This window comes from Streptomyces sp. NPDC127068, from assembly GCF_042724695.1.
Lineage (GTDB): Bacteria > Actinomycetota > Actinomycetes > Streptomycetales > Streptomycetaceae > Streptomyces.
In genome coordinates, this window is sequence record NZ_JBHXEN010000021.1 from 60,579 (window position 1) to 114,357 (window position 53,779).

43 protein-coding genes, 2 tRNA genes and 1 riboswitch (1 of these 46 running past the window's edge) are annotated in these 53,779 nt (G+C 73.2%); of the genes, 25 read left to right on the forward strand and 20 right to left on the reverse strand.

All coding sequences use genetic code 11. From position 1 onward, the window contains the following. From ACFWIA_RS15580 to ACFWIA_RS15590, 3 genes are all read left to right on the forward strand, one after another. Window positions 1-147 carry the 3' portion of an aspartate aminotransferase family protein gene (locus ACFWIA_RS15580; RefSeq protein ID WP_387004585.1) on the forward strand. It extends 1,239 nt beyond the left edge of the window, so only the last 147 of its 1,386 coding nucleotides appear in the window; its start codon lies off the left edge, out of view; it ends in the stop codon at window positions 145-147. Between the two features lie 120 nt (window positions 148-267). Then, the gene (locus ACFWIA_RS15585) at window positions 268-942 is read left to right on the forward strand and encodes a helix-turn-helix domain-containing protein (RefSeq protein ID WP_387004588.1); all 675 of its coding nucleotides are present in this window, start codon (window positions 268-270) and stop codon (window positions 940-942) included. Next, the gene (locus ACFWIA_RS15590; protein ID WP_387004591.1) at window positions 939-1,118 is read left to right on the forward strand and encodes a DUF6126 family protein; all 180 of its coding nucleotides are present in this window, start codon (window positions 939-941) and stop codon (window positions 1,116-1,118) included. Before ACFWIA_RS15585 ends, ACFWIA_RS15590 begins: the two co-directional genes overlap by 4 nt. A 10-nt stretch (window positions 1,119-1,128) precedes the next feature. Here the strand turns inward: ACFWIA_RS15590 and ACFWIA_RS15595 are convergent, their stop codons facing one another. Next, window positions 1,129-1,926 carry a tyrosine-protein phosphatase gene (locus tag ACFWIA_RS15595; RefSeq protein WP_387004593.1) on the reverse strand — a complete coding sequence of 266 codons (798 nt, stop codon included), beginning with the start codon at window positions 1,924-1,926 and terminating at the stop codon, window positions 1,129-1,131. 462 nt (window positions 1,927-2,388) lie between these two features. Beyond that, window positions 2,389-2,547: riboswitch (cyclic di-AMP (ydaO/yuaA leader) on the forward strand. Window positions 2,548-2,551: 4 nt separating this feature from the next. Between ACFWIA_RS15595 and ACFWIA_RS15600 the strand changes: the two genes are divergently transcribed. After that, a complete protein-coding gene (locus ACFWIA_RS15600; RefSeq protein ID WP_387004596.1) occupies window positions 2,552-3,565 on the forward strand; it encodes a peptidoglycan DD-metalloendopeptidase family protein in 1,014 nt (337 codons plus the stop codon). A gap of 226 nt (window positions 3,566-3,791) precedes the next feature. Continuing rightward, a complete protein-coding gene (locus ACFWIA_RS15605; protein ID WP_387004599.1) occupies window positions 3,792-4,583 on the forward strand; it encodes an SGNH/GDSL hydrolase family protein in 792 nt (263 codons plus the stop codon). Between the two features lie 43 nt (window positions 4,584-4,626). Here ACFWIA_RS15605 and ACFWIA_RS15610 read toward each other — a convergent pair whose 3' ends face one another. Genes ACFWIA_RS15610 through ACFWIA_RS15630 form a run of 5 tightly spaced genes read right to left on the reverse strand, consistent with a single transcriptional unit; the run spans window position 4,627 to window position 9,831 of the window. Then, window positions 4,627-5,481, reverse strand: a complete 855-nt coding sequence (locus ACFWIA_RS15610; RefSeq protein ID WP_387004602.1) for an STM4011 family radical SAM protein — start codon at window positions 5,479-5,481, stop codon at window positions 4,627-4,629. A 5-nt stretch (window positions 5,482-5,486) separates the two neighbouring features. Further along, window positions 5,487-6,869 carry an STM4012 family radical SAM protein gene (locus ACFWIA_RS15615; protein ID WP_387004604.1) on the reverse strand — a complete coding sequence of 461 codons (1,383 nt, stop codon included), beginning with the start codon at window positions 6,867-6,869 and terminating at the stop codon, window positions 5,487-5,489. A 19-nt stretch (window positions 6,870-6,888) separates the two neighbouring features. Continuing rightward, the gene (locus ACFWIA_RS15620) at window positions 6,889-7,698 is read right to left on the reverse strand and encodes an STM4013/SEN3800 family hydrolase (RefSeq protein ID WP_387004607.1); all 810 of its coding nucleotides are present in this window, start codon (window positions 7,696-7,698) and stop codon (window positions 6,889-6,891) included. A gap of 49 nt (window positions 7,699-7,747) precedes the next feature. Continuing rightward, complete coding sequence (locus ACFWIA_RS15625; RefSeq protein WP_387004610.1) at window positions 7,748-8,869, reverse strand: STM4014 family protein; 1,122 nt, start codon at window positions 8,867-8,869, stop codon at window positions 7,748-7,750. A 2-nt stretch (window positions 8,870-8,871) separates the two neighbouring features. Continuing rightward, window positions 8,872-9,831: an STM4015 family protein gene (locus ACFWIA_RS15630; protein ID WP_387004613.1), complete on the reverse strand. Its 960-nt coding sequence runs from the start codon at window positions 9,829-9,831 to the stop codon at window positions 8,872-8,874. Between the two features lie 194 nt (window positions 9,832-10,025). Between ACFWIA_RS15630 and ACFWIA_RS15635 the strand changes: the two genes are divergently transcribed. Both ACFWIA_RS15635 and ACFWIA_RS15640 read left to right on the forward strand, forming a co-directional pair. Next, window positions 10,026-10,352: a hypothetical protein gene (locus tag ACFWIA_RS15635; RefSeq protein ID WP_387004616.1), complete on the forward strand. Its 327-nt coding sequence runs from the start codon at window positions 10,026-10,028 to the stop codon at window positions 10,350-10,352. 99 nt (window positions 10,353-10,451) lie between these two features. Next, the gene (locus ACFWIA_RS15640; protein WP_387004619.1) at window positions 10,452-11,624 is read left to right on the forward strand and encodes a DUF6745 domain-containing protein; all 1,173 of its coding nucleotides are present in this window, start codon (window positions 10,452-10,454) and stop codon (window positions 11,622-11,624) included. Between the two features lie 70 nt (window positions 11,625-11,694). On the opposite strand, the gene ACFWIA_RS15645 is transcribed toward ACFWIA_RS15640, so the two are convergent. The 5 genes from ACFWIA_RS15645 to ACFWIA_RS15665 form a co-directional block, all read right to left on the reverse strand. After that, complete coding sequence (locus tag ACFWIA_RS15645; RefSeq protein WP_387004621.1) at window positions 11,695-12,327, reverse strand: TetR family transcriptional regulator C-terminal domain-containing protein; 633 nt, start codon at window positions 12,325-12,327, stop codon at window positions 11,695-11,697. 65 nt (window positions 12,328-12,392) lie between these two features. Further along, window positions 12,393-12,466: transfer RNA gene (locus tag ACFWIA_RS15650), tRNA-Cys, on the reverse strand. A gap of 11 nt (window positions 12,467-12,477) precedes the next feature. Next, window positions 12,478-12,549 (reverse strand) — tRNA-Leu (locus ACFWIA_RS15655). Window positions 12,550-12,619: 70 nt separating this feature from the next. Continuing rightward, window positions 12,620-13,999, reverse strand: a complete 1,380-nt coding sequence (locus ACFWIA_RS15660) for a hypothetical protein (protein WP_387004624.1) — start codon at window positions 13,997-13,999, stop codon at window positions 12,620-12,622. A gap of 63 nt (window positions 14,000-14,062) precedes the next feature. Then, window positions 14,063-15,259 (reverse strand): Glu/Leu/Phe/Val dehydrogenase dimerization domain-containing protein, encoded by a 1,197-nt coding sequence (locus ACFWIA_RS15665; RefSeq protein WP_387004627.1) that lies wholly within the window; start codon window positions 15,257-15,259, stop codon window positions 14,063-14,065. A 596-nt stretch (window positions 15,260-15,855) separates the two neighbouring features. On the opposite strand from ACFWIA_RS15665, the gene ACFWIA_RS15670 reads away from it, so the two are divergent. From ACFWIA_RS15670 to ACFWIA_RS15700, 7 genes are all read left to right on the forward strand, one after another. Then, a complete protein-coding gene (locus tag ACFWIA_RS15670; protein ID WP_387004629.1) occupies window positions 15,856-17,046 on the forward strand; it encodes an MBL fold metallo-hydrolase in 1,191 nt (396 codons plus the stop codon). A 347-nt stretch (window positions 17,047-17,393) separates the two neighbouring features. Further along, window positions 17,394-19,631 (forward strand): hypothetical protein, encoded by a 2,238-nt coding sequence (locus ACFWIA_RS15675; RefSeq protein ID WP_387004632.1) that lies wholly within the window; start codon window positions 17,394-17,396, stop codon window positions 19,629-19,631. A 139-nt stretch (window positions 19,632-19,770) separates the two neighbouring features. Continuing rightward, a complete protein-coding gene (locus ACFWIA_RS15680) occupies window positions 19,771-25,887 on the forward strand; it encodes a hypothetical protein (protein WP_387004634.1) in 6,117 nt (2,038 codons plus the stop codon). 437 nt (window positions 25,888-26,324) lie between these two features. Then, window positions 26,325-26,729: a tyrosinase cofactor gene (locus tag ACFWIA_RS15685; RefSeq protein WP_387004637.1), complete on the forward strand. Its 405-nt coding sequence runs from the start codon at window positions 26,325-26,327 to the stop codon at window positions 26,727-26,729. Between the two features lie 16 nt (window positions 26,730-26,745). Next, complete coding sequence (locus ACFWIA_RS15690; RefSeq protein WP_387004640.1) at window positions 26,746-27,570, forward strand: tyrosinase family protein; 825 nt, start codon at window positions 26,746-26,748, stop codon at window positions 27,568-27,570. Between the two features lie 228 nt (window positions 27,571-27,798). After that, entirely contained in the window at window positions 27,799-28,524 is a 726-nt protein-coding gene (locus ACFWIA_RS15695) for a response regulator transcription factor (RefSeq protein WP_387004643.1), read from the forward strand. Next, window positions 28,517-29,632 carry a sensor histidine kinase gene (locus ACFWIA_RS15700; protein WP_387004646.1) on the forward strand — a complete coding sequence of 372 codons (1,116 nt, stop codon included), beginning with the start codon at window positions 28,517-28,519 and terminating at the stop codon, window positions 29,630-29,632. The genes ACFWIA_RS15695 and ACFWIA_RS15700 overlap by 8 nt, the downstream gene beginning before the upstream one ends. Before the next feature lie 68 nt (window positions 29,633-29,700). Here ACFWIA_RS15700 and ACFWIA_RS15705 read toward each other — a convergent pair whose 3' ends face one another. From ACFWIA_RS15705 to ACFWIA_RS15715, 3 genes are read right to left on the reverse strand one after another with little or no spacing between them, the layout of a single operon-like run. Continuing rightward, window positions 29,701-30,477 carry an enoyl-CoA hydratase-related protein gene (locus ACFWIA_RS15705; protein WP_387004649.1) on the reverse strand — a complete coding sequence of 259 codons (777 nt, stop codon included), beginning with the start codon at window positions 30,475-30,477 and terminating at the stop codon, window positions 29,701-29,703. Window positions 30,478-30,529: 52 nt separating this feature from the next. Continuing rightward, window positions 30,530-31,852: a hypothetical protein gene (locus ACFWIA_RS15710; protein WP_387004652.1), complete on the reverse strand. Its 1,323-nt coding sequence runs from the start codon at window positions 31,850-31,852 to the stop codon at window positions 30,530-30,532. Then, on the reverse strand, window positions 31,849-33,387 hold the full coding sequence (locus tag ACFWIA_RS15715; protein ID WP_387004734.1) for an amino acid adenylation domain-containing protein: 1,539 nt from the start codon (window positions 33,385-33,387) through the stop codon (window positions 31,849-31,851). The genes ACFWIA_RS15710 and ACFWIA_RS15715 overlap by 4 nt, the downstream gene beginning before the upstream one ends. A 357-nt stretch (window positions 33,388-33,744) precedes the next feature. Here ACFWIA_RS15715 and ACFWIA_RS15720 point away from each other — a divergent pair, with 357 nt between their 5' ends. The 5 genes from ACFWIA_RS15720 to ACFWIA_RS15740 all read left to right on the forward strand — a co-directional run bounded on the left by ACFWIA_RS15720 (window position 33,745) and on the right by ACFWIA_RS15740 (window position 39,226). After that, a complete protein-coding gene (locus tag ACFWIA_RS15720) occupies window positions 33,745-34,521 on the forward strand; it encodes an ABC transporter ATP-binding protein (protein ID WP_387004655.1) in 777 nt (258 codons plus the stop codon). Then, complete coding sequence (locus tag ACFWIA_RS15725; RefSeq protein ID WP_387004657.1) at window positions 34,518-35,531, forward strand: ABC transporter substrate-binding protein; 1,014 nt, start codon at window positions 34,518-34,520, stop codon at window positions 35,529-35,531. The genes ACFWIA_RS15720 and ACFWIA_RS15725 overlap by 4 nt, the downstream gene beginning before the upstream one ends. A 10-nt stretch (window positions 35,532-35,541) precedes the next feature. Next, complete coding sequence (locus tag ACFWIA_RS15730; protein ID WP_387004660.1) at window positions 35,542-36,312, forward strand: ABC transporter permease; 771 nt, start codon at window positions 35,542-35,544, stop codon at window positions 36,310-36,312. Continuing rightward, window positions 36,309-37,952, forward strand: coding sequence for an FAD-dependent monooxygenase (locus ACFWIA_RS15735; RefSeq protein WP_387004662.1), 1,644 nt, complete (start codon window positions 36,309-36,311; stop codon window positions 37,950-37,952). Before ACFWIA_RS15730 ends, ACFWIA_RS15735 begins: the two co-directional genes overlap by 4 nt. A 248-nt stretch (window positions 37,953-38,200) precedes the next feature. Beyond that, window positions 38,201-39,226 (forward strand): ABC transporter substrate-binding protein, encoded by a 1,026-nt coding sequence (locus tag ACFWIA_RS15740; protein ID WP_387004665.1) that lies wholly within the window; start codon window positions 38,201-38,203, stop codon window positions 39,224-39,226. Between the two features lie 94 nt (window positions 39,227-39,320). Here ACFWIA_RS15740 and ACFWIA_RS15745 read toward each other — a convergent pair whose 3' ends face one another. From ACFWIA_RS15745 to ACFWIA_RS15760, 4 genes are all read right to left on the reverse strand, one after another. Next, a complete protein-coding gene (locus ACFWIA_RS15745) occupies window positions 39,321-40,175 on the reverse strand; it encodes an ABC transporter ATP-binding protein (protein WP_387004668.1) in 855 nt (284 codons plus the stop codon). Window positions 40,176-40,245: 70 nt separating this feature from the next. Further along, a complete protein-coding gene (locus tag ACFWIA_RS15750) occupies window positions 40,246-41,241 on the reverse strand; it encodes a FecCD family ABC transporter permease (protein WP_387004671.1) in 996 nt (331 codons plus the stop codon). Window positions 41,242-41,309: 68 nt separating this feature from the next. Next, window positions 41,310-42,440 carry a FecCD family ABC transporter permease gene (locus ACFWIA_RS15755; protein WP_387004674.1) on the reverse strand — a complete coding sequence of 377 codons (1,131 nt, stop codon included), beginning with the start codon at window positions 42,438-42,440 and terminating at the stop codon, window positions 41,310-41,312. A 227-nt stretch (window positions 42,441-42,667) separates the two neighbouring features. Continuing rightward, window positions 42,668-43,627 carry an AraC family transcriptional regulator gene (locus tag ACFWIA_RS15760; RefSeq protein WP_387004677.1) on the reverse strand — a complete coding sequence of 320 codons (960 nt, stop codon included), beginning with the start codon at window positions 43,625-43,627 and terminating at the stop codon, window positions 42,668-42,670. 158 nt (window positions 43,628-43,785) lie between these two features. Here ACFWIA_RS15760 and ACFWIA_RS15765 point away from each other — a divergent pair, with 158 nt between their 5' ends. Beyond that, the gene (locus ACFWIA_RS15765) at window positions 43,786-45,381 is read left to right on the forward strand and encodes an MFS transporter (protein ID WP_387004679.1); all 1,596 of its coding nucleotides are present in this window, start codon (window positions 43,786-43,788) and stop codon (window positions 45,379-45,381) included. A 139-nt stretch (window positions 45,382-45,520) separates the two neighbouring features. On the opposite strand, the gene ACFWIA_RS15770 is transcribed toward ACFWIA_RS15765, so the two are convergent. Then, complete coding sequence (locus ACFWIA_RS15770; protein ID WP_387004682.1) at window positions 45,521-45,955, reverse strand: VOC family protein; 435 nt, start codon at window positions 45,953-45,955, stop codon at window positions 45,521-45,523. 89 nt (window positions 45,956-46,044) lie between these two features. Here ACFWIA_RS15770 and ACFWIA_RS15775 point away from each other — a divergent pair, with 89 nt between their 5' ends. The 4 genes from ACFWIA_RS15775 to ACFWIA_RS15790 all read left to right on the forward strand — a co-directional run bounded on the left by ACFWIA_RS15775 (window position 46,045) and on the right by ACFWIA_RS15790 (window position 51,679). After that, the gene (locus tag ACFWIA_RS15775; protein ID WP_387004684.1) at window positions 46,045-46,833 is read left to right on the forward strand and encodes an inositol monophosphatase family protein; all 789 of its coding nucleotides are present in this window, start codon (window positions 46,045-46,047) and stop codon (window positions 46,831-46,833) included. A gap of 168 nt (window positions 46,834-47,001) precedes the next feature. After that, window positions 47,002-47,319: a trypco2 family protein gene (locus tag ACFWIA_RS15780; protein ID WP_387004687.1), complete on the forward strand. Its 318-nt coding sequence runs from the start codon at window positions 47,002-47,004 to the stop codon at window positions 47,317-47,319. A gap of 44 nt (window positions 47,320-47,363) precedes the next feature. Beyond that, window positions 47,364-51,119: a trypsin-like peptidase domain-containing protein gene (locus ACFWIA_RS15785; protein WP_387004689.1), complete on the forward strand. Its 3,756-nt coding sequence runs from the start codon at window positions 47,364-47,366 to the stop codon at window positions 51,117-51,119. Window positions 51,120-51,181: 62 nt separating this feature from the next. Continuing rightward, a complete protein-coding gene (locus tag ACFWIA_RS15790) occupies window positions 51,182-51,679 on the forward strand; it encodes a DUF4913 domain-containing protein (RefSeq protein WP_387004692.1) in 498 nt (165 codons plus the stop codon). A 29-nt stretch (window positions 51,680-51,708) separates the two neighbouring features. Here the strand turns inward: ACFWIA_RS15790 and ACFWIA_RS15795 are convergent, their stop codons facing one another. Beyond that, a complete protein-coding gene (locus ACFWIA_RS15795) occupies window positions 51,709-52,053 on the reverse strand; it encodes an ArsR/SmtB family transcription factor (protein WP_387004695.1) in 345 nt (114 codons plus the stop codon). 128 nt (window positions 52,054-52,181) lie between these two features. Between ACFWIA_RS15795 and ACFWIA_RS15800 the strand changes: the two genes are divergently transcribed. Further along, complete coding sequence (locus tag ACFWIA_RS15800; protein ID WP_387004698.1) at window positions 52,182-53,636, forward strand: MFS transporter; 1,455 nt, start codon at window positions 52,182-52,184, stop codon at window positions 53,634-53,636. The last annotated feature ends 143 nt before the right edge of the window (window positions 53,637-53,779 follow it).

Consider the following 53,779-nt stretch of genomic DNA (forward strand, 5'->3'; position numbering starts at 1 on the left):
CTGATCCCGCCGCTGGTCGTGGACGAGGCGGACGTCGATCGTTTCGTCACGGCCTTCACCGCCGTGATGGACGACGCACACAGCGGGGGTGGGCTGATGTGGGACTTCGGGAGGACACTGGTCAAACAGGCCGTCGCGAACCGCTGACGCGGCCCGGGCGGGGGGAGACGCGGCCCGGCCGGGGTGTCCCGCGGTTCTCGACCTCCAGCTTTTACCTCCTAGGCAAGAGATTTGCCCGGGAGGCACTTTTCTGGCTCAATCGATGACATGAACCCCTCCGAGTCGACTCCCCACGAGGAGCCGCAGCCACCCGCCGGGTCCCCCGACCCGGCCGGTGGCCCCGCTGGCGAGCTGCCCGTCGTGGCCCCCCGACTGCGGGAGCGCCGGCGGGGCGCCGGACTGACGCTGGAGGCCGCGGCAGCCTCGGCCGGGCTGTCCCCGGCCCATCTGTCCCGGCTGGAGACCGGCCGTCGGCAGCCGTCGCTGCCCATGCTGCTGTCGCTCGCCCGCGTCTACGGGACCACCGTCTCCGAACTGCTCGGCGAGACCGTCGCCGACCGGGAGGCGATCGTCGAGTCCGCCACCATGGAACCCACCCGCGCCGGCGGCTGGACCTACTGGCAGGCCGGCGCCCCCGGCCGGGGCATGCAGGCCCTCCGCGTCCGGGTGCCGTACGGCACCCAGGGCGACATCGTGCGGGTGCACCCCGGCGAGGAGTGGCTGTACGTCCTGTCCGGACGGCTGCGGCTGCGACTCGGGGACAGCACCCATGTGCTCGCGCCCGGCGACAGCGCGCACTTCGACTCGCTGACCCCGCACCGGATCGGCGCCGCCGACGAGGACGGGACCGACCTCCTCTTCGTGCACACCTTGTTGCAGAGCCCGACCGCCGCGCTGTGCCTAGGCCCGACGGACGTCCACACCCCGGGAGACTTCCGATGACCGAGCCCGTTCCCCCCACCGACCCGGCGGCGCCCCCGGCGGTCCAGCCCGTCCCGCGCCCGCGCATCGAGGACAAGATGCCGCCGAGCATCTGGATCCGACTGCTCATCTACGTCGCGGTCGGGCACCTCGTCGCCGCCTTCATCTGGCTGCTGTTCGAGGTCGGAGCCAAGTGAGGCGCTGACGTCAGTCGAGCAGCCGGGACCGGAGGCGGGCGCGCAGGTCCGGCGTGAGCCCGATGGCCTGCGTCAGGTAGGCGTCCGTGCCGCCCCAACATCGATCGATGCTGTCGAAGGCCGCCGCCAGGTATTCCGAGCGTGCGTCGAACAGCGGGCTCAGCAGTTCCATCACCTCCGGCGCGTACCCGTCGACCGCGTCCGCGCTGCGCTGCACCCGGTACCGCCGGTGCGCGGCGTTGGACTTCAGGTAGTCCTCCTCGATCGCGTCCCGTTCGACGCCGAGTGCGAGCAGGGTCACGGCGATGGACAGGCCCGCCCGGTCCTTGCCCGCCGCACAGTGCAGGAGCGCCGGCACGCTGTCCTCCGCGACCGCCCGCAGCACCCGTGCGTGTTCCGCGGTCCGCTCCTCGATCAGCACGCGGTACGAGGTGACCATCTGCTCGACCGCCCGCCCCCCGGCCAGGAGGGCGCGGAGCTGGGCGAGGTCGCCCCGGCGCACCATCCGCCAGAACTCCGCGCCGTCGGCCGGGTCGCTCAGCGGCAGGTTGACGTTGCGCACGCCGGGCAGTTCCACGTCATGGCCGTCGAGCCCGCGGTCGGCGTCGTTGCGGAAGTCGAAGATCGTGTGCAGCCCCAGCCCGGTCAGGTAGCGACGGTCCTCGTCGGTCGCGTGGGCGAGGTGGCCGCTGCGGAACAGCACCCCGTGTCGGACCCGCCTGCCGTCCGCGGTCGGTAGACCACCCAGATCACGGAAGTTGCGCACGCCGGTCAGTTCGGGCTCGGTGGACGGGATCTGCTGCGTCACGGGGGCTCCTCCCAGTCCCCCGCCGGCGCCGTCCGTCAGCGGGGCGCTTCAGACGATACGACATCACTTGCTCGGACAATCACCTTGCACGAGGGCTTTCGTTGGTGATCCTCAGCCATGTCATGCATGAGGGAATCCACCAATGAAAGGGTGATTTGCGCCTTTGGTCGGATTGAGCGGCTTTGGTGTAACTGGCCAGGAAATAAGGCGCCCTAGGGGGAGAGGTCGTGACCGGGATCATAGTGGTCACGGTGGGTGGTGATCACCGGTTCGCCGGCTGCCCGCCCCGGCCCGGGAATTGGCATCGGCGAGCCCCGCCGCCATCGACGCAGGGTGACCGGAACGAGCGGCGAGGATCAAGAAACAGCAGGCCGCTGACGGGTGCTCGGTTGTCGGGGCCGTTCCCGCTCGCTTAGCGTCACGCTCACTCCGGGCGGACGCCTAGTCCTGCCGCCGCTCGGTATCCCCATCTCACCACCCGACATCGGCAGGAGCGGGGAACCCACACGCAGTACGCCGCATCCGGGCGACCGGACCGGCTCGGGGTGAAGCCGCGCGAGCGCGGCCGGGCAGCTCCAGCCCGAACCCGACAGCTCACCTCGTAGGCGCCGGAGAGGAACGCACCATGCCCGCGACGGGAAAGCACCGCCGTCCCAAGTCCGCCCGGCTCGTCCGGACGATCGCCATCGCCGGAACCGGTGGTGCGGCAGCCCTTGCGCTGCCGCTGATCGGCGCCACCCAGGCCCAGGCCGCGACCCCGCAGTCCGCCTCCGCGCTCGCCCCCGCGACCTCGGTCGCCGTGGCGCCCCAGGCGGCCCCCGAGGCGCCCGCACAGCAGCCCGCCGAGCTCACGACCTACTCCGTCAAGGTCGGCGACCACCTGTCGAAGATCGCTGACGACCAGGACCTGCGCGGCGGTTGGCAGCGGCTGTATCAGGACAACCGGACCGCCGTCGGATCGAATCCCGATCTGATCACGCCCGGCCTCAAGCTCACCCTCGGCGGCAAGGCCGCAGCCACGGCCACCGCGCCGAAGCAGGCCGCGCCGAAGCCCGCCGCACCCCAGGCCGCCGCCCCGAAGGCCGCCGCCCCGAAGGCCGCCGCTCCCCAGGCGACCGCTCCCCAGGCCGCGCAGCCCGAGCAGGCGGCCCCCGCGGCCCCCGCCGCGCCGAAGCCCGCCGCCCCGAAGGCCGTGCCCGTCGCGGCCCAGGCCCCGGCCGCCACCGCGAGCGCCGGTGGCTACACGCTGCCGGTCGCGAGCGGTGTGGGCACGCCGTACCGCGCCTCCGGCAGCATGTGGTCCAGCGGCTACCACACCGGCGTCGACTTCAGCGTCCCCTCCGGTACCCCGCTCAAGGCCGTCGGCTCCGGCACCGTCGTCTCCGCCGGTTGGGCGGGCGCCTACGGCAATCAGGTCATCATCCAGCTCGCCGACGGCAAGTACGCCCAGTACGCCCACCTCTCGCAGCTCGGCGTCTCCGCGGGCCAGTCCGTCTCGGGCGGCCAGCAGATCGGCACCGCGGGTTCCACCGGCAACAGCACCGGACCGCACCTGCACTTCGAGATCCGCACCTCCCCGTCCTACGGCTCCGACGTCGACCCGCTGTCCTACCTGCGGTCGAAGGGCGTCGCGATCTGACCCCCCGCGGCCACCGGCCGCACCAGCCCACGCGGGGCCGTATCGACGGATACGGCCCCGCGTCGCATGTCGGCACCGGTGCAGGGCGGCGCCGAGCGGTGCGGGGGAGCCGGGCTATTCCCGACTCGACGAAATGAGTCGCATGGCCTTTATCACGTGCCGTCAAGCCCCATGGCGCATTATTACGGTGGCGTAGGTCACGTGGAGAGGTGAAAAATGGGCCGACGTGACAGCAGAGTCGACATTCCTCGCCCTTGACGACATCCGGTCCTACGCAGCCGTCGGCGACAGCTTCACGGAAGGTGTCGGAGACCCCGGCCCCGACGGTACGTTCGTGGGATGGGCCGACCGGCTGGCCGTCCTCCTCGGCGACCGGCTACCCGAACCCACCTTCCGCTACGCCAACCTCGCCGTCCGCGGCAGACTCCTCGATCAGATCGTCGAGGAGCAGATCCCCCGGGCCCGGCAACTCGCGCCCGACCTGGTGACCTTCAGCGCGGGCGGCAACGACATCATCCGGCCGGGCACCGACCCCGACGAGGTGGCCGAGCGGTTCGAACGGGCCGTCGCCGATCTGGCCTCGTCCGTCGGCACGGTCATGGTCACCACCGGCTTCGACACCCGTGGCATCCCCCTCCTCAAGCACCTGCGCGGCAAGATCGCCACCTACAACGGCCATGTGCGGGCCGTCGCCGACCGCTACGGCTGCCCCGTCCTCGACCTGTGGTCCCTGAAGAGCGTCCAGGACCGCCGTGCCTGGGACGAGGACCGGCTGCACCTCTCGCCCGAGGGACACACCCGGGTCGCCCTGCGCGCCGGGCAGGTCCTCCGGGTCGGGGTCCCCGCCGACCCCGACCAGCCTTGGCCCCCGCTGCCGCCCCGCGGCACCCTCGAAGTACGGCGCGACGACATCCACTGGGCCCGCGAGTACCTGGTGCCCTGGATCGGGCGGCGACTGCGCGGGGAGTCGTCCGGTGACCACGTCGCGGCCAAGCGCCCCGACCTGCTGCCGCTCTGAGCGGCGCCCGCTCCGCCCGGTGACGCGGGGCCCGGCCCGCACGTCACCGGGGACCGGGACCCGCGGGTATCCGCTCCAGCACCCCGCCGGCGAACACGTCGTACAGGGGCAACGTCTCCAGGTGGACGTACCCGATGTGGCAGTCGCACCGGGCCAGGGGGCAGGCCCGCGGGGCCAACGCGGCGCGGTAGGACCCGTCGTACAGATTGCCCAGCTCCGCCGGGACGAAATGACAGCGCCGGACCGTGCCGTCACCGTCGACCGACACCACCGACGACCCCGTCCGGCAGGGCAGGCCCCCGCTGCGGTGCGGATGACGGCTGTACGGGAACAGCGGGTCCAGCGCCGTCCACCGGTCGGCCTCCTCGTCGGTGTACGTGTGCCCCTCCGCGGCGTTCACCCACAGGTACACCCGCTCCGGCAACTCGTCGCGCAGTCGGCGGGCGTGCGCCAGGTGTTCGGGCAGCCCCACGATCCCCACGCTGAACCGCACTCCGCGCTCCGCCAGCCCGCGGCACTTGGTGACGAACCGTTCGTAGGGCGTCTGCCCGGGGTGGTACGTGCACCACAACGCGAGCGTGCCGAGGTCCGCCTCGTCGAGCCAGTCCGTGCGGCAGCTCAGGTTGGTCTGGATCGCGACCCGCTCGACGTGCTCCCGGTGCGACAGCTCCACCAGCGCCCGCCGGTACCAGGACCGCACCAGGCCCTCGCCCCACGGGGTGAACAGCACCGACAACCGGCCGTCCGGATAGGCGTCCGCCCACTGCGCGAACCGTTCCAGCGCCGCCCGGTCCGCCCGCAACTGCTCCCGGCTGTCCCGCCGCTTCGCGAACGGGCAGTACGGACAGTCGTAGTCGCAGGAGGCCAGCGGGCCCCGGTACAACACCGTGAGGTCCACCGCGTTCACCGCGCCTCGTAGGCGGCCATCGCGGCCCGCACCGCGGGCGAGAACAACTCGGGCCCCAACGCGTCGGAGTGCGCCAGGCCCCGGGCCGACAGCCGCAGCACCCCGGTCGGGGCCGATCCGTCGAGCCAGCCCCGCGCGGCGAACCGCGCCAGCTCGGTGGCGAAGTCGTCCTCGGGGTCCGTACCGAACCGTGCCCGGTAGGACTCCCGCTCCATGCCCCGCGCCTGGAGCAGCGATTGGAGCAGGTGCCGGCGCCGGGCCTCGTCGCCCCCGGTCGCACCCCCCACGTACCGGCCGTGCACCGCCCGGCCGAAGTCCTCCGTCGCCGTGTACGCGTCGATGATCGACCGGACCTGGCGGGCGTCGACCGCGTAGTCGAAGGAGTAGTGCAGCGACGAGGTGTACGAACGCGCCCCGCAGCCCAGGCCGATCATGCCGTCGGTCTGACAGGCGTGGTCCTCGGGCCCCTCGGCGGGCGCGTCCGCACGTCGGAACATCCGCATCGACCGCTGTGCGTACCCGCGGGCCAGGAGGTGGTCCCGACCCACCCGGTACAGCCGCAACCGCTGTGCGTCCCAGGCCCGCTCCGCGACGTCCACCCGGGCGCGGAGCGCAGTGAGGTCCCGGACGTACAAGGGGTACAGGTACAGCTCCTCCGGGTGCCAGGCCAGGGCGGCGTCCAGCGAACGGAGCCAGGACTCCTCCGTCTGTCCCTCGATCCCGTAGATCAGATCGATGTTCAGGACGGGTATCGCGGCCTCCCGTATCCGTCCGAGGGCGGCTTCCACGTCCGCCCGCCGCTGCGGACGCACCGCCGCCCGCGCCTCCTCGGGCACGAAGCTCTGCACCCCCAGACTGAGCCTGGTCGTGCCCCGCTCGGCCAGCACCGCGAGCCGATCGGCGGTGGCCGTCGACGGGGACGCCTCCACCGACAGCGGCACCGCCCGCAGGTCCGCGCCCATCCGCAGCTCGGCGATGTCGAACAACCGGGTCAGTTCCCCGGCCGTGAGGAACGTGGGCGTCCCGCCGCCGAACGCCGCCGTCGCGAACCGCACCGGCCCGTCCCCGTCGAGGGCCTCCCGCACCGCGACCGCCTGGCGCTCCAGCGCGTCCAGGTACCGCCGCGACAACTCGTCCGGCGCGCCGATCCGGGTGAACAGGTTGCAGAACCCGCAGCGGACCTCGCAGAACGGTATGTGCAGGTACAGCGAGAGCGCGTCCTTGGGCTCCCCGCGCCACACCCGGGCGAGCCGCGGACCGGGCGCGGGCAGCGGCCGGTACGCGGTCTTGTGCGGATAGGCGTAGACGTAGTGCTGGTAGGGGCGCGGCGGCGCGGACTCCGGCGCCGTCACGACGTCGGTCGGGAAGGTGGTGCTCATCACGGTGCCTCGGTCCGGTTCAGGGTGTCGGGGTCGGCAGGAAGAAGTGGGCGTAGGGGACGGTCCACACCACGTCGTGGCCCAGCCGGTGACCGGTGTAGCCGTCGTCCCCGTAGGCCGTGCCGTGGTCCGAGCACACGATCGCGAAGCACCGGCGGCGGCTGCTCATCGCGGTGAACAGGCGCCCCACGTGCCGGTCGACGTACTCCAGGGCGGCGGCGTGCGTGCGGCGGCTGTCGCCGGCCGCCCGGGTCGCGCCCGGCAAGTGGAACCAGTTGGGCTGGTGCAGGGCCGACACGTTGACGAACAGGAACAACCGCTGCTCGGCGGGGAGCCCGGCCACGATCCGTTCCGCCCGGGTCACCTGCGCCTCGAAGGACGTCGGCGACGCGACGCCGAACGCGGGTTCCCAGTGGCTCTCCTGGAACATGCCGGGCAGCACGTCCCCGAGGGCGCCCTGCTTGTTGAAGAACCCCACACCACCCAGGCACACCGTCCGGTAGCCCGCCCCCGCGAGCCCCGACACCAGGTCCGGGGTGTCGTAGACGAACGTGCGCCGCTCGGTGGTCTCGCTGCCCGCGAACCGGGCGGCGAACAGCCGGGGGTGCGGGCCCGGTGCGGCCGGGGTGGGCAGGAACCCCGCGAACATCGCCTGGTGCGAGGCGTAGGTGAAGCTGCCCGGTGCGTGCCGCTCCTCCCACCGGCCGTCCGGGAGGTGCCGGGCCAGGTGCGGTATCCGGCCCGCGGCGGCGAGTTCGACGGCCACGTCGTAGCGCAGGGTGTCCAGGGTGACGAGGAGCAGGTCGTCACGTCCGACGACCTCGTTCATGTCGGGAGTGTCGGGCTGCTGCTGCGCCGGGGCCGCGGCCCCGACCGTCTCAGGCCGCACGGTCGTCCTCCGATCCCCGGCCCCGCAGCGAGACCGCCACCTGCGCCGCATAGGTGTCCAGCCCCTCGAAGCCGCTGCCCGACAGTCCCGTCAGACCCGGCAGCAGATCGCCGAAGGCATTGACCTCGGCCACCGCGAAGCGACGCCAGCCGATCCCCGGCAGGAGGTCCACCCCCACGCACAGGGTCCCCGGGAAGCAGGCGGCGGCCCGCTCGCAGATCTCCAGGGCGCCGGCCCAACTGCCCCCCGCCCGCTCCACGACGGCCCGCACCCGGTCCAGATCGCCCCGGGCGCCCCCGAGGTGCAGGTTCGTCATCGGCGATGCGCTGGTCCGCACCACGGCGTGGGACGCACGCCCCCCGACCACCACGACCCGCAGGTCCGCCGCCCGACCGTCGAGCGACGCCTTGGGCAACCAGCGCTCGACGTGCAGACCGTCCGGGGCGAGCGCGTCGACCAGGGCGCCGACGGCCCGCTCCGACCCGTACCGCCGCACCCGCAGGGAGTTGAACAGGCCGTGCGGGGTGCCCTCGACGGAGGTGGTGGCCCGGACCCGGCCGGGCCCGGCACGCTCCACGGCGAGCACTCCCGAGGCGGACGAGCCGTGCGCGAGCTTCACGAACACCCGCGGCAGCCCCTCCCGCATCAGCTCCCGCAGATCGTCCCACCCCCGCACCACGACCCGGCCCCCCGAGGTCGGCGACTGCGGGACCGGGACGCCCGCGCCGGCCAGCCGCTCGTGGCACCGTCGCTTGTCGAACAGCACCGCGAGCTCGTCCGGGTCGTCCAGCAGCCGGCACCCCGCGGTGCGCGCGGCGTCCGCCACCTCCCGGACGGCGCCCGTGAACCGTGCGTACCAGCGGGCCGAGCCTTCCACCCGCGCGGGATCGTCGGTGTCGCGCAGGATCCGCTCCACCTCGGCGTCCTCGCCGGGGGAGTCGATCCGGACGGTCTCGCCGGGGCGGAACCCGGCGCTGCCGTGCAGCACGTCCCACCAGGGCAGCACCCGCGCACCGGGCAGCCCGGCGGCCCGCACGGCGTCCAGGAAGTACGTGGTGCGGCGGTTGTCGGGGTTCCCGACGACCACGAAACGGGGAGGCTCGGCGCGCATGGTTACTCCGACACCGCCACGTACCGCCAGATGGCGCCGTCGCCCTCGTCGTACTCCTCGGCGTCGTCGCCGTCCGCGTCCAACGCCACCCCGGCGGGCTCCAGCTCCTGCCGCAGCCGCTCCCGCAGTTCGTCACTGAGGTAGTTGTGGGACAGGTCGAGCGAGGCGAGGTGGGTGAGCGGCTGTCCGGCCAGCAGGGCCGCCGCGCCCTCGTCGGTGAGGACGCCCATCGACAGGTCGAGGTCCCGCAGTTGTGCCACGACCGGCGCCGTGGCCGTGGCCGCGGCGATCTCGTTCTGGATCTCGCTGTTGCACAGGGCGAGCCGCCGCAGCGCGGGCAGTCGCGCACCCGCCAGGATCGGGGCGACGTCCGCCGCCTCGCAGTCGCCCCCGTACTCCGACGTGCCCAGCCACAGGACCAGTTCCTCCAGGGCCGGGAAGTCACTGGCGGCGACCCCCTGCACGACCTCCCGGGGCAGCCCGCCCGTCTCGATCGTCAGGGTCACCAGCGCCTCGTGCCGCACCGGCGGGAACACCAGGCTGCTGCCGCCGCGCACGGTGAAGTCCCGGAGCCGGGGGAACGCGTCGAGCAGTTCCGTCACGGTGCCCTGGGTGATCCAGGAGATCTCGCACTCCTCGCCCGTTATCTCCCCCAGGAACAGCGAACGCAGCTCGCCCAGTTCCTCCCGCGCCCCCACCAGGGCGTCGATGACCCCCTGGGGACTCGTCTCGTACGGGTCCTCCCAGGCGCCCACGATCAGCGAGGTCACCCGCTTCAGCTCCACGGCCGCGCGGAACCGCTCGAACGCCTCCGCCCACTTCTCCTCGCTGTCGTACGACGCGACGGAGATCCGCCAGGTCACGGCCCCGGCGTCGGGCAGCTCGGGCGGGACCTCCTCGCCGTGGCGGGGGAAATCGAAGACCGGCAGGCCGAAGTGCGTTTCCTGATGGGACGAGATCATGCCGCTGCTCCTGGATGGGTTCCTGTCACCGTTCCGATGGGCTCGGTCCGATGTGCCTGAAGTTGTACCAAGTTCCACTGACATCCGGGTGCGACGGGGTGGCCGGTGCGCCGGGTCGGACCGGTTGTCAGACCCTCGACCTACTGTCGGTGTCGTGGTCGTCGCACGGAGCGGCGACCACGGAGGGGAGAGTCATGTTCCGGCAGGGAGACGTGCTCATCGTGCCCGTCGCGAAGGACGCGGTGCCGCGGAGCGCCGAGGAGTCGCCCGGTGAACCCAGGGACGCCCGGGGGCGGCTGGTCCTGGCACTCGGTGAGGTCACCGGGCACGCCCACGCCGTCGTCGGCCCGGGCCGACTCGTCCGCGACCAGGGACCGCTCGGCCCGTTCCTGCTCCACCTCCCGGACGGCGGCCGGGTGGTCCACGAGGAGCACGCGGCCATCCCGCTGCCGAAGGGCTGGTACCGCGTGGTCCGGCAGCGGGAGTACGTGCCCGGGTCGGTGCGCGTCGTCGCCGACTGAACGCCGCCGGGCCGCGGCCCGGCACCCGGCCGCCGGAGCGTGCGCGGCGCGCCGCATCGAGGGACACCGAGCGAAGGACGAGGAAGTGGGCAGCGGAACATGTCGGTGAACGTGGAGGAGACCGGAACCCGGACGCAGGAGTCCGACGGGGAGGTGCTGGAACGGGTCGCGCGCTGGCGCGCGGTGGCCTCGGCGACGGGGTCCGCCGACCGGGCCGCCGCCGAGGACGGGGTCCGCCTGGCGTACCGCCGGGCCGGGCTGGCGGAGCCGGAGCGGATCGTCTGGGCCCGCTCGCCGCGCGAGGCCGTGCACCTGCTCGCCCGGGGCGCCGAAGCCCTGGGCGGCGCACCGGGGCGGGGCGTGCGGAACGCGGTGCGCAACGTGCCCTGGGCGGCCGAGCGACAGCGGCTGCTGGACGCGCTCGGCCCGATCGGCTGGTCCGCGCACTGGGCGACCACCGGCGGTCAGTTGGGGGAGTCGGCGCAGCTGCTGGTCCAGCGGCTGGGTCAGGGGTTGGTCGAGGACGCCACGGCGGACCTCGCCCCCGACCCCACTCCGGACCTCGCCCCGGACCCGACCCCCGACCTCACCCCGGGCCAGGACTCCCAGGACGCGGCGCAGGAGCGGAGGGACGCCGTTCAGCGCCGGGAGAACGCGCTGCGACTCCTGCTGCTCGATGCGGTGCTGGGCCAGCACGACGCGGCGTGGCTCTGCGCCTTCGACACCGACGGCCCTCTGGACGGGGTCGCGGCCGTCGCCCGCTCGGCCGGGTGGTGGTGGCCGTACGAGAAGGTCGCCGTGGTCTGTGAACGCCCCACGGTGCTGCACCGCGACGAGGCGGGCCGCCTCGACCGGGCCGAAGGACCCGCGGTCGCGTACCCCGACGGGTTCGCCCTGCACTCCTGGCGCGGCATGCCGGTTCCGGGCGAGTTCCTGGACGAACTCGCCGGACTCACTCCGCAACGCATCCGCGGGGAGGAGAACGCCGAGCTCCGCCGGGTGATGCTGGAACACTTCGGCTACGACCGCTACCTAGCCGAGTCCGGAGCCGTTCCGCTGCACCAGGACGAGACGGGCCGGCTCTGGAGGGTCCCGCTGCCCGACGACGAGGACGTGGTCATGGTCGAGGTCGTCAACTCCACGCCGGAACCGGACGGCACCAGCCGTACCTACTGGCTCCGGGTCCCCCCGACCGTCACCACCGCCCGGGCCGGGGTCGCCTGGACCTTCGGTCTCACCGAGGAGGAGTACGCCCCGGTGCGGGAGACCTGACCGGGGGTGAGAGGCCGGGCGCCGACGGGGAACGTCCCCGGGGCCCGGGGCGGCGCCGCGCGTCGACGGGTCAGGGGCGGGAGCGCCGGCGCTCCGTCGTCAACGCTTGCACCGTGAGGCCCAGCTCCTGGGCCAGTGCCTCGTCCACCCATCCCTGGAGCCGCGTCCGTGAAACGCTACCCGTGTAGACCGTGGCCTGGACGGCCAGCCCGTCCAGGAGCGCGGTGAGCCTCCGGGCCGCCGCCTCGGGGTCCGCACAGACGAACTCCCCGGCCGCGGCACCCTCGGCGATCACCTCGACGATCGCGGACTTCCACTGTCGGTCCAGGTCCCGGGTCACCGCGCGCAGCGCCGGCTCCCGCAGGGAGACCGCCCACCCCTCGATCCACAGCCGCCATCCCTTGGCCTGACCGGTGGGGGCGTACCAGCGCACCGCGGCGCGCAGTCGCCGTACGGCACTGGTACGACGGCCGAGCGACATCCGCAGCCGGGCCAGGTCCGACTCGGCGGCATGGGCGAACGCCGCGGCGACCAGCTTCTCCTTGGAGGCGAAGTGGTACAGCACGAGCGCGTTGCTCACTCCGAGCGCCGCGGCCACGTCCGCGATCCGCACGTCGGACACGCCCCGGGCCTCGATCTGCTCGATGGCGGCCCGCACCAACTCCTCGCGTCGTTCTCCGACGCTCAACCGCACTCTCGCCACATCGTTAACCTTAAGTGTTCATGACGGAAAGCGGCGGGCGGGGGCCTGCGGAGTCCGCGTGCACGGGCACCGGGACAGGATTCGAACCTGCGTCCACCCGGGGTGCAGCCGGGCGCTCCACCACAGAGCTTCCCGATGCCCGTGCACGCGTAGCGAGAGCAGGGCTCGAACCTGCGTCCACCCGGTCCTGAGCCGGGCGCTCCACCACTGAGCTTCCTCGCCGGCACCCATCCTGGCGGGTGCCGGTCCACCGGGCAACGCGTTTTCCGGTGCCCGGCACCCCCACCGGCGGTCACGATTCCCCGGGCGCCCCCTTGCCGGAGTAAACCCCCTTGGACCGCAGCAGCTTGGCCAACAGCGGATGGCCGACCCGCACTCCGTGCACCAGCTCCGGCGTCGGCCGGAAGGGCACCGGCCGCGCCGCGGCCCGCGGCGCCGTCCACCCACTGGCGGTCGGATCGACACCGTGCCGCACGCACACCTCCTCGACCAGCGACCGCGGACACTCGACCCCGTTCCGCAGCACCTCCCAGGGCAGGGGGAGATCCGCCCACACCCCGGTATCGGGATGCAGCCCGCCTCCCGCGCTGCGGTGCCAGGCCGCCACATCGGCGGCCACCAGCACCGGCACCTTCCCCGGGCAGACCCGGTCGACGACCTCCTCGGCGCCCATCGCCGTCAGCAGCGCGAACCAGTTGGCCCGCGCCGTCGACCACGCCCGCGCCGTCTGGTTCCAGGTCGTCGAGTCGTCCCCGCGCCGCACGACCATGGTCGCCCGGTCCAGCGGACGCCGCTGCCAGACGGTTTCGAGCTGCTCGGCGACCTCGACCAGCACGCCGTACCAGAGCCCGATCAACCGCCCCCGCTCCTCGTCCGCGAGCCGTTCCAACACCGCGGCCGTGGGGTGCGCATGAGCGATCGCGAACCATCCCGCGGTCACCGGATCGAGCCGCCGGAACAGCGCATCGGCCACCGTGTCGTACGCCTTGGGCTGACCCGTGATGGTGAACTCGCTGCGCAGGTTGGCCCGCGCGGTGAGGTACGCGAGGAACGCCGCCGTCGCGTGGTCGGCCGCGAACAGTTCGTACGGCAACCGTGACACCAGCCCGCTCTTGCCGGTCAGCGTGATGTCCCGCTTGCGCTGCGCCGCCAGCAGCCGCGCGAGCTTGGCCTCCATCCGCCGCAGCAACCGGAACCGCTTGTTGTACTGCCGCTTGGAGATCGCGCCGAGCCCCGAGGCGTCCCGCTGCTCCCGGTTGAGGCGGTCGGCGAGGAAGTCGCTGCGCCCGAACTCCTTGCGGATCTCGCCGCCGGCCGCCCGGATGACCTCGGCGATCCGCTCGGGGTCGTCGCCGGCGGTGTCGGGCAGGGCGTCCACCGTCGCGAACAGCTCAGAAGCCGTGGCGAGTTGGCGTTGGGCACCCACCGGGCGGGCGAAGTCCTCCAACATCGAGGTGTAGCCGGCCCACAGTCGGCGCAGTGAGGTGCGCGAAGCCTGCTGCAACGCCTTGCGGGTCGGCCGGTCCAGCGGCACGCCGGTCGCGCGGTACAGGTCGAGGACCAGCTGCGCGACGTCCTCGGGCCGCTTGCGCTGTCCGAGGGAGGCGTACAGCGCCCGCAACTGCGGATCCCCGGGGAGCGGTGCCGGGGACGGGATGGATTCGGTGACCATGGCACCAGGCTGGCATCAGCTGCGGTGCGCGTTCCACCGGATATCCGCCCCCGTCCGTCCCGTTCAGGAGTACGTGCCGAACCGTTCTGTGATCTCCGTCAGGTTCTCGGCGGCCAGGGCGTGCGCGGCGGCCCGGGGTCCCGTCCCGTCCGCCTCCGCACGGGCCAGCACCCGGCCGAGCAACTCGCGGATGGAGGTGCGGATGTGGGCGAACGCCTCGTCGCAGTCGGCCGTGATGTCGCCGAAGAGCGTCCACCACCACCAGGCGTTCGTCGCGGAGTTGGCCACCACGTCCGGCAGCACCGCGATGCCCCGGTTCGTCATCAACGACTCGGCCGCCGGCAGCACGGGCATGTTCGCCGCCTCGACGATCCACCGGGCGCTGATGCGGTGCTGGTTGGTGCAGTCGATGACGTTCGACAGCGCGGCCGGCACCAGGACGTCCGCATCGACGGCGAGCCACGCGTCACCCGGCATCTCCCGGTCGCCCTCGCGCAGGGCCGCCCGGTCCACGGTCCCGAAGCCGTCGCGCGCCCGGAGCAGCGCCTCCACGTCCAGCCCGGCCGGATTGACGACGGTGCCCAGGACGTCGGAGACCGCGACCACCGTCAGTCCCGCCCGGGACAGGAAGCGTGCCGTCGCCCCGCCCATCGTGCCGAAGCCCTGCACGGCGACCCGGGTGCCCGCGTACGGCATCCTCGTGTGGTCGAGAGCGGTGAGCACCGCCTCGGCGACTCCGCAGCCACCGACGAGTGCGTCCAGAGCGATGCCGTCCACCTCGCAGGCGAACGCGTCCGCGAGTCGGCTCCGCGCCCCCGCCGCGTCGTCGAGCAGGGGGTACACGGCCTGCACGGTCGAGACGAGTCCGGCCTCCGCGGCGGCCCGGTCCACGGTGTCCTGGCTCAGCCCCAGGTCCTCCCCGGTCGTCCAGCAGCACGCGACGTACGGGCGGAGCGCCCGCAGGAACCGGACGAGGACCCCGTACGCCTCCGGGTTCCGGGGGTCGCAGTCGATGCCGCCCTTCGCGCCGCCCAGGGGCACGTACCGCGCCTTGGGGTCGTAGTGCAGGGCCTCCTTCACCGTCATGCCCCGCGCCAGCCCGGTGACCTCCTCCAGCGTGCACCCCGCACGCATCCGCAGGCCGCCGCTGGCCACCCCGCGCACCAGACGGTCCACCACGAAGTAGCCGCGCCGGCCGGTGACGTGGTCGGTCCACTCAAGCGATATCAGCGGGCTGGGAGGGGGCTGGAGGCTGGGCACACGAACTCCTGGGGCTTGCCGCGATCGGGACCCGATGACGCCCGGAGAGGAGGGAGGGGCCGGGTCGACCGACCTGAGGGAAACTGAATCGCCGGTCAGTATCGGGAGCGCGTCAGGGATGTGTCAACGCGCCTGGTCCTCGCCCCGCTCCCCACCGGACGGCGGGTTCCGCGGCGCACGGCGGGCCGCCCCGCGCCCCCGACCCTGCGGGGGCTCGCCCGGTCATCGGACGGGGGAGGCATGGTACGGCGTCGAGCTGTCCGGTGGGGGCACTCACCCGCCCTGTTCCCCGTACCCGGTAGGGGTAAGGCGTCGACGAGACCTCGCCGGAGTGCCGGGGACCGTGGCGCGGCGGCCGAGGGTACGGGACGGGTTCATCCAGATGCGGGTCACCGACCTCGCACTTCAGGCGTACGGAGTGCGGGTTCCGCCGCGCCTCCGACGGACGGGTTCCGGCGGAGGCGACACCGCGGACGGCGCATCTGGATCACCGGCGGCGCCGGTGCGGGAGGGTGCCGGGGGCGTGCACGGTCCGGCACTGTCCGTGCTGCCGCTCATAATGGAAACCGCCGACCGAACTCCACCCTGGAGGCACCGTGACCCACCTTCGTTCCCTGCGATCCGGGCTCCGCGCCCTGCGCCCCGCCGCCTTCGGTGCGGACGCCGCCGGGGAGCGGCTGGAGCGGATCCGGCGCTCGCCCCACTTCGTGGACGGGTCGTTCCGGAACCCGGTGCCGGCGCGGACCCGCCCCTCGGGTTCGGCGTCCCGCTTCGCCAAGATCTACTTCGACAAGGAGCAGCGTCTCCTCCGCGCTCCGCAGGGCCCGATCCCCGTCCACCGGGACACCCTCGCCGACCTGGCGCAGCCCCCCGCCACGGGCCTGCGGATCACCTGGATGGGGCACTCCAGCGTCCTCGCCGAGATCGACGGCCACCGGGTGCTGTTCGACCCGGTCTGGGGCGAGCGTTGCTCACCGTTCGCCTTCGTCGGCCCCAAGCGGCTGCACCCCGTACCGGTGCCGCTGGCCGCGCTGGGCCCGGTCGACGTCGTGGTCATCTCCCACGACCACTACGACCACCTGGACATGCCCACGATCAAGGCGCTCGCCGGTACGGACACCGTGTTCGCGGTTCCGCTCGGCGTCGGCGCGCACCTGGAACGGTGGGGCGTCCCCGCGGACCGGTTGCGCGAACTGGACTGGTCGGAGTCCACCACCGTCGCCGGGCTGCGCCTCACCGCCTCACCCGCCCGCCACTTCTGCGGCCGGGGGCTGCGCAACGAGCAGAACACGCTGTGGGCCTCCTGGGTCGTGGCCGGTGACCGGCACCGGATCTACCACAGCGGTGATACGGGGTACTTCTCCGGTTTCCGGGACATCGGCGCGGAGCACGGACCCTTCGACGTCACGATGATCCAGATCGGTGCGTACAGCGATTTCTGGCCGGACATCCACATGACCCCGGCGGAGGGGTTGCGGGCGCACCTCGACCTCCAGGGAGGTCGGCCGCACGGGGTGCTGCTGCCGATCCACTGGGGCACCTTCAACCTGGCTCCGCACGCCTGGGCGGAGCCGGAGGAGTGGACGAAGGACGCGGCCGAGGAGGCGGGCCAGGCCGTCGCCCTCCCCAAGCCCGGCGAGCCCTTCGAGTCCGCCGGCCCGCTCCCCACCGATCCGTGGTGGGGGGACGTGACGCAGCCGATCGCGCGGTCGTGGCGCAGTCCCGTGGCCCTGCCGGACCCCAACGACGAGCAGCTCACCTCGGCCGACGCCGCGGTGGAACGCTGACTCAGCGGCGTCAGCGGCGTCGGGGCACAGCGCCCGGCTTCGAGACTCCGGCGCCCTCGCGGGCGTCACGCAGACAGCCGGGCAACTCGGCACCGGAGCAAGGGGGTTCCCGCCCGCCGGGTGAACGCCGCACGGCCCGCGGAGGTACCCGGGGTGAGCCGCTGCTATCCAGCGCAATGTGACAAAGGTGCCTCCGGAACGCCATGCGTAGGCATAGTCTGCGGAACTACCGCATGCCGGGCTCGGGTGTTCCGTGGTGCGGCGGAGGTGTCATGGGTGGGGACCCATATGGAACAGCGACGGTCGGCGAACGCGGGCGGTCGCCCACGCGTCACCACAAGGCGGAGGTGCCTGACCCGTACGGGGACCGGCCCCTGCTGACCCCCTGCATGACACGGGGCCACGGCGCGGTGCCCCGGCAGGACCGGGAGCGGCTGCGGAGCTACCTCGAAGCGGTCGTCGCGGCCCGCCGGGCGCCCGTGCACACCACGGTCGCCTTCAACGCGGTGTACTTCGGTTACGACCTCGGCGGCGAAGGCTACGGCGGCAGCCCGCTGCGGCTCGACGACTTCCCCGAGATCACCCTCGGTGAACGTGCTCCCGTGCTGCCGGTCGGGGCCATGGTGTGCGTCGCCACCGGCTCGGACCCGCTCTACGCCGAGATCGTCCACCGGGAGGGGGCCCACCCGGAGGTCGGCGCCCTCGGCGACGTGCCGGACTGGGTGTCGGGGGCACCCGCGGGGGCCGAAGGGCCGGGCCGCCCGGGAACCGGCGCCGCACCGGTGCGCAGGGAACTCCTGGTCCCGGACCTCCACGCCTTCGGGCCGGCGCTGAGCCCGTCACCGGCCCAGCTCCACCGCCTACGGATGCGCCGGCGCTGGATCAACGGGGACGGCCACGTCGTCGTCGACGTCGGCTACCCGTCCCGGGAGGCGGCCCGGTGCGACGAGCCGACCTCCTACGCGCACCACCTCCTGACGACCGCGCGGGCACAACTGCTCAGCCCCTTCGTACCCGTCTCGCTCGCCGAACTGGTGGGCGGCACCCGTGACGACGACCTGAGGGCGGGACTGCTCGGTCTCCTCGACACGGTGCGGGGCGTCCTCGGCTCCTCCGGGGCCCTGCGCACCTGGGGGCACCACGCCATGGCCCGGACCCGGCTGGCTGCCGGCTGGCAGGACGCCGGACCGCTGGGCGGCGACGACCTCAGGTCCCTGGTGGCAGCGGTGGAACGCGCGGCCGTCCCGGTACGGCGCCGCCGCGGTCTGACCGCCCCGGTCACCGTGTACACGGCGGTCGGCCCGCGGCTGCGCGGGTTCCCCGGGGCAGCGGAAGCGCTCGGGGGCGCGGGCTATGCGACGGCGGTGTTCCGGGCGAACGTCGCGCTGGCCGAAGCCGTCCAACGCAACGGTCGACAGGGCCTGTTCGGGAACGGTTGCCGGATCGCCCTGGACGACGCCTTCGAGGGGGGAGGCGTCTGGCGGTCACACCATCCCGGGGAAGCGGAACCCCCCGACGCCCCCCTGAACCCGGCCGGGCGCGGCTGGACGTCCACGAACCCCGCGCCCGGCGAGCCGGAGCCCGCCTCCGAGGTCGATCCGGTCGACCTGCCCCTCGTTGACGACGCCGACCTCGGCCCCGACGAACTGCTGCGGTCCGACCGGGACGGGATCGTCTGGCGGTCGCCGCTGAGGCTGACCCACCTCATCGACGGGTGGCTCCCCCTGCACCCGCACGTCGCGCGGGAACTGGGCCGGACGCACGGCCGATGCGCCGCGGCCCGCCTCGCCGTCGACCACTGCGGCGGCACCTCGGACCGGAACGGCGGGTTCCAGGAGGTCACCGCCGAACTCGGGGACGGGACCGGTCGCCTGACCGGAGTCAGTTGGCCCCGCGACTTCTTCCCCGGCCTGCTGCTCGAACTGTCCTGGCTCCGTGACAGCCCGGTGATCCGGGTGACCACGGCACCGCTCGACGAGCCGGTGCAGGTGGGCGACCGCGTGGTCGGGCACTGCTTCGCACCGGGCGTCCTCACCCGGGAGGACGCTCCGGGCAGTGACCGCCACGGCGACACCGCGGCGGGGCTCGACCCACGGCAACTCGTCCTGCGCACGGTGCGCCGCTGCGGACTGCTCACCCCGGACGGCCACGCCCTGCTGGACCGTTCGGGCCTGCCGCGTGCGGCCTACGGGCGCAGACCGGCACGGTCCCAGGCCGCGGCACTGGAGTCGGCGGTCTCGGACCTGCTCGCGGAACGGCTCCTGGAGTCGGCCCTCGGCAGCCGTGACGCCTGGGGCCGCCCCCACTTCCCGGCCCGCGGCGCGGAACCGACGATCCCGCTCCTCGGCTACCGTCCGGCCCGGGCGCGGGTGGTACGCCCGTGGGGCGGGGCGGACCCGGACGGCGGCCATCGGCGCGGTGTCCAGTTCGTGCCCGGCCATCTACGCCGGCTGCTGCCGGGCCGTTCGCCCAGCGAGGTGCAGAGAGCGGCCTTCCGGGAGCACTGCCGCAGACTCGGCAAGGCGGACGGCTGGGAACTGCCCCTCGGGTACACCTTCGTGACCGAGCACACGCGCGGCTTCTGACCCGGTCACGTTCGCCCCGCACGCCGCTCGCCCGCGACGGCCCACCCGGTCCCCCCGGACCCCGGTCACGGCTCGGCGACGTCGACCGAGCCGCCCCCGGACCCACGACAGGACGACCACAGAAACGGAGCACGTACGCATGCATGACCGCTACCGCGTCGTCACGGGGCCACCGCTGTCCCCGCCGGGCGCGTCAGCCGACACCCTCGGGGGCCTGGCCACCGCGCTCAACGCCGTGGAACACCCGGACGCCGCCCTGAACGACCTGACGGTCGGCATGGTGGAGCTCGCCTTCAACTCCCTGCCGCCCAGGAACCGGCAGCAGCTGCTCGGCAGTCTGGGCATCCGGATGGCAGCGCCCCGACGGGCGGGCGGCGCCCTGTGCCGGGACGTCCTCACCAGACTCCGGCGCGAGTCCCGGCAACAGCACATGTGCACCTGCGGAGTCAGGGAACTCACCAGCACCGTGCGCAGCCAGGTGGGCAGGTTCGTCTTCGCGCGGGACGACGAGACGGTCACCGACCCCGTGTCCCGGTGGGGCGCGACTCTGGTCCGAGCCGCCGTCTTCGCCTGGTGCAACGCCTCCGTCGCCGGCGCGTACGTCCTCGCCTGGGCCGCGGACCAGGACTGGTTCGCCGCGAGGGCCGACGAAGAGGAGCGCGCACGGCTCGCCGCCGTCGGTGGCGCGGCGCGGCACGTCTTGGCGGAGCACCCGGACTTCGACCCCGACGCACCGCAGGAGCAGCAGCGACCACGCGCCGGCCACGTCCCGCACCAGCGCGCCGCGGTGTCCGACGGGCCGACCCCGGACGCACCCCCGTCGAAGGCCACCGCCCCGGACCCCGTCCTCGCGAACGAGCCGCCCACGGCGACGCCCGAAGACGCCCGGGGACGGACGACGGACCCGGAGGAAGCCTGTCGACAGCTGGAATCGGCCCTCGCGGACGCGCGGCGGTCCGCCGCGCGGGTGACCGAAGCGGTCGCGGACGGCCGCCCCCCGCAGGACGCGGACCTGACGGCGCTGACCGCGCTGGGCGAGGTCTTCGACGGTGTCGAAGCGGTGCTCCGTGCGGCAGGCGTCGAGGCGGTGCCCCGTCGCCTGGACGACCTGGCCGGCGCCGCACGCGCGTACCGGATGGCACATGACCGTGACCGCCGGGCGCGGGGGACGCTGCGGCAACTGCTGGACGTCGCCTGCCGTCCGGACAGCGCGGCGGCCCTCGGCGCGGAGGCCGTGCGCGGTGCGGCCGGCCGTCTGCTGGACACCACGGTGTGGGGACGGACGCAACGCGAGGAGAGCGCCGCGCTCGCCGCCCTGGCGCGTCTCATCCGGCTGGGACGGCAGTCGGACGCCGCGACGGAGATCCTCGCGCTTCAGGAGCAGGTCGTCCGGGTGCTGCCCGGATGCGCCATGGCGGCGGTCATGGCAGCGGAACTGGCCCTGCCGCCGGAGCGGGACACCCCCCTCGGAGTCGAGCCCGACCGACCCGACCGGCCGGAGCCGGCGGCGGCCACCGCGCCCGCGGTCGGTACGGCGACCGGCGGACCCGGCACCGTGCGGCCCACCAGCCCCGGCGAGCAGGGCGAGACCGCCGAACCCACCGCCCGGGAGGACGTGCCCGACGCGGCTCCGGAGTCGGCATCCGCCGCACCCGCCCGGCCGGCACCCTCGGCGCCACGCCGAACGGAGACCGCACCGGCCGACCCCGGCCCGGTGCCACCCCTGGACGTGGACCCCGCTTCCCCGGCAGCGGCCCCCGCGCTCACGACCGCCGCCGGCGCACCGGAGGCCGAGGACACACCGCCCCGGGAGCCGGCGACGGCCGTGCCCGAGCGCCGGGACTCCGGCGAGGCCGCGGTGGAACGGGATCTGGCGCAACTCGTCCTGGAACGGCGCTTCGGGCTGGCCCACCACCTGGCGCGCGCCGCCGGGCACCCCCAGCCGCAGGTGGCCGCGTTCCGGCTGGCGGGTGCCGCCGCGCTGCTCACCTCGGGGGACAGCCAGGGCGCCCGGCTGACCGCGGAACTGCTCCAACGGGACGGCGGGCACCTGGGCCGTGACGGCGAGGGCAGCGCACTCGTCCTCCTGCCCGCGCTGCTGCGCACCGCGTTGATCACCGGCGACCACGTGGCGGGCGCGCAGCTCAAGGCGTTGGTCCCCCGGCTGCCGGACCGTCTGGGGGAGGTGGCGACCGCGGTCGCCGACCGTGCCCTCAGCGGTGCCCTGATGACCGCCTCCCCCCTGGTCGTCATCGCCGACGTCTCCGAAACCGAGGCCTGGCTGGGGGAGTTGCGTGAGCAGTGCCGCATCCTGCTGGCGCCGCAGCGGCTCCGGTTCGCCCGGGCGACCGACATCGCCAAGCACTGGCTGGCCCCCGACGACGGGATGCTCGGATCGCTCCTCACCACGGTGGTCCGGGACGACCGGGACGCAGTGCCACGGGTGCGGGAGCAGGCCGAACGCCTGTCGAAACTGACCGAGGTCAACAACGAGATCGACCGCATGGACCGCAAGCACCGTTCGTCCAGCGGCAAACCGCTCCAGGGCTCCGGACGGCAGGACCTGGTGCAGCTCGTCGAACGGGCGGTCGGACTGACCCGGGAATGGTGCTTGGCGGTCAACGGCATCCGGCGCGGTGACCGGTCCCAGGGCGATCGGGCGGTCAAGGAGATCTCCTCCCTGCGCCGCTCCCTGTTGGACAGCAAGGAGGCGGTGTTGGGGGAACTGGAGCAGCCGTCGCGCCGCTGGGGCAGCATCGCCGCCGCGACGGCCTGGGCGGCCCGCACCTCCATGGAGGAGCTGTTCGCGCTGTTGGGCGGCGACACCGCGTCCATGCGCCCCGACGCCTCGGTCTCCCCTGAACTCCTGCTGGACGTGGAGCTGTTGAAGGTGTGCGACACCCGCGAGGAACGACCGTCGCTCGACCGGCTCCGCACGGCGGTCACCCGGAGCTGGGACGAAGCCCTCGCCGAACGGCTCGCCCGGGACGCCTTCACCGCGGCCCGCACCCTCGTCGACCTGGCCGGCCGCCGGATGCTGCCCCTCCCCCCGGCCGCCGGGTTCACCCCTCCCACCGTGGCCGAGATCGCCGACCGGGAGACGCGCCGACGCGGGGAGCTGCGGCAGGCGCACGACGAGCTCGTCGCCGAGCTGCACCGCGCGCAGGCCGACGGCGCCGTCACCGAGGACCAGGACCTGTGCCTCCAGGAGCTGTTGGCCGACGCCCGCATCCGACTCGACGACACCGAGACGCACGACCTGATGGACGTGCGTCGGGCGCTCGACACCGTCACCGGCGACCTGCCGACCTTCCGGCAGCAGGCGGCCGACCGGATCCGCGCCCGGCTCGACGCCGCGGACCCCACCACGGAGGAACGGGCCCAGGTCCTACGGCACCTGGACACCGGTGGCCTGGCCACCGCCGCCGACCTCGTGTACTTCCTGGAGATCGGCGAACCCGTCCCGGAGATCGAGACCGGCGAGTCCCATCTGATCGAGTTCTTCCCGGTGGTGCCGGACAGCCTGCGCAAGGGCATCGACCGTGAGTTCGTGGACCTCGTCCGGACCGGCGGCAAGCACCCCACGGTCCCCGTCCTGGACTACGGGGCCCTCTCCACCGACGAGGCGGCACTGGCGGCCGACGCGCTCGACGATTGGCGGGAACTGGGCGCCACCGAGCGCAAGGACCGGCTCGAAGTGTCCGCGCGCCGACAACTGCTACCGGCCCTCAAGCTCCTCGGCTACGACGCCAAGAGCGCCAGGCCGCTCGACGAGCGGTCACCGCACCGGCGCGAGTACCGCCTCTTCGAAGTGACCGAGGTGGAGATCAACGGCCGCGCGAAGGCCCCCGCGTTCGGTTCGCAGATCAGGGAGCAGGGCGGCACCCTGCGCGTCCTGATGGTCTGGGGCCGCCCGCCCGCCAAGGTCGTCATGAGCCTGGCGGAACGCGACACCAGCGGAGCGAGTCTGCTGGTCGTCTACTTCGGCACGCTGAGCCGGGCGGCCCGCGTCGAACTCGCCGTCGGCTCGCCCCGGTTGCAGCCGCTGCTGGTCGTGGACGACGCCGCCCTCGCCTATCTCGCTGCCCGGGGGAACCGTCAGGTCAGCACCGCCACCCAGACGCTCCTGCCGTTCTCCGGCATCAACCCGTACATCAGGGAGAAGCGCGGTCGCATCGGCGGCGAGATGTTCTACGGCCGCGACGCCGAACGCAAGAGCATCCTCGACCCGCGCGGCACCCAGGTCATCTTCGGCGGCCGGGGACTGGGCAAGTCGGCACTGCTCAGTGACGCCGGCGAACGGTTCGCGGAGCAACGCCCCGGCTACCACCAGGCCGTGTACGTGAACCTCGACCAGGAGAACATCGGCAAGGGCAGTTCGCTCGGGCCGCAGGCGCTGTGGAGCGTACTGGACCGGGAACTGGTCGCCGCGCAGGTGCTGGGTCGGCCGCAGGGCCGCCGCTCGCGCCAGGACACCTCGGAACGCGTACGGGCCGCCATCCGGTCCTGGCTCGACGGGGACTCCCGGCGCCGGCTGCTGATCCTGCTCGACGAGTGCGACCAGTTCTTCGAGGCGGACGCCCCGCGCTTCGACCAGACCAAGAAGCTCAAGGGCCTCGGCTCCGACACCAAGGACCGCGCGAAGGTCGTCTTCGCCGGCCTGCACTCCGTACAGCGCTTCTCCAAGCTCGCCAGCAACGGGCCGTTCGGCCACCTCGCGCAGACCCCGAAGGTGATCGGCCCGCTCGCGCCCCAGTTCGCCGCGGAACTCCTGGTGGAACCCATGCGGGCGCTCGGCTTCGAATTCCACGACATGGACCTCGTCAACCGGGTGCTCGGCTACTGCTCCTACCAGCCGTTCCTGCTCCAGATGTTCGGTCACCGGCTGGTCGAGCTGATGCACCGCAAGCGGGCGCGGCGCGGCGCCGAAGGGCCCCCGTACCCGGTCGACGTCGCCGACATCGAGGTCGTGGAGTCGGACACCGGCCTTAGGGACGGCATCTCGGCGGCCTTCAAGGACACGCTCAGCCTGGACCACCGCTACGACGTGATCGCCAACGTGCTCGCGTACCAAGCCCGCCACCACGGGCTGGAGATGCGGCTGAGCGACGCCGAACTGCGCGAGGAGTGCGAGACGTTCTGGCGCAAGGGCTTCGAACAGCTCGACACCGAGGGCTTCCGCGCCTATCTCTCGGAGATGGTGGGCCTCGGCATCCTCGCTCCCAACCACGACGGCCAGGGCTGGCACCTGCGCGGCCCCAACGCCCTGCGCATGATCGGCACCTCCCACGAGGTGGACGCCCGTCTGTTGCGGGCCGAGCAGGACTGCGAACTCCAGGAGAGCATCGTCCAGGAGGGCCGGCCCGAGCTGCCGGACGGCCGGCCGGCTCCGCTCACCATCACCCAACTGGACGATCTGCTCGGTGAGCGCTCCCACCAGACGAGGGTCGTCCTCGGCACGCCCGCCACCGGTGTCACCGACGTCGGCGACACCCTGCGCACGGTCGCCGGGCGCATCGCCGACTGGAAGCTGCCACCGGTCGGCAAGCCCAGCGTCTACAAGCAGGAGCTCACCGGCGGGCTCCCGCGGGAACGGCGCGTCGTCATCAGCGACTTCGCCCGCTACCCGGCCCGGCCGGAGACCTGCCGGGAGGCCGTCGACCTGGCCGAGACCCTGTTGCCCACCACGCCGGGGGTGACCAGGGCGGTCGTCATCGTCACCGCCCACGACCAGCTGGCCCTGTGGCACACCCTGCTGACGGGCGCCGAACCGACCGCCGCCGCACCCGTGGTGTTGCGCCGGCACGACCGTCGCGGCCTGCGCGGTTGGGCCCAGCGCATCGAGATGTTCCACACCGAGGACCGCCTCGACCGTCTGCACGAGTTGACCAGCGGCTGGCCCGTCCTGGTCGACCGCGCGTACCGCCTCCACGGTGAACTCGGCGATCCCGAAGAGGTGTTGCGACGACTGGCCGGCCTGCGTACGGACCGCGTCGGGGCCCGCGAATTCGCCGAGAAGACCGGGGTGTACGCGAGCCCCCTGCTCACCACGGGGTACCGGGTCCTCGACGACGAGTTCCAGGACGGCCCCTTCGACCTGGAGAGCGCGGTGACCGCCGTGGCGGTCCAGATCGAGGACGAGGACGAGGCCCAGTGGATCGTCAACTGCCTCGACGCGCTCCAGGTGTTCGACCGGGATGACACCCAGTTGCGACTGGAGCCGCTGTTGCGCCAGTGCATGGCGGCCCACCGGTAGCCGACGGGCACCGCCGGACCGACGGGGCCCGCCAGGGGCCGTCGGTCCGGCGGCCCGTCGTGGCCGCGCCCGAGCCCGGGGGGCAGACGTACGCATGCGGCATTTCCGGTACTTGGGGCCTTCGCGGCATAGCGCTGCTCCCGTTTCCGGCCATGTTCGGATCATGGCCCCGCCGCATGACGGGCCGCCGTCGCCGGGAAGATCTTCGTGTAGGTGGCACGTTCACGGTGGAATCTGCGGTTCCGAAACCCCCGGACCCTGACCCGCAGTAAGAACCACTCCGGTTGCACCCACGTGGCCTGCGAAAAGTGTCCGTATGGCAGCCAACCGAAAGGGTCCCCCTTCTGCGGCGATCACTCCCCGTGTTGGCATGGTCGCGGCGGCCCGCAAACAGCCTGGGGGGCCGCCTCAGCCATGCTTATGGGGGTCCATTCGTCATGTCCAGACTCACCCGTCGTCAGGTCATCCGAGCCGTAGGAGGTGCAGCCGCGGGCACCGCAGTGCTCGCCGGCGTCGCCACCGCGACCGCCGGCAGCGCACCGGCCGAGGCCGCCGCACCCGGCGGCACCGGCGAACTCGCACCGTTCGACGAGGTCTTCCAGGGCCGCCGCATCCAAGGGCTGCCCGATGCGAAGGCCCGCGCCCACGCCCACGCAGGACACGGCCCCGGCTACCGCGTCCTGGTCGACGGCCGCGAACTCCAGGTCATGCAGCACGGGAAGAGCGGCTGGAGCAGCACGATCAACCACTACGAGAGGTTCGCGACCCCGCACGACGCCGCACGCACCGCGGTCATCTCACTGAAGGGCGCCGCCATCGTCCCCTTCGACCCCACCGCCTGAGACGGGAGCAACCGCCATGACCGTACGCAAGAACCAGGCGAACCTCACGTCCGCCGAGAAGCAGGCGTTCGTCGACGCCGTGCTGGCCCTCAAAGCCAGCGGCGTGTACGACCAGTTCGTCGCCGCGCACCGCCTCCGCTTCGCCCTGGACATGAACACCGGGATATACGTGGGCCACTTCGGCCCGTCGTTCCTGCCTTGGCACCGCAAGTACCTCATCGACTTCGAGAACGAGCTCCAGAAGGTCAACCCGCAGGTGTCGATCCCCTACTGGGACTGGACCGTCGACAACACCGCCGGCTCCTCCCTCTGGGCTCCGAACTTCCTCGGCGGCACCGGACGCCCCCTGGACGACCAGGTCATGGACGGGCCCTTCGCCTACTCGGCCGGGCAGTGGCCGATCACCATCCAGGCGGACAGCCGTCCCTTCCTCGCCCGCAACCTCGGCTACCGCGTACCGACCCTGCCGACGCGCGCCGAGGTCGACTCCGCCCTCGCCATCCCCACCTACGACTCCGCGCCCTGGCGGGACGGCTCGGCGGGCTTCCGCGCCACCCTCGAAGGCTCCGCGGGCTACATGAGCATGCACAACCGGGTGCACACCTGGGTGTGGGGGCAGATGGAGTCCAGCGTCTCCCCGAACGACCCGGTGTTCTGGCTGCACCACGCGTTCGTGGACAAGCTCTGGGTCGAGTGGCACGCGCTCCACCCCAGCAGCGCCGAGTACCTCCCCACCGGGGGCACGACCGATGTGATCGACCTCAACGAGACCATGCCGCCCTGGACCAACGCGACCCCCCAGAGCGTGCTGGACCACACCCAGTTCTACGTCTACGTGTAGGAGCGGGCCCGGGCCCACGGCCCCTCCGCTTCCGTAGCAACAACGGCAGGGTGACCGAGCCGTACGACCCGGCCGTCACCCTGCCGCCGCGGTACCGCACCACCGCAGGGGAACGTACGGAACGCCCCGCCCGGCCTCGGCGGGGCGTTCTGGTGGGGCGTTCCTGCGGCGGGGCGGAGACCGCCGGCCCTCCGCACGCGTCGTGCGCGCCCCTGAGAGGCTGGGGCCATGCACCGCACGCCGACACACGTCCTGGTGGTCGAAGACGATCCGACCGTCGCTGAGGTCGTCGTCAGCTATCTCGAACAGGCCGGACACACGGTCGCCCACGCCCCCGACGGCTTCGTCGCCCTGCGCTCCGCCGCACTGCGCCGCCCCGACCTGGTCGTGCTCGACCTGATGCTGCCGGGCATCGACGGCCTGGAGGTCTGCCGTGCCCTGCTCCGCACCGGACCCGTGCCCGTCATCATGCTGACCGCCCGCGGCGACGAGAGCGACCGGGTCCTCGGACTGGAGACCGGCGCGGACGACTACCTGACCAAGCCGTTCAGCCCGCGCGAACTCGTCCTGCGGGTCGCGTCGGTGCTGCGCCGGGCGAGCACCGTCGAGCAGCCCGGGCGCCTGGTGTCCCGGTTCGGCCTCACCCTGGACCCGGCCGGTCGCACGGTCACCAAGAACGGGCGGGAAGTCAGCCTCACCCTGAGGGAGTTCGACCTCCTCGCCTATCTGCTCCACCACCCCGACCGGGCGGTCACCCGCGAGACGCTGATGCGTGAGGTCTGGGGGTGGGAGTTCGGTGACTTCTCCACGGTGACGGTGCACATCCGGCGGCTGCGGAGCAAGATCGAGGACGACCCCGCCGCCCCCGCCCTGATCCACACGGTCTGGGGGATCGGCTACCGCTTCGCGGACGCCGCGCGGGGGAGCTACCCGGGGGTTCACGGTGATGTCTGATCTGGCGCTCATCGCGGTGTACGCCCTGCTCGGTGCGGTGTGCGCGGGACTGGCCGGGGTGGTGGCCCTGCATCTGCTGCGCCGTCGCTCGCTCATGGCCTCGCTGACCGTGGTGGCGGCGGTGGCGGTGCTCGCCATGCTCGCCGGCACCCTCTCGGTCTCCTGGGCGATGCTGCTGATGAACGCCCACGACCTCAAGGTGGTGACGGTGGTGGTCGCGATGGCGGCGCTCGCCTCCTTCGCCACCGCGGTCCTCCTGGGCCGCCGGGTGGCGGCCGGCAGTCGCGGCCTGGCGCTCGCCGCCCGCTCGTTCGGACACGACGGCAGCTTCGCCAGCCCCAAGACGCCCGCCACGGCCGAATTGGCGTCCTTCAGCCGGGAGCTGGAGGCGTCCGCGGCCAGACTCGCGGCGTCCAGGCAACGCGAACGCGCGCTGGACGCCTCCCGACGGGAACTCGTCGCCTGGATCTCGCACGACCTACGGACCCCGCTCGCCGGGCTCCGCGCCATGGCCGAGGCGCTGGAGGACGGGGTCGCCAGGGACCCGGAGCGCTACTTCCGACAGATCCGGGCCGAGGTCCAACGGCTGGACGGCATGGTCTCCGACCTCTTCGAACTGTCCCGCATCCACGCCGGAGCCCTGTCCCTCGACCCGGTGCGGACCTCCCTGCACGACCTCGTCGGGGACGCCCTCGCCGGCGCCGAAGCCCTCGCCGCCGAACACGGGGTCCGCCTGCTCAACGATCCCGTCGAGCCGGTGCCGGTGGAGGTCGACGCGGGAGAGATGACACGAGTCCTGGCGAACCTGCTGGTCAACGCCATCCACCACACACCGGCGGGGGGCGCCGTCGCGGTCTGCGCGACGAGCGGCGACCGCTGGGCCACCCTCGCGGTCACCGACAGCTGCGGAGGCATCCACGAGGACGACCTGCCCCGCGTCTTCGACCCCGGCTGGCGCGGCAACGAGGCCCGCACCCCACCGGGGGGCGCCGGGCTGGGCCTCGCCATCGTGCGCGGCATCGTCGAGGCCCACTCCGGCCGGGTACGGGTCAACAACGTGCCGGGGGGATGCCGCTTCGAGCTGACCCTTCCCGTCGCACCGCTCTAGGCGTACTCCGACAGCCCGGACCCCGGCCGGAGCGCGTGCTCCGCCCGGGGCCACCGGCGCGACGGCCGCTACGGGGCGCCGTGTCCGAACTGCGGGGGCCGCTTCTCCAGGAAGGCACGCATCCCCTCCTTCTGGTCGGCGCCGGCGAACAACGAGTGGAAGACCCGCCGCTCGTACCGCAAGCCGTCGCCCAGTCCCGACTCCAGCGCCTGACCGACCGCCTCCCGGGCCGCGAGGGCCGCCGGCCGGCTGCGGGAGGCGATCACCTGCGCCAACTCGGCTGCTTCGGAATCCAGTTCACCGGCGGGGACGAGTCGTGCGATCAGTCCGGACCGCTCCGCCTCCGCCGCGTCCATCGTCCTCCCGGTGAGGATCAGGTCCATCGCCTTGGCCTTGCCGATCAGCCGGGTCAGCCGCTGGGTCCCGCCGATGCCCGGGATCACTCCGAGCGTGATCTCCGGCTGGCCGAAGACCGCGGTGGTGTCGGCGATGACCGTGTCGCACATCATGGCGAGCTCACAGCCGCCGCCCAGGGCGAAGCCGGCCACCGCCGCCACCTTCGGCGTGCGCAAGGCCGCGAACAGTTCCCAACGGGCGAACCAGTCCGCCGCGAACATCTCCGGTGCGCTGCGCTCGGCCATCTCCCGGATGTCGGCGCCCGAGGCGAACACGCCGTGGGAACCGGTGATGACGAAGCAGCCCACCCCGGGGTCGGTGTCCAACGGGCCGAGCGTGTCGAGCAGTTCCTCCAACAGGGCGGTGTTGAGGGCGTTGCGCACCTCGGGCCGGTGCAAGCGGACGGTCACCACGCGGTCGTGGCGCTCCACCTTCAGATGGTCGGGCATGTCTCCTCCGGGAATTCGTGGGGGTGGGGAGCGGTGGGGTGGGCGTTGCGGGTCAGGAGTCCCAGATCGCGCCGTGCGCGGGTATGCCGCGCTGCTCCAGGGCGTGCACCACCGCGCGGGTGAGCCTCCGGTTGGAGATGCAGATCACCGCCTCCGCCCCGGATTCCTGCCAGACGGCGTGCGCGAGGGCCGCCATGTCGGGCTTGCCGTGCGTCGCGGTGTCCCACACCACGGCATCGGGCTGCGCCGCGAGGATCTCGTCCACCAGGGCGTCCCCGTAGGTCGCCCGGGGGCTGCGGGCGGCCCACACCAGCCGGGCGGGCACCTTCCCCGCCAACAGGTGCGGCAGACACGGTCCGATGCCGCTGCCGGTGGCGACGTACACGACCCGTCGGAACAGCGTCTCGATGTTGGCGACGCCCGCGGTGGCGATTCCCTTGACCCACACGGTGTCCGGCAGGTCGTCGATGAACTCCCCCGTCCAGTCGCCGGCGCGGGAGACCGTCAACCGGAATCCGCTGCGCCCGGGTGCGGGGACGTTCGCGAAGGAGTGCCACTCGGTGAGCGGCGAACGGCTGATCGCGGTCGAGGAGCCCGCGAACGGGGTCACCCCGTGGTCGAAGTGCGCCAACACCACGTGGGACGAGGGGCGTTCCAGCGCGACCGGGACCCGGCGCAGCCGCAGCCAGGGCAGGGCGATGCTGAAGGTCACGAGCGCCAGCAGCCAGGGGCCGGGCGAGGCGACGAGGGAGGTTCCGCGGTCGTGGGCGATCAGCAGGGTCTGGGCCCACAACAGGACGAGTGCGGCCCAGCCGCCGAAGCGGTGGACGCGCTCGAAGGCGTCGTGGAAGCGGGAGCGCACCGCCGGGAGCGCCGTGAGCGCGACGACGGTCAGCACGACCGCCGGCGCCCAGGAGACGAGGAGGGTGGCGAGGGGCGCCCCGTCATGGGTCAGGCGCACCGTCAGTGCCAGGAACCAGAGAGTTCCGGCGACGGCTCCGCCGATGTGCAGTCCCCCGAAGTGGTAGACCTTCGACAGGGCCCACCTGACGCTCAACGGCCAGGTCAGGGGCGCCGCCGTGGCGATCCTGAACAGCGCGTTGATCACGTACTGCTGGCGGATCAGCACCGCCAGGGCGAAGTTCACCAGCGCCGCGTGGGAGAGGGTGTCCACCGGTACCGGGCCGGGGGAGGCCACCACGTACCCGAGCACCCCCGCGTTGACCAGGAGCACGGACACGAGCAACCGGTGGTGGGGGATCAACCGCGGATGTCCCAGGACACGTCGGGTGAGCGAGCCCGGCGGCGGCAGCGGGGGCACCGTGAGCTGCTCTGCGGCGGGTGGGCTGGTGGGCGGTCGCGAGACGGTGCTCATGAGGCCACGTCCGATCGCTCGGCCCGCAGGCGCTCGGCCCGCAGGCGTTGGGCGAGCTCCACCAGCGCGGCCTTGTCGATCTTCCCCCGGCTGGTCTGCGGCAGGAGGTCCAGCGCGTGCACGTCCTCGGGGACGTAGTAGTACGGCAGGGCCTCGGCCACCGCGCGGCGCGCAGCGGCCGGCCCGACGTTCCCCGGGGAGACGAAGGAGACCAGGGTGCTGCCGTCGAGCCGCACGGTGGCGGCCCTGACGCAGCCGGGCAGCGATTCCAGGACGGCCGACACCGCGTCGAGTTCGACGCGGAAGCCCCGGATCTTCACCTGGTCGTCGGTGCGGCCGAGGTGTTCCAGTTCGCCTTCGGGGGTCCAACGGCACAGGTCCCGGGTGCGGAACATCAGCTGCCCCGCTCCGGCGAAGGGGTCGGGCCGGTAGCGCTCGTGGGTCAGCCCGGGGTTGTTGAGGTATCCCGCGGTCACTCCCGCGCCCCCCGCCCACATCTCGCCCACCTCGCCGATGGGCAGCGGCCGGCCGTGGTCGTCGAGGACGTACACGGTGCTGTTCGGGACGGGGCGGCCGATCGTCAGTCGTTCGGCCGACGGGGAGTGCCGCTGCACGGTGTTGACGATCGTGGTCTCGGTGGGGCCGCAGCCGTTGTGGAAGGCGCAGACGGCCGCCCACCGGTCGGCGAGTGCGCGGGGGCACGGCTCCCCGGCCACCGCCACCGTCCGCACCCGGATGCAGTCCGCGGGGTCCAGCCCCGACAGGATGGTCGGCGTCGCGATGATCACCTCCGCCTCGCGGACCGCCTCGGTGAAGTCCTTGCCGCGCAGCACGAGGGTCGCACCGTGACTCAGCGCGCCCAGGATCTCCCAGGCCGCCATGTCGAAGGCGATGTTGAGGAGTTGACTCACCCGCATGCCCGGTTCGATGCCCAGCCGACCGGGCGTGGTGTGCAGCAGGTTGCACACGTTGCGGTGCGTGACGGCCACCCCGTTGGGCTGCCCGGTGGTGCCGGAGGTGAACAGGACGTAGCAGAGGTCCGCACCGCCCGGGTCGGGCTCGGGGCGGGGCGGGGTTTCCTCCAGCAGGGGCAGGGGCTCCTCCATCAACAGGTCGACGGCGACCGTGCCGGTGCCGGGCGTCACGGGCACCCGGTCCTCGTACGGGGAGAGCGTGAGCACGGTGCGCGCCCCGGAGGTCCGCAGCACGTGCCGGAGTTGGGCCCGGGGGGTGATGCCGATGTCCTGGGGGACGTAGGCGGCACCCGCCTTCAACGTGCCCAGCAGCGCGACGAGCATCGGCAGGGAACGCCGGACGAAGACCGCCACCCGGTCACCGGTGCGCACGCCCCGATCGGCCAGCACCCGGGCCAACCGCGCGGCCTGACGGTCCAGTTCGCCGTAGGTGATGCTCCGACCGTCGTGCGTGGCCGCGACCGCCATCGGTCGGGTCCTGGCCTGGTCCTCGAAGGCCCGGTGCACCAGCTCGTACGGCACCGTGCGACTCGGCCCCTGCCCGAACGTACGGAACAGCATCCGGTCCTCGGCCGTCAGCCCGTCCAGCAGGGCACTGCTCCACCCGGACGGCCCGGGGAGTGCACGTTCCACGATTCTCTCCACCATCAGCCACCTACCTCCTCATGCGCATCGGCAACTCGGGAGGCTCAGTGAACAAGCCGTCACGAGCGCAGGGCGAGGGAAACGGCCGTACCGTCAGGCTCTCGTAAGAACCTGACCGCCCGTCCGCCGGCGCTCCGCACCCGGCTCCCCAACTGCGCGCGCACAGCCGCCGGTTGTCAGTCATCCGGTTGCCTGACCGAACCACTGAGGTCAGGCGGGTTCTTGTTAGCCTCGCCCAAGTCGTCAGGGGCTCAAGAGGACTTGGGGGGTTACGTGTCCACAGGGGGAGTGACGTTCCGCGCGGTCGGCCACCGCTACCGGACGCAACGTCTGTTCCACGGCCTCGACCTCGACGTGCCCGCCGGCACCACCCTCGCCGTCCTCGGACCCTCCGGCGTCGGCAAGAGCACCCTGCTGCGCCTGGCCGCCGGTCTCCACCGCCCGACGACCGGAACCGTCACGGCGCCCGACCGCGTGGGGTACGCCTTCGCCGAACCCCGGCTGATGCCCTGGCGCACCGCCTTGGAGAACGTGGTCTTCGTCCTGGGCCGCCGCCCTGCCGCCGTCGACCTCGCCCGCGCCCGCCACCTCCTCGACGGACTCGGCCTCGCGGACTCCGCCGACGCCTACCCGACGGCACTGTCCACCGGGATGCGGCAACGCGTCGCACTCGCCCGCGCCCTGCTCGTCCGCGCCCCGCTCCTCGTCCTCGACGAACCCGCCTCCGCGCTGGACATCCACCTGCGCGCCGAGGTGCGACAGACCCTCCGCGCCCGCGCCCGGGACGCCGGCTCGACCGTCCTGTGGTCCACCCACGACCCCCACGAGGCCGCCGTCACCGCCGACCGGGCCCTGATCCTGGGACCCACCGGGCACCAGGTCCTGGACTTCGACGCACCCGCCGCCACCCGCACCCCCGCCGCCACCGAACGCGCCGAACGGGCCGTCGTCCGGGCCCTCGCCGCGGCGCACCCCACGGCGCACCTCACCGACCCGCCGGGCGGGCCGTACGCGCCACCCCACCCCCACCGCTCAGGAGCCCACGAGTGACCACGCACACCCGCCACCGCCACCGACCCGTCCGCGCCGCGCAACTCCTGGCGTCCCTCACCCTCCTCACCGCCTGCGCCGGGCCCGGCGGCACCGACGAGAACACCGGCCTCCGGATCGCCGTCGCCCCCAATGCGGTACTCGACGCCGCGACCGCCGGACTGCGCACCGACCGGGAACTCGCCTCCGAGGCCGGCAGCGTCCGCTTCAGCGCCCTGCGCAACCCCGACGAGATCCGCACCCAGCTCACCAGCAACTCCGTCGACGTCCTCACCCTCCCCAGCAACATCGCGGCCAACCTGCACAACCGGGGCGTCGACGTCCGCATCCTCGGTGTCGTCGGCGGCCCCGTCGACGTGCTCGTCGGCCCGGACGACGCAGCACCCTCCTGGTCCTCGCTGCGCGGCGCCACCGTCCACATCCCGTTCAAGGGCGACGTCAACGACGTGCTGTTCCGCCACCTCGCCCGGGAGAACGGACTCACCCCCGGCGAGGACCTGACCGTCGTCAACCACCCCGGCCTCCCCGACCTGCTCACCGCGGTCAGCGCCGGCAAGGCCGACTACGCACTGCTCCCCGAGCACCAGGCCAGCCTGGCGATCAGCCGGGCCGAGTCCGTCGGCCGGCCCAAGAAGCAGATCCTCACCCTCGGCGCACAGTGGCGCAAGACCACCGGACAGCGCAGCCTGCCCACCTACGCCGTCGGCGTCCGCGGCCGGTTCGCCGAGGAGCACCCCGAACTCGTCGGACACCTCCACCGCGCCCTCACCCGCTCCGCCCGCAGCGCCGCCGAGCGGCCCGCCGCGATCACCCCCCAGGTCGCCCGGCGCACCGGAGCCCCCGCCCCGCTCGTCACCGGACTGCTCGACCGCCTCACCCCCAGCTACCGCAGCGCCCGCGACGCCCGCCCCGAGCTGACCGCGCTCTTCGCCGAACTCGCCGCCGCCTCGCCGGCCCTGGTCGGAGGGAAGGTGCCCGGTGCCGGCCTCTACGTCACCGAGGGTCCGTGACACCGCACTCGTGCTGACGGGCACGGTGGCCCTGATCGCCCTCTGGCACCTCTGGGCCGCCCGCCACCCCGCCGTGCTCGTCCCCTCACCCGCCGAAACCGCCGAGGCGCTGCAACGCCTCACCGCCAGCGGCCTGTTGCCCACCGAGATCGCCCGCAGCCTCGGCCGCACCCTCCTCGGCTCCGCACTCGCCCTGCTCATCGGCACCCTGTGGGGACTGATCGGCGGCACCAGCCCCCTCGCCGACGGACTCAGCCGCCCGCTGCGCGCGGTGCTGCTCGGCATTCCGCCGATCGTCCCCGTCGTCATGGGAATGGTCTGGTGGGGCGGCGGGGGAGAGGTGCCCGTCTTCGTCGCCACGCTGGTCTCGGTGCCGGTCGTCGCCGTCGCGGTCGCCGAAGCCGTGCGCTCCCTCGACGCCGACCTGCTGGAGATGGCCACCGCCTTCCACGTGCCCCTCCTGCACCGCCTCCGTCACCTGGTGCTGCCGGCCCTCACCGCGCCGCTCCTCGCCTCCGTGGCCCTCGTCACCACCACCTCGCTGCGCACCACGATCATGTCCGAACTCCTCGCCGCCCCTGATGGCGTCGGCGCCCAGATCGCCACCGCACGCACCAACCTCGCCACGGACGAGGTCTTCGCCTGGGCCACCGTCGCCGTGGCCGTCGCCCTGCTCACCGAACACCTGCTGGTCGGCCCGTTGCGCCGGCGCGCCCGCCGCTGGCAACACGACGGCCCCGCGCACCCGTCCGACCCCACCCTCGAAAGGACCCCGTCATGACCGCGGCCCCCGCCCCGGAGACCGGCCCCGTGGACGAGTACGTCCCCGTCCTCATCGCCGGAGCCGGCCCCGCCGGACTGACCCTCGCCCTGCTCCTCGACCGGCTGGGCGTGCCCTTCCTGCTCGTCGAGCGCCGTACCGGGCCCTCCGCGCTGCCCCGCTCCCGAGCCGTGAACACCCGCACCATGGAGGTCCTTCGACACCTCGGCCTCGCCGACGAGGTCACCGGGGCGGCCCTCGCCCAGGAACGCGTCGGACTGCGCTTCGCGTTCGCCCCGACCCTGACGTCCCTCACCGGCCCCGACGCCGTGCTCGCCCGGCACGTCGCCGCCGGTCGCCGTGCCGAGCACAGTCCGGTGACGACGGTGCTGTGCCCGCAGGACGTCGTCGAGGACATCCTGCGGCGTCGCGTGCCCACCGCCCGGGTGCGGTACGGGCACGCGCTCGACGCCCTGGAACAGACGGACGAGCACCTCACCGCCACCGTCACCGGACCCGGGGGCCGCACCTACCGGGTGCGCTGCGGCCACCTCGTCGGCTGCGACGGCGCCCACAGCGCGGTACGCCGCGCCACCGGGGTCGAGCTGCGCGGCGGCGGGCCCGTCACCGAGAACCACCAACTCCTCTTCGAGGCCCCCCTCGGCCCCCTCTTCGGTGAGCTGCGGGCCTCCAACACCTTCCTGCACTCCGCCGGGGTGCGCGGCTACCTCCAGCCCACCTCCGTGCCCGACCGCTGGACCTTCAACCGGCTGCTGGAAGGCCCCCCGGACCCGACGCCGCTCGACCCCGCCGACGTGGTGCGCACCGTCGCCGGTGACCCCTCGCTCCCGGTCAAGGTGCTGGAGGAGTCCCACTGGACCAGCCGGAGCGAGGTCGCCGAGCGGATGACCGTCGGTCGGGTCCACCTCGCGGGCGACGCGGCGCACCTGGTGACCCCGTTCAGCGGCTCCGGACTCAACCTCGGCGTCCAGGACGTGCACAACCTGGCCTGGAAGCTCGCGGCGGTCGTCCACGGCTGGGCCGGCCCGGGACTGCTCGCCACCTACGACCCCGAACGCCGCCCGGTCGCCGAACGGACCGCCGACGAGGACCGCACCAACAACGCCACCGCCGTCGCCACCGGCAACTGGGACCGGTGGCGCGAGGAACTGCCCAAGCGGCTGGTGAAGGACGGTCTGATCCTCGGCTTCCACTACCCGCGGGGTGCGCTCGTCCCCGAGGCCCACGACCCCGCGGCCCCCGCCGCCCCGGTCACGGACTCCCGCGCCGACTACCACCCGAGCGCCCGCCCCGGGCACCGCGCCCCGCACCTCCCGCTGGGCTCCGGACCCGACGCCGCCTCCGTGCTCGACCTCTTCGGCCTCGGATTCACCCTGCTCACCGGAGCCGCGGGCACGGTCTGGACCGCGGCGGCCCACCACGTCCAACAGCGGCTCTCCGTACCCCTGCACACCAGGGTCCTCGGCCCCGGGACCGCGGAGATCGACCCGGACTGGACGCGGACGTACGGCATCACCGGATCGGGCGCCGTCCTGGTGCGCCCCGACGGCCATGTCGCCTGGCGTCGCACCACCGAAGGGCCCGACGCGGCGGCCCTGCTGGAACGTGCGCTGCGCACCGTGCTCAGCCGCCCGGAGTGACGGGCCGCCCCGGCCGGTCCGGGCCCGAGAGCTACGGGCGGGGCAACTCCCCGCCGTCCAGGGGAAGATCGTTGCCAAGGTAAGCCTTGCCTGACTAGTGTGCGACCGTGGCTCGCACGACCGGCGGGTTCCGGCCGTGCGAGCATCACCCCTCGGCCGAGGTCCGTCATCCGGACGCGCACAGCGGTACGGGCCGCTGCCGGACGGTACGCCGTCCGGTGTTCCACCACTCACAGACGGGCCTTGCCATGACCACAACGACCGTACGCGAACGGCCCCTGAGCCGCCGGGGCATGATCTCCATGGGCGCCGTGCTCGGCTCGTCCCTGACCCTCGTCGGCTGCGGCAACGACGACGAATCCACCCCGGCGGAGCCGGCCGGCTCCGGTGCGGGGGGCGCCTTCCCCGTCACCGTCGAGGACAAGTTCGGGACGGTGCGGATCGCCAAGAAGCCCGAGCGGGTGCTCTCCCTGGGGCGCACCGACCACGACGTGCTGCTCGCCCTCGGCGTCGTCCCGGTCGGCCTGTGGCAGTTCATCCCCACCATGAAGCGCGGCGTGGGCAGTTGGGCGGAACCCTCGCTGGGCGGCAAGACCCCGACCTTCCTCAAGCCGCCGTTCGACTTCGAGAAGGTGGCCTCCCTCGACCCCGACCTGATCGTCAACGTCCAGTCCGGCGGGGACGAGACCGAGTACCGCACCCTCACCGACATTGCCCCCACGGTGGGGCTGCCCGGCGAGGCCGCGGCGAACACCGTGCCGTGGCGGGATTCCACCAGGCTGATCGCCCGCGCGGTGGGCCGGGCCGCCCAAGGGGACAAGCTGATCACGGACACCGAGGCGCTGCTGAAGGCCGCCGCGGACCGCAATCCCGCGTTCGCCGGCAAGACCGTGTCCATCCTGCTGGCCTTCGGCGGCAAGGTCGGCGTGTACACCACGGGCGACACCCGGATGCAGATCGTCTCCGCGCTCGGCCTGAAGCCCTCGCCGTACGTGACGGGCCTGGGCGAGGACACGTACTTCGTCGAACTGTCCGCCGAGAAGACGGGCGAAGCGGAAGCCGACGTGGTGATCCTGCTGAGCCAACAGCAACTCCCGCTGGCGGCCACGTTGAAGCAGTACCCGCAGATCGCCGAGATGAAGGCGGCCCGGGAGGACCGGCTGGTCTTCCCCGCCGACCCGGCCGTCGGCCTGGCCCTCTCCAGCGCCTCCGTGCTCAGCATCCCGTACGCCGTCAAGGGCCTGGAGCCGCTGCTGCGGGAGGCACTGGCCTGAGGACCGCCCCGGCCGGGGACTTCGGGAGGGGGCGCCGCCCCACGGCCGGCGCCCCTCCCCTCCCGCCCCGGCCGGGCACGGAACCCGACCGGGGTCAGCCCTTGCGGGGCTCCACCACGCTGAGGGCCCCGTCGAGACGGCGCGGGTCGTCGGGGCGGGCGGCGGGCACCACCAGCGGCGTCCCGACCTCCGGATCGGGGATGATCCGGCAGGCCAGCCCGAACACCTCCTGCACCAGGTCCGCCGTGACGACCTCCATCGGATCGCCCTGCGCCGCTATCCGGCCGTCCTTCATCACGATCAGGTGCGAGGCGTACCGGAACGCCTGGTTGAGGTCGTGCAGCACCAGGACGAGGGTGTGCCCCCGCCGGTGGTGCAGGTCCCAGCAGAGGTCCAACACCTCGACCTGGTGCGCCAGGTCGAGGAAGGTGGTCGGTTCGTCCAGCAGCAGGATGTCGGTGCGCTGGGCGAGCACCATCGCGAGCCACACCCGCTGCCGCTGCCCGCCGGACAGTTCCTCGACGAACCGGTCGGACAGGTCGAGGACATGGGTCATCTCCATCGCCTCGACCACCGCCTGTTCGTCCTCGGCGGACCACTGCCGGAGCAGCCGCTGGTGCGGGAACCTGCCGCGGGCGACCAGGTCGCCGACCGTGATGCCGTCCGGTGCCGTCGATGCCTGGGGGAGCAGACCGAGCAGCCGGGCCGCCTCCTTCGTGGCGTACGAGGAGATCGGTGCGGAGTCCAGGAGGACCGTCCCGGCCCGTGGCTTGATCATCCGGGACAGCGCCTTGAGCAGTGTGGACTTGCCGCACCCGTTGGGGCCCACGATCACCGTGAAGGACCCGTCGGGGATGCGGATGTCCAGTGCGTCGGTCACCACGCGCTCGTCGTAGGCGAGGGTCAGGCCCGCACCGCGCAGTCGGACGTCGTGCGCCGCGTCGCTCATGTCGTTTCCTGTCCGTTCTCCCGGCGGTGCCGGAGGTGGTGCCCGGTCCGGCGCCGGCCGGTGCGGGTCGTCATCGACGCCGCCACTGCCGGCCCAGCAGCCAGGCGAGGTAGAGCCCGCCCAGCGCGGCGGTGCCGATGCCCACCGGGAGCGGGGTCGGGGCCAGGACGCGCTGGGTGGCCAGGTCGGCGGCGGTCAGCAGCAGCGCACCCATCAGCGCGGCGGGCAGCAGCCCGGACCCGGGCGAGCCGGTCAGCCGCCGGGCCAGTTGCGGCGCGGCGAGCGCCACGAACGGGATCGGCCCCGCGGCGGCCGTCGCCACCGCGGTCAGCGCGACACTGGTCACCAGCAGCGCCAGCCGGGTCGGTTCGACGGGCACCCCCCGGGCGCGGGCGGTGTCGTCGCCCATCTCCAGCAGGGCCATCCGACGGCCGAGTGCCGAGGCGACGGGCACCAGGAGCAGCAGGGCGAGGGCCAGCGGCACCACATGGTCCCAGCGGCGTCCGTTGAGGCTGCCGGTCAGCCACAACTGGGCGGTCTGGGCGTCGTTCAGCGAGGCACGGGTCAGCAGATAGGCGTTGAGCGCGTTGAGCATGGCGGCGATGCCGATGCCGGTGAGGATGAGCCGGAAGCCCCGCGCCCCGCGGCGGAAGGCGAGCACGTACACCAGGGCCGCGGTGAGCAGCCCGCCGACGACCGCGCCGAAGGCGGTGGCCCGCAGGCCGCCGCCGAGCAGCAGGATCACCACCAGGGCGCCCGTCGCGGACCCGGTGGTGAAGCCGACCACGTCGGGGCTGCCCAGCGGATTGCGGGAGACGCTCTGGAACATCGCCCCGCCGAGCCCCAGCGCCGCTCCCACCAGCACCGCCACCAGCAGTCGGGGCAGGCGCAGTTCGCGCACGATGAAGTCGATGCCCGGGCGCCCGTCGCCGACCAGGGTGGCGAACACGTCGGCGGGGGAGGCGGAGTAGCTGCCGGTGGTCAGGCTGACCAGGCCGATCGCGCAGATCGCCAGGGTGAGCAGCGTCCCGACGGTCAGCGACCGCGGGTGCAGACGAACGGACACGGCACCGGAACGGGTCCGCAGCACCCTCCCGGTCACCGGTCGGCCGCCGCGCCGACCGCGTGCGGCGCTCACAGGGCCGCGATCCGACGTCGGCGGCTGAGCAGGATGAACAGGGGCGCGCCGAAGAACGCGGTCACGATGCCCGCCTCCAGCTCGCCCGGTGAGACGAGGAACCGACCGAGTACGTCGGCGCCGAGCAGCAGCACGGGCGCGAGGAGCAGCGAGTAGGCCATCACCCAGCGCTGGTCGGGGCCGGTCACCATGCGTACGAGATGGGGGACCGCGAGTCCGACGAACGCGATCGGCCCGGCCGCCGCAGTGGCGCCGCCGCAGAGCAGGGCGACCGCCACCGCCCCGGTCAGCCTGGTCCGTTCGGTGTGTGCGCCGAGCGCCCGACCGGTCTCCTCGCCGAGCGCCAGCGCGTTCAGCGGACGGGCGAGCCCCAGGGCCGCGACCACACCGATGAGGATCAGCGGACCCACCTGCACCACCACGTCCGTGTCCCGTCCGGCGAGCGAGCCGACCGCCCAGAACCGGAACTCGTCGAAGACGCTGAGGTCGCTCAGGATCACCGCGGAGACGTACGCGATCAGCATGGCGTTGATCGCCGCGCCGGCGAGCACCATCCGCTCCGGCGTCGACGCCCGCCCGGAGGAGCCGAGCAGGTACACCACCGCGTAGGCGACTGCCGCGCCGAGGAGGGCGAACCAGACGTATCCGATCGGTGAGTCCACGCCGAGGAAGGCGATGGCGGTGACCACGGCGGCGGAAGCCCCGTTGTTCACCCCGAGGAGTCCCGGGTCGGCCAGCGGATTGCGGGTCAGCCCCTGCATCAGCGCCCCGGCGAGGCCGAGCGCGGCACCCGCCAGCAGACCGATGGCGGTGCGCGGGACGCGCAACTCCCGCACGACGAACGCCTCCTCGCCGCCACCGCCCCGGACGAGCACCTCCCACACGGTGGCGAACGGGATGCTCCGTGCGCCGACCGAGAGACTGAGGCCGCAGACGAGGACCAGCGCCAGGGCCGCCAGTGCGAGCCCGTACCAGCGAACCGCACCCGCACGGCGGACGACCGTCCGTGCCGGTGCCGCGGGCTCTTCGGTGAGCGTCGAAGCGGCGGGCGACCCACCTAGGGGTACGCCAGCGGATGTGTCAGTGGATGTGCCGCCGCCGTCGGCCGCCCCGCCCCGTGACTTCACCGTCGGGCCACCGCCGTACGCCCGGAGCGGCAACGCGCTCTCGCCACCTCGCCCCCTCCGTCCGTCCGCCCCGGTCCGAGGCAGCGCAGGCAAGCCTAACCATCCTTGTGTCGGGCATTCAACTTCCCCCGGATCGGCGGGGATCAGGGGGAACACCCGTCGAGCGGGTGCCGGTGCCCACCGGAACGGGGCGTTCCCCTACGGTGGTTCGGCACCCGGCACCGGGTTCAGCCGAGGGCCGCCCGGGCGTCCGCGGCGGCCGTCCTGCGGTGGTCCGACGGCCGTATCCCCCGGATGCGTTTGAACGCCGCGCTCAACGCGAACGCGTCGGCGTACCCCACCTGGCGGGCCACCGACGCCACCGTGTCGTCCGTGGCCCGGAGCAGGTCACTCGCCAACGAGACGCGCCAGCCGGCCAGATACGCCATCGGCGGCTCGCCCACCAGCAGGGTGAACCGGTGACCGAGGCCGGACCGGGAGACCCCCACCTCGTCCGCCAGCATCCGCACCGTCCACGGCCGTGCCGGATCGTCGTGCATCAGCCGCAGTGCCTCGCCCACGACCGGATCGCCGAGCGCCCGGTACCAGCCCGGTGCCCGTGCCTCGGGTCGGGCGAACCAGGCCCGCAGGGTGTACACGAGCAGCAGGTCGAGCATCCGGTCGACCACCACCTGTTGCCCCGGATCGGCGCGCTCCACCTCGGCCGTGACCAGCCCCAGCATCGGGTGGTGCCGGTCCTCACCGGGCACCCGGAGCACCGGCGGCAGCGCCTCCAGCAGTCGACCGCTGACCTCCCCGCCCAACTGGTACATGCCGGTCAGCAGCATCGCGGAGCCCTCGTAGCGCTCGCCGCAGGCCCGTAGGTCCAGCCGGATGTCCTCGGTGACGTCGACGCCTTCGGCGGTGACGCACCGCTCGGAGCCGTGCACGTCGATGTCCGCCGGGGTCGTCGGCGCGTCGGAGACGGTGTGCGGTGCGGCGCCCGTCACGATCACCAGGTCGCCCGGCTCCACCCGGACCGGTGCGGTGCCGTCCACCCGGACCCAAGCGGTGCCCGACAACATGGTCATCAGGGTCAGGGGCGAACCGCCCAGGAACCGCAACGACCAGGGCGGGTCCAGGATCGACCGGCCGAAGACGGCTCCTCGGGCCCTCGTCTCGTACAGCAGGTTGGCGAGCGCGTCCACCCGACGATTCTACGGTCCGCCCCCGGACGCCCGGCCCGCTGGACGCACGCACATCACCTGCGGCGTCATGGCCATCGGTCCTGTCGCCGCCGGCCGGTTGGCTGGTCGCATGACCTTGGTGCACGTCCCCCTCGCCCACGCCCCCTTGAGGAACCACCGTGACAACTGACCCACTCGACCCGGCCGTTCCCGGGCAGCGCGCCGGCCTACGGGAGTGGATCGGCCTCGCCGTACTCGCCCTGCCGACCCTGGTGCTGGCCCTGGACATGAGTGTCCTCTACCTCGCGTCGCCGCACCTGGGCGCGGATCTGGCGCCGACCGGCTCCGAACTCCTGTGGATCATGGACGTCTACGGGTTCATGATCGCCGGCTTCCTGATCACCATGGGAACGCTCGGCGACCGCATCGGCCGCCGGCGGCTGCTGATGATCGGTGCCTTCGCGTTCGGCGTGGCCTCGATCGTGGCGGCCTACGCCACCAGCCCGTTGATGCTGATCCTCGGCCGTGCGCTGCTGGGAGTCGCCGGGGCGACCCTGGCGCCGTCGACCCTCGCGCTGATCAGCAACATGTTCCGGGACGCCGGCCAGCGGGCGGTGGCCATCTCCATCTGGATCTCCTGCTTCATGTCCGGGATGGGCGTGGGCCCGGTGGTGGGCGGACTGCTGCTGGAGTGGTTCTGGTGGGGGTCGGTCTTCCTGTTGGCCGTTCCGGTCATGGTGCTGCTGCTGGTGACGGCGCCGATGGTGCTGCCCGAGTACCGGCCCGAGGAGGCACCGCGGCGTCTTGACCCGGCCAGTGTGGTGCTGTCCCTGGCGGGCATCCTGCCGACGGTCTACGGCCTGAAGCGGATGGCTGCCGAGGGCTTCGACGCCGTGTCGGTCATCGCGGTGGTGCTGGGCGCGGTGTTCGGTGTGCTCTTCGTGCGCCGCCAACAACGTCTGGCCGAGCCGTTGTTGAACCTCGCCCTGTTCGCCGACCGCTCCTTCCGCGCGGCTCTGCTGATCATCCTGGTCTCCACCGCCGCGGGCGGCGGCCTGTACCTGTTCGCCACCCAGTACGTGCAGATGGTGGCCGACCAGCCGCCGCTGCGGGCGGGGCTCTGGCTGATCCCGACGGCGGTGGCGAGCGCCGTGGGCTCGCTGATCGCCCCGGCGCTGGCCCGCAGGTTCCGACCGGGCCGGGTGGTGGCGGGCGGCCTCGCGGTGGCGGTCGCCGGCTATCTGCTGATGGCGGTCGCGGACGCCGACTCCGCACTGGTCGTGGTCGCGGGCGGCATCGCCCTGGTCTTCTTCGGCGCGGGCCCGATGACAGCGCTGAGCACCGATCTGGTGGTGGGTTCGGTGCCGCCGCAACAGGCGGGGGCGGCGGCCTCGATGTCGGAGACCAGTACGGAGTTGGGCATCTCGCTGGGCGTGGCGGTCCTGGGCAGCTTGGGGACCGCCGTCTACCGCGACCGGATCGACGACGCCCCGCCCGAGGGCGTGCCGGTGGACGCGGTGGCGGCGGCCGGCGACACCCTGGCGGTGGCGACGGCGGAGGCGGAGCGCCTGCCGGACGGCCCCGCGCAGGCCCTGTTGGAGGCGGGGCGCGAGGCGTTCACCGCCGGTATGAACCTCGCCGGGTTCGTGGGTGCGGCGCTGGTGACGGTGCTGGCCGTGGTCGCCGCGCGGGTGTTCGGCCGCGCCCGCCCGACCGGTGCGGCGGTGCCGCAACCCCGGTCGTCCCCGGCGGACCGGGTCGGCGCCCCGGACTGAGGCTCGGGAGCCGGGCGGACCGCACCCGTTCGGGGGCGGCCGTGGCGGTCGGCCGGCCGCTGCCCGGCGATCGCCACGGCTGCCGGGACTGAGCGGAGTCCGGCGCCCGGGCCGCCGCCGGCAACACACCGGAGTCGGCTCAGTCGAGGCAGAACTCGTTGCCCTCAAGGTCCTGCATCACGATGCAGGACTCGTTCTCGCCGTCGGCACGCATCGTTCGCACGTGTACCGCGCCGAGCGCGACCAGTCGTGCGCACTCGGCCTCAAGCGTGGCAAGGCGCTCCTCACCCACGAGCCCGATACCGGCCCGCACATCGAGGTGCACGCGGTTCTTGACGACCTTGCCCTCGGGAACTCGCTGGAAGAGCAGACGCGGACCCACTCCCGAGGGATCGCTGCACGCGAAGTAGATCACCTGTTCCTCGGGCGGCAGCGAGCGGTGGTACTCCTCCCACGTGGCGAAGCCCTCCGGGACCGCCGGCACGACGTACCCCAGCACTTCACACCAGAAGGCGGCGAGACGTGCGGGTTCCGCGCAGTCGAAGGTCACTTGGAGCTGCCTGATCGTTGACATCGGCGCACCCTACCAAGGGAGCCCTGCTGCGCCTTCCCCTCAGGTGGAACCCCATGCCGTCGGTGATCGCACCCCTTAGGCTCCGGCGCATGACGGAACCGGTGGATCTGACCGATGTCGAGGTGGCCGTGGCCGCAGCCCGGGCCGGTGCCGAGGTGGTGCGCGGCGCCTACGGCACGCGTCTGGACCGTATCGACAAGGGCGGCGGCGACTTCGCCACCACGGCCGACGTGGAGGCCGAGCGGGCCGTCCTCGCCGTGATCCGTGAAGCCAGGCCCGGCGACGCGGTGCTCGGCGAGGAGGGCGGGCGACAGGGCGGCAGTGACACCGGGCGCCAATGGTGGGTGGACCCCCTGTGCGGCACCCTGAACTACGCGGTGGGCACCCTGGTGGTCGCCGTCAACGTGGCGTTGCGCGGTGGTGCGGCGGCGGTCGCCGACCCGTTCGGCGGCGAGGTCTTCCTCACCGACGGCCGGACCTCCCGGGTGCGGCACCGGGGCGTCGAAGCGGACCTGGTGCCCACGTCCGCCAGCCGGCTGGTGGACGTCAACCTCGATCCGCCGTTCCCCGGTGCGCCGGCCTTCCGGGCGGTGGACCTGCTGGCCCGTCCCGAGTTCGTCGCCTCCTTCCGGCCGAGGGTGGTGTCCAGCACGCTGGCACTGGCCTGGGTCGCGGCCGGCAGACGGGCCGCGTACGTCACCGACGGCGGCGATCTGTCGACGAGCGTGCACTTCGCTGCGGGCATCGCCCTGTGCCGGGCGGCCGGCTGCGTGGTCACCGGGATCGACGGCGCCCCGCTCGGACCGGCGGGACGTGGACTCGTCGCGGCTGCCGACACGGCGACGCACCGGCAGCTGCTGTCGATGACGGGTCACTGAACCCGGGGCGCCGCCCGCGAGCCGGCCCGGGAGGTCCATGTCGTGGCGTTGCTGCGTGCGTGGACAGGCCAGCTGTCGTCGCAATCAAGCTGATCGGCCCGCGCCCCCTGGGTATCGGGGTGCCGCTGTGGCACCCTGTGCCCACTTGCACGACAACAGGGGGCGTGTGTGGGTGAGCGTGACGGTGCCGGCGAGGGCCACGGGCTCGATCTGACGGACGCGGTCGGACTGCTGCGCGAACAGCTGGCCGCCGCCCAGCGCGAGGCCGACGGATCGGACGTCCGGTTCCGGGTCGGCGACGTGACCGTCGAGTTCGCCGTGCAGCTGACCCGTACCGGTTCCGGCGGCGGCACCCTGCGGTTCGGTGTCGTCGGCGTGGACGGCAAGCGGGAGCGCGCCGAGAGCACCACCCACCGCATCCAGCTCACCCTGCATCCCCGGTCCACCTCCCGCGGTGACGTGGAGATCGGCGACAACGACGACTGAGGGCAGGGTGACCCGGGTGCGCGGACCCGGCCCCGGGGGTGGCGGTGAAGTTCGAGCGGGTGGTGCAGGTACGCGGGCGGGACGGCACGGGCCCCGGCTCGTTCGGCACCGGCTGCCTGATCGCGCCCGGCCTCGTCCTGACCGCCGCGCACGTCCTGCGCACCGAGGAGGGCGTGGTCCGCACGCCCACGGTCACCTTTCCGGCCGACGGCGAGCCGGGCCCCTGGGCCGCCCGGGTGCTCTGGCTGCGCTACGACGCGCGCGTGGACGCCGCCCTGCTCGCGGTGAGCGGCCCGGCCGCGACGCGGGCGACGGACCCGCAACCGCAGCGGTGGGGCGACCTCGTCACCCGCGCCGCCTCCCATCCGGTGGACTCGTACGGCTATCCGCGCAGCCAGCGCAGGCCCGCGGGGGCCACCGGCCCGGCCCGCACGGAGGAGCAGTTCGCCGGCCGGGTCAGCCCCGGCACCGGCGGGTCGGCGCGCCGCTGGGAGCTGCTGAGCAACGACCCGCTGCCGCCCGCCGACCGGCAGGGCCAGGGCTGGGCCGGCATGTCCGGCGCCCCGGTGTTCAGCGGCGACCTGCTCCTCGGCGTGGTCCGGCAGGACCGGCGCGCCGAAACCGGCACCCGGCTCACCGCCACCCGCAGCAGCGAGATCGTTGCCGACGAAGGCTTCCGCACCGCCCTGCGCACCACGGCGGCGCTCGGGTCGCGCGCACCGGTCGTCGAGCCCGCCGAACTGGCCCCGCTGTTCGACCCGGCCGCCCCCGAACGCGACCTGCGGTCCCCGGCGATGCTGTTGCGCGCCGATGTGGAGGCCACCCCGTTCCGGGGCCGCGTCCGGGAGTGGCAGATGCTGCGCGAGTGGTGCCTCGCCCCGCCCGGGGCGGGCCTGCGTCCCGGCGCACCGGCCGGGGACCTGACGGTCCGGGTCCTCACCGGACCCGGCGGCCAGGGAAAGAGCCGCCTGGTGCGGCGGCTCGTGGAGGCCGTGCGCGCGGAGCCCGGCTGGACCGCGGGCCTGCTGCGCAGCGACCTCTCCGACGAGGACCTGCGCGGCGACCGCACCCCGCCGTCCGGCGGAACACCCGCCGCGGCGCTGCACGCCCTCGGCGACTGCGCCCGCGACCTGCTCCTGGTCGTCGACTACGCGGATTCCAGGCCGCGCTGGATACGCCGGCTGATCGACCGGGCCCGCGCCGCGGCCACGACCGGGCAGACCGTCCGCGTGCTGCTGGTGGCCCGCTCGTCCGGCGGATGGCAGCTCGACCCGTACGACACGGGCGTGGCCACCCACGAGATCCTCGCCTCCGCCCTGACCACCGAACTCGGCCCGCTGGACGTGACATCGGACGACCGTCGGGAGGCGTTCGCCGCGGCGCTGCACGGACTTGCCGGGCATTTGGAGCGCACCGACGGCCAAGAGGACTACGACTGGGCAGCCCTGGCCGGCAGGCTGAGCGTCCCTTCGGACATGTCGGGACGCCGCTACGCCACCGCCCTCAACGTCCAGATGGAAGCGTTGGCCGCACTCCTCCAGGCGGGCCCCGCCCCCCTCGACATCGTGCCCGGCGGGGCGGTCGAGGCGACGCTGCTGCGCCACGAGGAGCGTTACTGGGCACGCACGCTCGCCACCGACGGGGAGCGCCCGCTGCCGATGCCCCTGATGCGCCGGGTCGTCGCCGCGGCGACCCTGTGCGGTGCCGCCGACGAGGACGAGGCGATGGAGGTCGTGGCCCGGGTGCCGGCCCTCGGCCGGGGGCGGGAGTGGGAGCTCGCCACGGCGATCGGCCGGCTGTACCCCGGAGCCGGGGACACCTACTGGGGGACGCTCCAGCCCGACCGGGTGGCGGAGTTCCAGGCATCGCTCACCGTGGCGGAGGTGCCGACGCTGCTGCCCGCCCTGATGGCGGGCGCTACGGCCGCCCAGCAGGTGCAGGCGCTGACGGTGCTGAGCCGGTCCGTGGTGGCCCACGCCAACGGGGCCCGCACCCGGCAGCGCGACCTCGTCCTCGCGCGGCTCGACGCGCTGCTGGAGCAGCAGGACCTGACCGCGGAGGTGCTGCGCGCCGCCGCGGCGGCGCTGCCCGAGGCATCCGACGCGCTCACCCGGTTCGCCGTCCGCCTCACCCAGCGGCTGGTCGAGCGCTACCGCGCGTCCGCGCCGGGCGAGGCCGACCCGGACGGGCTCGTCTGGGCCTTGGGGGAATGGGCGAGGCGCAAGGCGCGGTCGGGCGACTGGCGTACGGCCGTGGCGGCGGGGGAGGAGGCGCTGGTGATCCAGCGCGCCCGAGCCGTCGACGGGTCGCCCGCGGAGGAGCGGGTGCTGGCCGGTGCGCTGATCCAGTTGGCCTCCGACCAGTGGACCGCGGGTTCCCGTCAGACGTCGCTCGCCCTCGCCGAGGAGGCCGTGGAGCTGTGCCGCGAGCTGGAGCGGCGCGGTCACGACGCGGACCCGGAGCTGCTGGCCAAGGCCCTGAACTCGCTGGCGGTGATCTACGAGGACGCCGTACGCCTGCCGGAGGCGGTGGCCGTGGCCGAGGAATCGGTCGCCATCCGCCGGGCGCTCGCCGGGCGCGACCCGTCCCGCTCGGCCGCACACGCCGCGTCCCTGCGCACCCTCGCCGTCTGCCGAGCGAGCTCCGGGCTCGCCCGGGAGGGCCGGATCATCGTGGAACAGGCGCTGGCCATCGAGCGCCGGCTGGCCACGGAGAACCCGGACGCCCACGCGGACGGCCTGGCCTACACGCTGAACTCGGTGTCCTGGCACTACTGGCGGGAGGGCGTCAGCCGGGTGGGCAAGCGCACCACCCTTCAGGAAGCGGTCACCCTGCGCCGGCGGCTCGCCGCCGACAACCCGGACACGTACAACAACAGCCTGGCGATCTCCCTGGTGAACCTGGCCACCGAGCAGCCGAACGAACAGGCGCTGGAGACGATGGCCGAGGCGCGGGAGCTGTACGACCTCACGCGCGACAGCGCCCCCGGGGCGAACGGCTCCCGGCTGCGACTCCTGCTCAGCAACCGGTCCTGGGTACTGAACGACATGGGCCGCGTGGACGAGGCCGTGGAAACGATCTCCGAGGCGCTCCGGTACGGGCGGTCGTCGTACCGGGACAATCCGGTGACCCACGGCAGGAATCTGGCCGACGACCTGTCCAAGGCCGCCGGATTCCTCCAGGGCGCCGGGCGCCGGGAGGAGGCGATCGCCCTGTTCGAGGAGGAGATCGGCGTCCGGCGCGAACTCGTCCGGCTCCACCCGGCACCGAACGAGGTCCGTCTGGCCGAGGCGCTGCACGACCAGTCCATGGCCTTGGCGGGCTGCGGCAGATCCGAGGACGCGCTGCGGGCGGCGGACGAAGCGCTGGAGCTGTACGAGCGGCGCTGGCGTGAGGCACCCGACAAGGAAGCCCTGCCCTACGCGGCCGGGCTGGAACTCGTTGCCTGGCAGCGGGAGACCACCGGCGGGGGAGGCGATCCGGTCCCGCTCCGGCAGCGGGCCGTCGTTCTGTTGCGTCCGGAGGCGAGGCGCTCCGTCGAGGTGCGCGGACGGCTCGCGTCGAATCTGCTGCAGCTGGCCGAGCACGCCGCTGCGGCCGGAGGGATGCGTGCTCTGCTGCGGGCGCTGCCCTTCGCCCGCGAGGCCACCGAGCACCGCGTCCGGGCGTCGGGGCGAAGCCCCCACCCGAACGAGGACGTGCGGGAAGCGGCGGCCCGCTGGGCCCAGTTGCTGGAGGACTGCGGGCGCAGGCCCGAGGCGTGGGACGTACGCCACCGGTACGGGCTGCGGCAGGCCTGACCGACCGCCACCGCCGGACCGGTGGAACAGACATGATCGTGCGCGTCGACAGGAGAGACACCGTGCCGGAACCGCAGGAGAAGCAGGAAGCCCCCGTCGACGGGAGCACCGCCGTGTCCATGGGGGCGCCGCCCGAGGTCGAGGACGACGACGACGAGATGGTCTTCGCGTCGCTGGACGAGTTCTACGACGAGTACCTCTCCCAGATCGTGAGGCGTCGTGTGGACGGCGTTCGTCTGGCCTGGTGCCCGGACTGGTGGAAGCATCCCGAGGCGATCGTCCGGATCGCCGCGCTGTGGCGGGCCTTCGAGTACCTGCGGCTCGACTCGGCCCTCGGCATCTCCCACTGGTGGCTCCAGCACGCCGACCCCCATCTCGCCGTGCTGATGCATCCGCTCACCGGCCCCTTCGTGCTCTGCTCCGGGCCGGAAGGACACACCGCGGAGCTGGGTCCGTTGCCCGGCAACCCGTCGCCGCCGGAGATGTGGGACCACCCCGCCTTCTCGGTCCACGCGTCCGAGAAGGCGGAGCAGGACACGGACGGGGGCGGAAGCGCCTGAGCGGAACGTCGGCTGAGCACAGGCCGGCGTCAGTCGGGCCGGGCGGCGCTCCGGACGGACTCGTCGCTCGCCGCGCCCGTCAGGATGGCGTCGAGCAGCCCGGGGTAGCGGGAATCCAGGTCGCTGCGGCGCAGCGTGAGCAGGTTCTCCCGCCCGGACGGCTGCTGGAGGATGACACCGCTTTCCCGCAACACGCGCCAGTGGTGCGTCATCGTCGATTTCGAGGTGATGCCGAGCCGGCCCAGCACGCTGCCGCAGTTGTGTTCCCCGCCGGCGTCGAGCACCCGGACGACGGAGAGCCGTACCGGATTCCCCAGGGCCGTCAGGACGTCCTCGATCCGGATCTGGTCGGCAGTCGGGTGACGGTGTGCCATCGTCCCACTGTACTGGAACAGTCGAACTCCCTTCCGTAGCCGCCGAAGTGGCTCCCTTGCTTATGGTTCGACTGTACGTGAATATACGTACAGTTGGCCCGTGGCACCTCAGGAGGGGGCACTTCCGCATGTCCAGTTCGACTTCCCGGCAACAGCTCCGCTGGACGCTGGCGATCCTGGCCTTAGCCCAGTTGATGTACGCGCTCGACCTCAACATCGTCTTCGTCGCACTGCCCGAGATCGGTTCCGAACTCGGGTTCCCCGGACAGACCCAGCAACTCGTCGTCAGCGCGTACGTCGTCTTCGCCGGTGGGTTCCTGTTGTTCGGCGGCCGGGCGGCGGACCTGCTCGGGCGTCGCCGGATCTTCGTCATCGCCCTGGCGCTCTACGCCGTTTCCTCACTCGCGGGAGGTCTCGCGGACACTCCCGAACTGATCATCGCCGCCCGGGCGGTGCAGGGGATCGGCGGCGCCCTGTTGCTGCCCGCCACCCTCGCGCTGATCAACACCGTCTTCGAGGAAGGCCCCCCGCGCAACCGTGCACTCGCGGTCTGGGGCGGCGCCGGAGCGAGCGGACTGACCATCGGCGCCCTGCTCGGCGGGGTGCTCACCGAGAACTTCGGCTGGCCCTCGGTCTTCTACGTCAACGTGCCGCTGGCGGGGCTGCTCGTGGTGGCCGCCCTGGTGGTCATCCCGAAGGACCCGGCGCGCGGTGAACGGCGCTCGTTCGACCTGCCCGGCGCGCTGAGCGTCACCGCCGGATCGACCCTGCTGGTCTTCGCCCTGGTCCAGGGACCCGAGACGGGGTGGGGCAGCACGGAGGTGCTCGCCGCCCTGGGCGCGGCAGTGGTGGCGCTGGCGTTGTTCGTCGTCATCGAGAAGCGCAGTGCCGACCCGTTGCTGCCGTTCCGATTGTTCCGCAACCGCAGCCTCAGCATCAGCGTGTCCATCACCTTCCTCTACATGGCGACCTTCGGCGTCCTCCCGTACTTCCTCACCGTCCTCATGCAGGGCGTGCACGGCTACAGCGCCCTCCAGACGGGCCTCGCCTTCCTCATCCCCTCGCTGGCCATCGCCGTCGGCACCCAGCTCGGCGAGCGGTTCGTCGGTCGCCTGGGCACCCGCACCACCCTGGTGGCCGGGTTCGCCGTCGGGGCCGTGGGCACCGCCGTCCTCGCCCTCGGCTTCGACGAGAGTGCCGGATACGCCCTCTTGGTGCCCGGCCTGATCGTCTCCGGCATCGGCCAGGGCATCGTCTGGACCGCCATGTGGATCGCCGCCGCCACCGGAACCGCACCCGAGGAACAGGGCGTCGCCAACGGCGCCGCCTCCACCGGCCTCAACATCGGCAACGCCATCGGCCTGGCCGTGTTCACCGCCCTGGCCGACCACGGCACCGAGGGCAGGACCGGTGAGGCGCTGCGCGCCGCCACCGCCCACGGGGAGTTCGTGGTCGTCCTGCTCACCGCGGCCGGGATGGCCGGCGGGCTGTTCATCGCCCTGGCCCTGCGCCGCCACCCGGGCCCGTCGGCCACTGGGTCCGCACCGGCACCCGAGAAGGAGCAGGCCGTCGCGGCCCCCTGATCCGCGCGCCGGGTCGCGTGCGGCACGCGCGGCCGGAGCCGAGCCGGGGCGCCCCCCCCCACCCCCCCGGGGGGGGGGGGGCCCGCGCCCGGGGGGGGGGCCCCCCCGGGGGGGGGGCGGGCCCCCGAACCCGGGGACCGCGG

Bases quoted from the DNA above. Each gene is read 5' to 3' on its own strand.
- ACFWIA_RS15585 (WP_387004588.1), top strand. From the start codon at position 268: ATGAACCCCTCCGAGTCGACTCCCCACGAGGAGCCGCAGCCACCCGCC.
- ACFWIA_RS15590 (WP_387004591.1), top strand. From the start codon at position 939: ATGACCGAGCCCGTTCCCCCCACCGACCCGGCGGCGCCCCCGGCGGTC.
- ACFWIA_RS15600 (WP_387004596.1), top strand. From the start codon at position 2,552: ATGCCCGCGACGGGAAAGCACCGCCGTCCCAAGTCCGCCCGGCTCGTC.
- ACFWIA_RS15615 (WP_387004604.1), bottom strand. From the start codon at position 6,869: ATGAGCACCACCTTCCCGACCGACGTCGTGACGGCGCCGGAGTCCGCG.
- ACFWIA_RS15620 (WP_387004607.1), bottom strand. From the start codon at position 7,698: ATGAACGAGGTCGTCGGACGTGACGACCTGCTCCTCGTCACCCTGGAC.
- ACFWIA_RS15625 (WP_387004610.1), bottom strand. From the start codon at position 8,869: ATGCGCGCCGAGCCTCCCCGTTTCGTGGTCGTCGGGAACCCCGACAAC.
- ACFWIA_RS15630 (WP_387004613.1), bottom strand. From the start codon at position 9,831: ATGATCTCGTCCCATCAGGAAACGCACTTCGGCCTGCCGGTCTTCGAT.
- ACFWIA_RS15635 (WP_387004616.1), top strand. From the start codon at position 10,026: ATGTTCCGGCAGGGAGACGTGCTCATCGTGCCCGTCGCGAAGGACGCG.
- ACFWIA_RS15640 (WP_387004619.1), top strand. From the start codon at position 10,452: ATGTCGGTGAACGTGGAGGAGACCGGAACCCGGACGCAGGAGTCCGAC.
- ACFWIA_RS15660 (WP_387004624.1), bottom strand. From the start codon at position 13,999: ATGGTCACCGAATCCATCCCGTCCCCGGCACCGCTCCCCGGGGATCCG.
- ACFWIA_RS15680 (WP_387004634.1), top strand. From the start codon at position 19,771: ATGCATGACCGCTACCGCGTCGTCACGGGGCCACCGCTGTCCCCGCCG.
- ACFWIA_RS15685 (WP_387004637.1), top strand. From the start codon at position 26,325: ATGTCCAGACTCACCCGTCGTCAGGTCATCCGAGCCGTAGGAGGTGCA.
- ACFWIA_RS15690 (WP_387004640.1), top strand. From the start codon at position 26,746: ATGACCGTACGCAAGAACCAGGCGAACCTCACGTCCGCCGAGAAGCAG.
- ACFWIA_RS15695 (WP_387004643.1), top strand. From the start codon at position 27,799: ATGCACCGCACGCCGACACACGTCCTGGTGGTCGAAGACGATCCGACC.
- ACFWIA_RS15700 (WP_387004646.1), top strand. From the start codon at position 28,517: ATGTCTGATCTGGCGCTCATCGCGGTGTACGCCCTGCTCGGTGCGGTG.
- ACFWIA_RS15705 (WP_387004649.1), bottom strand. From the start codon at position 30,477: ATGCCCGACCATCTGAAGGTGGAGCGCCACGACCGCGTGGTGACCGTC.
- ACFWIA_RS15710 (WP_387004652.1), bottom strand. From the start codon at position 31,852: ATGAGCACCGTCTCGCGACCGCCCACCAGCCCACCCGCCGCAGAGCAG.
- ACFWIA_RS15715 (WP_387004734.1), bottom strand. From the start codon at position 33,387: ATGCTGTTCCGTACGTTCGGGCAGGGGCCGAGTCGCACGGTGCCGTAC.
- ACFWIA_RS15735 (WP_387004662.1), top strand. From the start codon at position 36,309: ATGACCGCGGCCCCCGCCCCGGAGACCGGCCCCGTGGACGAGTACGTC.
- ACFWIA_RS15740 (WP_387004665.1), top strand. From the start codon at position 38,201: ATGACCACAACGACCGTACGCGAACGGCCCCTGAGCCGCCGGGGCATG.
- ACFWIA_RS15745 (WP_387004668.1), bottom strand. From the start codon at position 40,175: ATGAGCGACGCGGCGCACGACGTCCGACTGCGCGGTGCGGGCCTGACC.
- ACFWIA_RS15770 (WP_387004682.1), bottom strand. From the start codon at position 45,955: ATGTCAACGATCAGGCAGCTCCAAGTGACCTTCGACTGCGCGGAACCC.
- ACFWIA_RS15775 (WP_387004684.1), top strand. From the start codon at position 46,045: ATGACGGAACCGGTGGATCTGACCGATGTCGAGGTGGCCGTGGCCGCA.
- ACFWIA_RS15795 (WP_387004695.1), bottom strand. From the start codon at position 52,053: ATGGCACACCGTCACCCGACTGCCGACCAGATCCGGATCGAGGACGTC.
- ACFWIA_RS15800 (WP_387004698.1), top strand. From the start codon at position 52,182: ATGTCCAGTTCGACTTCCCGGCAACAGCTCCGCTGGACGCTGGCGATC.